Annotated in this window: 55 protein-coding genes, 1 tRNA gene and 1 pseudogene (2 of these 57 running past the window's edge); 24 read left to right on the forward strand and 33 right to left on the reverse strand. The window is 68.3% G+C overall.

Going from position 1 to position 54,275, the window contains the following annotated elements; all coding sequences use genetic code 11:
- The 3 genes in view from KUG43_RS10625 to KUG43_RS10635 are tightly spaced (at most 1 nt apart) and all read right to left on the reverse strand, a layout consistent with a single transcriptional unit that may run on beyond the window.
- A protein-coding gene (locus KUG43_RS10625) for a polyamine aminopropyltransferase (protein ID WP_216908805.1) crosses the window boundary here: on the reverse strand, positions 1–887 show its 5' portion. It extends 661 nt beyond the left edge of the window; 887 of the gene's 1,548 nt are visible here — the first part of the coding sequence; the start codon lies at positions 885–887; its stop codon lies off the left edge, out of view.
- Positions 884–1,117 (reverse strand): hypothetical protein, encoded by a 234-nt coding sequence (locus tag KUG43_RS10630; protein WP_216908806.1) that lies wholly within the window; start codon positions 1,115–1,117, stop codon positions 884–886. The genes KUG43_RS10625 and KUG43_RS10630 overlap by 4 nt, the downstream gene beginning before the upstream one ends.
- Position 1,118: 1 nt before the next feature.
- Complete coding sequence (locus KUG43_RS10635) at positions 1,119–2,153, reverse strand: hypothetical protein (protein ID WP_216908807.1); 1,035 nt, start codon at positions 2,151–2,153, stop codon at positions 1,119–1,121.
- Between the two features lie 54 nt (positions 2,154–2,207).
- On the opposite strand from KUG43_RS10635, the gene KUG43_RS10640 reads away from it, so the two are divergent.
- A complete protein-coding gene (locus KUG43_RS10640; protein ID WP_216908808.1) occupies positions 2,208–2,417 on the forward strand; it encodes a DUF350 domain-containing protein in 210 nt (69 codons plus the stop codon).
- Between the two features lie 13 nt (positions 2,418–2,430).
- Positions 2,431–4,941, forward strand: a complete 2,511-nt coding sequence (locus KUG43_RS10645; protein WP_216908810.1) for a ligase-associated DNA damage response DEXH box helicase — start codon at positions 2,431–2,433, stop codon at positions 4,939–4,941.
- A gap of 53 nt (positions 4,942–4,994) precedes the next feature.
- Here KUG43_RS10645 and KUG43_RS10650 read toward each other — a convergent pair.
- The 3 genes from KUG43_RS10650 to cax form a co-directional block, all read right to left on the reverse strand.
- Positions 4,995–5,079, reverse strand: a tRNA-Ser gene (locus KUG43_RS10650).
- Positions 5,080–5,097: 18 nt separating this feature from the next.
- Positions 5,098–6,279, reverse strand: coding sequence for a pentapeptide repeat-containing protein (locus KUG43_RS10655; protein ID WP_216908812.1), 1,182 nt, complete (start codon positions 6,277–6,279; stop codon positions 5,098–5,100).
- Entirely contained in the window at positions 6,276–7,391 is a 1,116-nt protein-coding gene (cax, locus tag KUG43_RS10660; protein ID WP_216908814.1) for a calcium/proton exchanger, read from the reverse strand. The genes KUG43_RS10655 and cax overlap by 4 nt, the downstream gene beginning before the upstream one ends.
- 201 nt (positions 7,392–7,592) lie before the next feature.
- Between cax and KUG43_RS10665 the strand changes: the two genes are divergently transcribed.
- The 4 genes from KUG43_RS10665 to siaD all read left to right on the forward strand — a co-directional run bounded on the left by KUG43_RS10665 (position 7,593) and on the right by siaD (position 10,736).
- Positions 7,593–8,852: a SpoIIE family protein phosphatase gene (locus tag KUG43_RS10665; RefSeq protein WP_286194626.1), complete on the forward strand. Its 1,260-nt coding sequence runs from the start codon at positions 7,593–7,595 to the stop codon at positions 8,850–8,852.
- 88 nt (positions 8,853–8,940) lie between these two features.
- On the forward strand, positions 8,941–9,489 hold the full coding sequence (gene siaB / locus KUG43_RS10670; protein WP_286194627.1) for a biofilm regulation protein kinase SiaB: 549 nt from the start codon (positions 8,941–8,943) through the stop codon (positions 9,487–9,489).
- 4 nt (positions 9,490–9,493) lie between these two features.
- Complete coding sequence (gene siaC / locus KUG43_RS10675; RefSeq protein WP_216908818.1) at positions 9,494–9,889, forward strand: biofilm regulation phosphoprotein SiaC; 396 nt, start codon at positions 9,494–9,496, stop codon at positions 9,887–9,889.
- Between the two features lies 1 nt (position 9,890).
- The gene (gene siaD, locus KUG43_RS10680) at positions 9,891–10,736 is read left to right on the forward strand and encodes a biofilm regulation diguanylate cyclase SiaD (protein ID WP_286194628.1); all 846 of its coding nucleotides are present in this window, start codon (positions 9,891–9,893) and stop codon (positions 10,734–10,736) included.
- Between the two features lie 123 nt (positions 10,737–10,859).
- On the opposite strand, the gene nrdJ is transcribed toward siaD, so the two are convergent.
- A complete protein-coding gene (gene nrdJ / locus KUG43_RS10685) occupies positions 10,860–13,217 on the reverse strand; it encodes a ribonucleoside-triphosphate reductase, adenosylcobalamin-dependent (RefSeq protein WP_216908820.1) in 2,358 nt (785 codons plus the stop codon).
- A 146-nt stretch (positions 13,218–13,363) separates the two neighbouring features.
- Between nrdJ and KUG43_RS10690 the strand changes: the two genes are divergently transcribed.
- The 4 genes from KUG43_RS10690 to KUG43_RS10705 all read left to right on the forward strand — a co-directional run bounded on the left by KUG43_RS10690 (position 13,364) and on the right by KUG43_RS10705 (position 16,768).
- Complete coding sequence (locus tag KUG43_RS10690; RefSeq protein ID WP_216908822.1) at positions 13,364–14,056, forward strand: class I SAM-dependent methyltransferase; 693 nt, start codon at positions 13,364–13,366, stop codon at positions 14,054–14,056.
- On the forward strand, positions 14,056–15,708 hold the full coding sequence (locus KUG43_RS10695) for a peptide chain release factor 3 (RefSeq protein ID WP_216908824.1): 1,653 nt from the start codon (positions 14,056–14,058) through the stop codon (positions 15,706–15,708). The genes KUG43_RS10690 and KUG43_RS10695 overlap by 1 nt, the downstream gene beginning before the upstream one ends.
- Positions 15,709–15,817: 109 nt before the next feature.
- The gene (locus KUG43_RS10700) at positions 15,818–16,057 is read left to right on the forward strand and encodes a DUF1651 domain-containing protein (protein WP_216908826.1); all 240 of its coding nucleotides are present in this window, start codon (positions 15,818–15,820) and stop codon (positions 16,055–16,057) included.
- 24 nt (positions 16,058–16,081) lie between these two features.
- Positions 16,082–16,768 (forward strand): CPP1-like family protein, encoded by a 687-nt coding sequence (locus KUG43_RS10705; protein WP_216908828.1) that lies wholly within the window; start codon positions 16,082–16,084, stop codon positions 16,766–16,768.
- A 33-nt stretch (positions 16,769–16,801) separates the two neighbouring features.
- Here the strand turns inward: KUG43_RS10705 and hslO are convergent, their stop codons facing one another.
- Both hslO and KUG43_RS10715 read right to left on the reverse strand, forming a co-directional pair.
- Entirely contained in the window at positions 16,802–17,719 is a 918-nt protein-coding gene (hslO, locus tag KUG43_RS10710; protein WP_216909079.1) for an Hsp33 family molecular chaperone HslO, read from the reverse strand.
- 26 nt (positions 17,720–17,745) lie between these two features.
- Positions 17,746–18,399 (reverse strand): ABC transporter ATP-binding protein, encoded by a 654-nt coding sequence (locus KUG43_RS10715; RefSeq protein WP_216908830.1) that lies wholly within the window; start codon positions 18,397–18,399, stop codon positions 17,746–17,748.
- 80 nt (positions 18,400–18,479) lie between these two features.
- On the opposite strand from KUG43_RS10715, the gene KUG43_RS10720 reads away from it, so the two are divergent.
- Both KUG43_RS10720 and KUG43_RS10725 read left to right on the forward strand, forming a co-directional pair.
- Positions 18,480–18,926: a DUF3531 family protein gene (locus KUG43_RS10720; protein WP_216908832.1), complete on the forward strand. Its 447-nt coding sequence runs from the start codon at positions 18,480–18,482 to the stop codon at positions 18,924–18,926.
- Positions 18,926–19,729, forward strand: coding sequence for a 16S rRNA (uracil(1498)-N(3))-methyltransferase (locus tag KUG43_RS10725; RefSeq protein ID WP_216908834.1), 804 nt, complete (start codon positions 18,926–18,928; stop codon positions 19,727–19,729). The genes KUG43_RS10720 and KUG43_RS10725 overlap by 1 nt, the downstream gene beginning before the upstream one ends.
- Here the strand turns inward: KUG43_RS10725 and KUG43_RS10730 are convergent.
- The gene (locus KUG43_RS10730) at positions 19,695–20,063 is read right to left on the reverse strand and encodes a hypothetical protein (RefSeq protein ID WP_216908836.1); all 369 of its coding nucleotides are present in this window, start codon (positions 20,061–20,063) and stop codon (positions 19,695–19,697) included. The two genes, KUG43_RS10725 and KUG43_RS10730, sit on opposite strands and share 35 nt — an antisense overlap.
- A 91-nt stretch (positions 20,064–20,154) precedes the next feature.
- Between KUG43_RS10730 and KUG43_RS10735 the strand changes: the two genes are divergently transcribed.
- Positions 20,155–20,919 (forward strand): TIGR00297 family protein, encoded by a 765-nt coding sequence (locus KUG43_RS10735; RefSeq protein WP_216908838.1) that lies wholly within the window; start codon positions 20,155–20,157, stop codon positions 20,917–20,919.
- Here the strand turns inward: KUG43_RS10735 and KUG43_RS10740 are convergent.
- From KUG43_RS10740 to KUG43_RS10750, 3 genes are all read right to left on the reverse strand, one after another.
- The gene (locus KUG43_RS10740; RefSeq protein WP_216908840.1) at positions 20,840–21,835 is read right to left on the reverse strand and encodes a sigma-70 family RNA polymerase sigma factor; all 996 of its coding nucleotides are present in this window, start codon (positions 21,833–21,835) and stop codon (positions 20,840–20,842) included. The genes KUG43_RS10735 and KUG43_RS10740 overlap by 80 nt on opposite strands.
- A 168-nt stretch (positions 21,836–22,003) precedes the next feature.
- Entirely contained in the window at positions 22,004–22,675 is a 672-nt protein-coding gene (locus KUG43_RS10745; RefSeq protein ID WP_216909081.1) for a GDSL-type esterase/lipase family protein, read from the reverse strand.
- Positions 22,676–22,719: 44 nt separating this feature from the next.
- Positions 22,720–23,898 (reverse strand): pyridoxal phosphate-dependent aminotransferase, encoded by a 1,179-nt coding sequence (locus KUG43_RS10750; protein ID WP_216908842.1) that lies wholly within the window; start codon positions 23,896–23,898, stop codon positions 22,720–22,722.
- Positions 23,899–23,964: 66 nt separating this feature from the next.
- Here KUG43_RS10750 and KUG43_RS10755 point away from each other — a divergent pair, with 66 nt between their 5' ends.
- The 4 genes from KUG43_RS10755 to KUG43_RS10770 all read left to right on the forward strand — a co-directional run bounded on the left by KUG43_RS10755 (position 23,965) and on the right by KUG43_RS10770 (position 27,565).
- Positions 23,965–24,645 carry a uracil-DNA glycosylase gene (locus KUG43_RS10755; RefSeq protein ID WP_216908844.1) on the forward strand — a complete coding sequence of 227 codons (681 nt, stop codon included), beginning with the start codon at positions 23,965–23,967 and terminating at the stop codon, positions 24,643–24,645.
- 30 nt (positions 24,646–24,675) lie between these two features.
- A complete protein-coding gene (ispG, locus tag KUG43_RS10760) occupies positions 24,676–25,929 on the forward strand; it encodes a (E)-4-hydroxy-3-methylbut-2-enyl-diphosphate synthase (RefSeq protein ID WP_286194629.1) in 1,254 nt (417 codons plus the stop codon).
- 69 nt (positions 25,930–25,998) lie between these two features.
- Positions 25,999–27,330, forward strand: coding sequence for a S41 family peptidase (locus KUG43_RS10765; protein ID WP_216908846.1), 1,332 nt, complete (start codon positions 25,999–26,001; stop codon positions 27,328–27,330).
- A complete protein-coding gene (locus KUG43_RS10770; RefSeq protein WP_216908848.1) occupies positions 27,317–27,565 on the forward strand; it encodes a DUF6737 family protein in 249 nt (82 codons plus the stop codon). Before KUG43_RS10765 ends, KUG43_RS10770 begins: the two co-directional genes overlap by 14 nt.
- Positions 27,566–27,575: 10 nt before the next feature.
- Here KUG43_RS10770 and KUG43_RS10775 read toward each other — a convergent pair whose 3' ends face one another.
- From KUG43_RS10775 to mfd, 3 genes are all read right to left on the reverse strand, one after another.
- Entirely contained in the window at positions 27,576–27,743 is a 168-nt protein-coding gene (locus KUG43_RS10775) for a hypothetical protein (protein ID WP_216908850.1), read from the reverse strand.
- A gap of 59 nt (positions 27,744–27,802) precedes the next feature.
- The gene (locus KUG43_RS10780) at positions 27,803–29,044 is read right to left on the reverse strand and encodes a hypothetical protein (protein ID WP_216908852.1); all 1,242 of its coding nucleotides are present in this window, start codon (positions 29,042–29,044) and stop codon (positions 27,803–27,805) included.
- A gap of 66 nt (positions 29,045–29,110) precedes the next feature.
- Positions 29,111–32,716 (reverse strand): transcription-repair coupling factor, encoded by a 3,606-nt coding sequence (gene mfd / locus KUG43_RS10785; RefSeq protein WP_216908854.1) that lies wholly within the window; start codon positions 32,714–32,716, stop codon positions 29,111–29,113.
- A 57-nt stretch (positions 32,717–32,773) separates the two neighbouring features.
- Here mfd and KUG43_RS10790 point away from each other — a divergent pair, with 57 nt between their 5' ends.
- The gene (locus tag KUG43_RS10790; protein ID WP_216908856.1) at positions 32,774–33,673 is read left to right on the forward strand and encodes a hypothetical protein; all 900 of its coding nucleotides are present in this window, start codon (positions 32,774–32,776) and stop codon (positions 33,671–33,673) included.
- Positions 33,674–33,695: 22 nt separating this feature from the next.
- Here the strand turns inward: KUG43_RS10790 and gap are convergent, their stop codons facing one another.
- Together gap and KUG43_RS10800 are read right to left on the reverse strand one after the other, a co-directional pair.
- Positions 33,696–34,691, reverse strand: a complete 996-nt coding sequence (gap, locus tag KUG43_RS10795) for a type I glyceraldehyde-3-phosphate dehydrogenase (RefSeq protein ID WP_216908858.1) — start codon at positions 34,689–34,691, stop codon at positions 33,696–33,698.
- Positions 34,692–34,789: 98 nt separating this feature from the next.
- Entirely contained in the window at positions 34,790–35,425 is a 636-nt protein-coding gene (locus tag KUG43_RS10800) for a hypothetical protein (RefSeq protein ID WP_216908859.1), read from the reverse strand.
- An 803-nt stretch (positions 35,426–36,228) separates the two neighbouring features.
- Here KUG43_RS10800 and KUG43_RS10805 point away from each other — a divergent pair.
- Positions 36,229–37,203 carry a hypothetical protein gene (locus KUG43_RS10805; RefSeq protein WP_216908861.1) on the forward strand — a complete coding sequence of 325 codons (975 nt, stop codon included), beginning with the start codon at positions 36,229–36,231 and terminating at the stop codon, positions 37,201–37,203.
- 16 nt (positions 37,204–37,219) lie between these two features.
- On the opposite strand, the gene KUG43_RS10810 is transcribed toward KUG43_RS10805, so the two are convergent.
- Positions 37,220–37,981 (reverse strand): hypothetical protein, encoded by a 762-nt coding sequence (locus KUG43_RS10810; RefSeq protein WP_216908863.1) that lies wholly within the window; start codon positions 37,979–37,981, stop codon positions 37,220–37,222.
- A 75-nt stretch (positions 37,982–38,056) separates the two neighbouring features.
- Here KUG43_RS10810 and KUG43_RS10815 point away from each other — a divergent pair, with 75 nt between their 5' ends.
- From KUG43_RS10815 to KUG43_RS10830, 4 genes are all read left to right on the forward strand, one after another.
- Positions 38,057–38,842 (forward strand): TerC family protein, encoded by a 786-nt coding sequence (locus KUG43_RS10815; RefSeq protein WP_216908865.1) that lies wholly within the window; start codon positions 38,057–38,059, stop codon positions 38,840–38,842.
- A 14-nt stretch (positions 38,843–38,856) separates the two neighbouring features.
- Entirely contained in the window at positions 38,857–39,204 is a 348-nt protein-coding gene (locus KUG43_RS10820; RefSeq protein WP_216908867.1) for a DUF6464 family protein, read from the forward strand.
- A gap of 180 nt (positions 39,205–39,384) precedes the next feature.
- Entirely contained in the window at positions 39,385–40,641 is a 1,257-nt protein-coding gene (locus tag KUG43_RS10825; protein ID WP_216908868.1) for a DEAD/DEAH box helicase, read from the forward strand.
- 78 nt (positions 40,642–40,719) lie between these two features.
- Complete coding sequence (locus KUG43_RS10830; protein WP_216908869.1) at positions 40,720–40,929, forward strand: hypothetical protein; 210 nt, start codon at positions 40,720–40,722, stop codon at positions 40,927–40,929.
- Positions 40,930–40,966: 37 nt separating this feature from the next.
- Here the strand turns inward: KUG43_RS10830 and KUG43_RS10835 are convergent, their stop codons facing one another.
- The 12 genes from KUG43_RS10835 to KUG43_RS10890 all read right to left on the reverse strand — a co-directional run bounded on the left by KUG43_RS10835 (position 40,967) and on the right by KUG43_RS10890 (position 51,607).
- Positions 40,967–41,164 carry a hypothetical protein gene (locus KUG43_RS10835; RefSeq protein WP_216908870.1) on the reverse strand — a complete coding sequence of 66 codons (198 nt, stop codon included), beginning with the start codon at positions 41,162–41,164 and terminating at the stop codon, positions 40,967–40,969.
- Positions 41,165–41,272: 108 nt separating this feature from the next.
- Complete coding sequence (gene fmt / locus KUG43_RS10840) at positions 41,273–42,304, reverse strand: methionyl-tRNA formyltransferase (protein ID WP_216908871.1); 1,032 nt, start codon at positions 42,302–42,304, stop codon at positions 41,273–41,275.
- On the reverse strand, positions 42,301–43,698 hold the full coding sequence (locus KUG43_RS10845; RefSeq protein WP_216908872.1) for a TldD/PmbA family protein: 1,398 nt from the start codon (positions 43,696–43,698) through the stop codon (positions 42,301–42,303). Before KUG43_RS10845 ends, fmt begins: the two co-directional genes overlap by 4 nt.
- 2 nt (positions 43,699–43,700) lie before the next feature.
- Positions 43,701–45,161: a TldD/PmbA family protein gene (locus KUG43_RS10850; RefSeq protein WP_502988602.1), complete on the reverse strand. Its 1,461-nt coding sequence runs from the start codon at positions 45,159–45,161 to the stop codon at positions 43,701–43,703.
- 39 nt (positions 45,162–45,200) lie between these two features.
- The gene (gene acsF / locus KUG43_RS10855) at positions 45,201–46,292 is read right to left on the reverse strand and encodes a magnesium-protoporphyrin IX monomethyl ester (oxidative) cyclase (RefSeq protein WP_216908873.1); all 1,092 of its coding nucleotides are present in this window, start codon (positions 46,290–46,292) and stop codon (positions 45,201–45,203) included.
- 118 nt (positions 46,293–46,410) lie between these two features.
- On the reverse strand, positions 46,411–46,854 hold the full coding sequence (locus tag KUG43_RS10860; RefSeq protein WP_216908874.1) for a DUF2996 domain-containing protein: 444 nt from the start codon (positions 46,852–46,854) through the stop codon (positions 46,411–46,413).
- Between the two features lie 77 nt (positions 46,855–46,931).
- Entirely contained in the window at positions 46,932–47,459 is a 528-nt protein-coding gene (locus KUG43_RS10865; RefSeq protein WP_216908875.1) for a hypothetical protein, read from the reverse strand.
- Between the two features lie 11 nt (positions 47,460–47,470).
- Complete coding sequence (locus KUG43_RS10870) at positions 47,471–48,121, reverse strand: flavin prenyltransferase UbiX (protein WP_216908877.1); 651 nt, start codon at positions 48,119–48,121, stop codon at positions 47,471–47,473.
- Between the two features lie 7 nt (positions 48,122–48,128).
- Positions 48,129–50,417, reverse strand: a complete 2,289-nt coding sequence (locus KUG43_RS10875; RefSeq protein ID WP_216908879.1) for an RNB domain-containing ribonuclease — start codon at positions 50,415–50,417, stop codon at positions 48,129–48,131.
- Between the two features lie 140 nt (positions 50,418–50,557).
- On the reverse strand, positions 50,558–50,866 hold the full coding sequence (locus tag KUG43_RS10880) for a TMEM165/GDT1 family protein (RefSeq protein WP_216908881.1): 309 nt from the start codon (positions 50,864–50,866) through the stop codon (positions 50,558–50,560).
- Between the two features lie 7 nt (positions 50,867–50,873).
- Entirely contained in the window at positions 50,874–51,251 is a 378-nt protein-coding gene (locus KUG43_RS10885) for a TMEM165/GDT1 family protein (protein WP_286194630.1), read from the reverse strand.
- A complete protein-coding gene (locus KUG43_RS10890) occupies positions 51,248–51,607 on the reverse strand; it encodes a YkgJ family cysteine cluster protein (protein ID WP_216908883.1) in 360 nt (119 codons plus the stop codon). The genes KUG43_RS10885 and KUG43_RS10890 overlap by 4 nt, the downstream gene beginning before the upstream one ends.
- On the opposite strand from KUG43_RS10890, the pseudogene KUG43_RS17340 reads away from it, so the two are divergent.
- Positions 51,579–51,815: pseudogene (locus tag KUG43_RS17340) on the forward strand (hypothetical protein); the annotation flags it as partial. The gene KUG43_RS10890 and the pseudogene KUG43_RS17340 sit on opposite strands and share 29 nt — an antisense overlap.
- Here KUG43_RS17340 and KUG43_RS10900 read toward each other — a convergent pair.
- Both KUG43_RS10900 and recJ read right to left on the reverse strand, forming a co-directional pair.
- On the reverse strand, positions 51,714–53,147 hold the full coding sequence (locus KUG43_RS10900) for a chloride channel protein (protein WP_353618004.1): 1,434 nt from the start codon (positions 53,145–53,147) through the stop codon (positions 51,714–51,716). The pseudogene KUG43_RS17340 and the gene KUG43_RS10900 overlap by 102 nt on opposite strands.
- Positions 53,144–54,275: the 3' portion of a single-stranded-DNA-specific exonuclease RecJ gene (recJ, locus tag KUG43_RS10905; RefSeq protein WP_216908885.1), read on the reverse strand. 785 nt of this gene lie beyond the right edge of the window; only the last 1,132 of its 1,917 coding nucleotides appear in the window; its start codon lies beyond the right edge, outside the window — the gene reads right to left on this strand; it ends in the stop codon at positions 53,144–53,146. Before recJ ends, KUG43_RS10900 begins: the two co-directional genes overlap by 4 nt.

Consider the following 54,275-nt stretch of genomic DNA (forward strand, 5'->3'; position numbering starts at 1 on the left):
AGCACCCGCTGCGGCCGGCCCTGCAACGCCATCGCCGGATGCACCAGGGCCTCGTGGTAGCGGTACTCATCAAGGCTCGAGAACTGCAGCTGGCCATCGAGGAACAGGCGCAGGTCGTCGCGGCGGCGGGTCAGCACGATGCGCTGGTGGCGGCTCTGCAGACGGCTCACCACCGGATCGTCGTAGAGGCCATCCTCGATCCGATCCCCAAGCGGAACCAACCCCCAGCCGGCCAGGGCGATCACGGGGAAAGCCACGGCGATCGAGCGGCGCCAGCGGCGCCCCACCGGGAACACGACAGCGATGGCCACGCAACTGGCCAGGGGAACCAGGGCCAGCAAGCCGGCGGTGGGCAGCAGGCCCAGCCAGGGGAGCAGCACCAGGGGGAACAGCAGGGCCCCCACCAGAGCCCCCAGGTAATCGAGGGCCAGCACCCGGGCCAGGGCCACCCGCAGCTGCTGGCCGCACTCCAACAGCCGGGTCAGCAGCGGCACCTCCATGCCACCGAGCACCCCCACCAGCACGGTGCAGACCACCAGGCCCAGCCACACCGGCCCGCCGACCCGGAAGAGGGCGAACAGGGCCAGGGGCGCCAGCAGGCACAGGGGAGCCAGGGCCAGTTCCACGGCCAGAAACCACTGCAGCAGGGCGAAGCCGGGCTCGGGGCCAACGGCCAGGAACTGGCTCAGCCAGGCGCCCAGCCCCATGGCGGCCAGGAACGTGCCGATCACCACGCCGGTGGCCAGGGCGTGGTCGCCCAGCAGGTAGCTGGCCTGGGTGGCCAGCATCAGTTCCAGCACCAGGCTGACAGTGGAGGAGATGGCCGCCGCCGCCAGCAGCACCCGCACCTGCAGGGATGTGAGGGCCGCAAGGCGACGCGGTGTCACTTGGCCGCGCCTGGTCCGCGCCCCTGGAAGCCGGACCAGTCCTGGCGGCGGGTCGGGGCGGCCACCCAGCGTCCGGCCCGGTAGCTGCCGCCATAGCGCACACCGCTGCCGGCGGCGGGGGTGCCGTCCTGGCCGAGGCGCCAGAGGCCGGGGCGGGTCACGGCCGTGACGGTGCCGACGGCGACCACCGCCACGGCCAGCAACAGAATCAGCCCGCGTTCATCGGCCATCTCAGCGGCCCTCCACCGCCCCAGCCAGGGGCAGAACGGGCACCGGCCAGGCGGTCATCCGACCATCCTCGACGCTGAGCTGCAGCCATTCGATCTCCCAGCTGTCGCCATCCGCCAGGAATTTCTCTGGCAATTTCACCCGAAAGCGGTAGCTGCCGCGCTCCGGAAGCCGCAGGTGCAGGGTGTGGCGGACGGACAACCAGTGGTCGCCATCGTCGGAACGGTGGGCCACCGCCACCATCTCGCGATGCTGCAGGGTGGGGCGCCCTTGGGCGTCGCTCACCCGCAGCTCCAGGGCCGCCGGGCCAGGGGGCTGCCCCAGCGGTGGATTGTCGTGGGGCAGCTCCCAGCGCGCCACCACGCCCAGCCGCAGCAACCCCGGGCCACCTGCCCCACAGCGGATCGCGGCACTGGCGTCCTGGCTGCGCTGGACCCAGCGGCCCCGGCTGACGCCGTAACAGGCCAGCTGCAGCACCTGAACCACCGCCAGCGCCAGCACGGCGGTGAACAACAGCAGCGGGGCCTCAACACTGTGGTTGCGGACGCTGCCGCGCACGACAACCGGATTGGGCAGCGGACGGCCCGCTTCATCAAGCAGATCCTGAACCTGCACGGCCAGCTGGAAGCGGCCGCTCTGCCCTGGCCGCATCGCCAGAGCCAGGCCCGCATCGTCTTCCTGCCAGGTGCCGCTCTCCCCACCCTCCGCCCAGGTGCCACTGGCACGCCAGCCGTCCTTGGTGAGGTCCAGCACGGTGCGTCCGGTTGCATCGAGGAGGGCCACGTCCAGCTCGATCGAGCTGTTGGGGGGAATCTCGGCCGTCAGCGCCAGACGGGGGCTGCCCAGCCAGCCGTCCTGCAGCTCAAAAGGGGCGCTCAGCACCCGCTGACCCTCCGGCACCACCATCACCAGCCTCCGAGGCCCCTCCAGGGCCGACAGCAGCAGCACCAGCAGGGGCAGCAGCGGCAGCACCAGGCTGGCCATGGGCCAGAGCAGCAGGGCCGGATCGCGCCGCCCGCCCAGGGACACTGGCGCCATCAGGAGCTCGCCTCCTGTGCATCCCTACGGTGGTGGCGGCGTTGCAACGAGGGGATGGTCAAACCACTACTCCAGATGCTGCTGATGGTCGGCTGGACCTTTCTGGGCATCATCCTCATCTACCTCGGGCTGCTGCTCTTCGATCGCCTCTCCCCGATCGATTACCGGGCCGAGATCCGCCGCGGCAACATTGCCGCTGGGGTGGTGCTGGGGGCGGTGATCCTGGCCATTGCCGCCGTGGTGGTGGCCGTGCTCTCCACCTGATCCGCCGCCCCCCTTGACCCGTTCCTTCGCGGCAGCGCTGCGGCCCATCGAGGACTGGTTTTCTCGCCGCGGCTGGCGGCCGATGCCGTTCCAGCGCCAGTGCTGGCGGGCCTACCTGGAGGGGGACAGCGGCCTGATCCAGGTGCCCACCGGCTCCGGCAAGACCTACGCCGCCGTCATGGGGCCGATCGCGGCGATGCTGACCGAGAGGGGGGGCGCCGAACCGGATGGCGGGCTGCGTCTGGTGGTGCTGACGCCCCTGCGGGCCCTGAGCCGCGACCTGCTGCTGGCGATCCGGGAACCGATCGAGACCATGGGCTGGCCGTTGCGGGTGGGACTGCGCAACGGGGACACCAGCAGCCACGAACGCGGCAAGCAGCTGAAGGCGCCGCCGCAGATCCTGATCACCACCCCCGAGTCTCTCTCGCTGCTGCTGGCCGGCCCCCGGGCCGAGGCGCTGTTCGCCGACCTCGAGGCAGTGGTGATCGACGAATGGCACGAGCTGATGGGCAGCAAGCGGGGCTCCCAGAGCGAGCTGTGCCTGAGCTGGCTGCGGAGTCGGCGACCGGCCCTGCGCACCTGGGCGATCAGCGCCACCATCGGCAACCTGGAGGAGGCGGCCCGCGCCGCGGTGGGTGTCGGCGTCGAGCCCCGGATCATCACGGCACGGATACGGCGGGATACCCAGATCCGCAGCCTGCTGCCCGACACGATCGACGGCTTCCCCTGGGCGGGTCACCTGGGCCTGCGCATGTACGAGGAGCTGGTGGCGGCCATGGAGCCGGATGTCTCCACCCTGCTGTTCACCAACACCCGCAACCAGGCCGAGCGCTGGCACCAGTGCCTGCGCTTCGCCTGCCCGGAGATGGAAGGGTCCCTGGCCCTGCACCACAGCGCCATCGACCGGGCCGCCCGTGAAGCCATCGAGGCGGGGGTGAAGGCCGCCGCGATCCGCTGGGTGGTCTGCACCAGCTCCCTCGATCTGGGGGTCGACTTCCAGCCGGTGGAGCGGGTGGTGCAGATCGGCAGTGCCAAGAACCTGGCCCGGCTGCTGCAGCGGGCGGGCCGTTCGGCCCATGCCCCCGGCGGCACGGCCCAGGTGCTGTTCATGCCCACCAACGCCCTGGAACTGCTGGAGGTCTCCGCGATGCGCCGCGGGCTGGGGGAGGGGCTGGTGGAACACCGCCGCCCGCCGCAGGAGCCGCTCGATGTGCTGCTGCAGCACCTGGTGACCCTGGCCTGCGGCCCGGGCTTCGAGCCCGAAGCCACCTTTGAGGCCGTGCGCCGCAGCTGGAGCTATCGCCAGCTGGAGCGCAGCCGCTGGGAGTGGTGCCTGCGCTTTCTCGAGGACGGGGGCGATTGCCTCGGGGCCTATCCGCGCTACCGCAAGCTGGAGCGGGAGCCGGCCGAGCCCGCAGGAAACGGCGAGCAGAGCTTCGTGGTGCGGGAGACGGCGGTGGCCCGCCTGCACCGGCTCAACATCGGCACGATCAGCGCCGATCGGGCCGTGACCGTGCGCTTCGTGCGTGGGGCCGTGCTGGGGCATGTGGAGGAAGTGTTCATCGGCCGGCTCAAACCCGGGGATGTCTTCTTCTTCGCCGGCCGCCAGCTGGAGTTCGTGCGGCTGCGGGAGATGACCGCGATGGTCAAGGCCACGACGCGCCGCAGCGCCATGGTGCCGGCCTGGGGCGGCGGCCAGATGGCCCTCTCCGACCTGCTCAGCGCCCATCTGCGCCAGGAGGTGGATCGCTGCGCCCGCGCCCTCGACGGGGAGAAGGGATTCACCCTGGACACAGGCGAGCTGCGGGCCCTGCGGCCGCTGCTGGAGCGGCAGGTGCTGCTCTCCGCCCTGCCCCGCAGCCAGCAGTTTCTGGTGGAGGTGTGCCACACCCGGGAGGGCAGCCATCTCTACGCCTACCCCTTCGAAGGACGCTTCGTGCATGAGGGCCTGGGCTTCCTCTGGTCGTGGCGGCTGGCCCGCCACCATCCCGGCACCTTCACGGTGTCGGTGAACGACTACGGCTTCGAACTGCTGGCGGCCCGGGACTACCCCTTCGAGGTGCTGCTGGAGCTGCACGGGGACACCCTGCTGGATCCTGAAGGGCTGCTGGAGGATCTGGAGCGGGCGATCAACCTGTCAGAGCTCTGCCGCCGCCGCTTCCGCTCCATCGCCCAGGTGAGCGGGCTGGTGGTGAACGGCTATCCCGGCCAGGCCCGCTCCGGCGGCCAGCTGCAGATCAGTGCCGCTTTGCTCTTCGATGTGTTCGAGCGCCATGAGCCGGGCAACCTGCTGCTGGCCCAGGCCCGCAGCGAAGTGCTGCAGGAGCAGCTCGACCTCGGACGCCTGCTCAGCACCCTGCAGCGGTTGCGGGCAAGTGAATGGCTGCAGCGGCGCCTGCCGAGGCCGGGCCCGATGGCCTTCCCGCTGCTGGCGGAGCGTCTCAACAACCGGATGAGCAACGAATCGCTGCTGGAGCGGCTCCAGAAGCTGCGGCAACAGGCGGAACGGGCCGAGGGGCCGTGAGCCAAGGGACCAAGCGCCGGGGCTGGGAAGAAAGACGGGGCTCGTGATAAAGACGGAGGGGGTGGGATTCGAACCCACGGAATCTTGCGATTCGCCGGTTTTCAAGACCGGAGCCATCAACCACTCGACCACCCCTCCAGGATGGACGGCCCGACCCTACAGCCGGTTGGGCAGCCCCTTGCAGCCCCCAGGCAGGGTGAGACGGGAACGGGCCCCGGACCAGGCCGCCAGGTAGGCGCGGTTGTCCGGATCCAGCTGCCGAACACCGCTGAGATTGATATTCTCCACCTGGGCTCCGGTGCCGATGCCGGCGGTGTGATCGGTCTCCATGTGGGCCTGATGCGGGGTGGCTAACAGAGCATCCCCGTAGAAGAACCTTGTGGCCTGAAGACAGGCCCCCTGGAGATTGGCGCCACCCAGGTTCACCGCGGCCAGGTTGGCTTCGGCCAGGTCGGCGCCGGAGAGATCGGCGCCGGAAAGATCGGCACCGTTGAAGTCGATGGCACGCAGGTCGGTGCCGGCAAGATCGGCTCCCCGCAGCATGCTCTGCAGGCGGATCACGGGAACCCCCTTCGGCCGGTCTTCCTCATAGCTGCCCTCGCCATCGAGGATGGCGCGCCCCAGCCGCTGGTCGCGGCGCAGGGGGGTGAGCAACCTGGCGTGGGAGAGGAAGCGCAGGATCCTGGCCTTGCCATCGCCATCGATGCTGCTCAGCACGGCGGCCAGGCGCCCCTCCGCCAGCATTCGCTCCAGGGGCCAGTCCTCCAGCAGGCCCTCCTCGTCGCTGATCAGCTCCGAGATGCCGTGGATGAAGCTGTCGATCGTCTGGGCCTGGGTGATGCGGTTCTGCTGGGTGGTGAGCCGCTGATCCACCATCACCTGACGCCAGGCGATCATCAGGGCCACCAGAGCCACCAGGATCGAGCCGACGGCCCCGATCACCCCCTCGCCGAAGGCCCCGATCGCTTCCCAGTCGCCGTTGCGGTAGATCGCCAGCAGCGAGTCGAACCAGCCGAGGGCCAGGGGAATCGACAGCAGGGCCAGCACCAGGGCCACGGTGGCCACCAGCCGAACGGTGGGGGGGTCTTCGAGGTGGCGGGCCAGGAGCTGCCAGAGCGGAGGCAGCAGTTGGCGCAGGGCCAGCACCACCGTCAGCAGGGACGCCGGCACGGCCAGCCAGGCCAGCCCCAGCAGCAGGGCCGCCAGCAGAACCAGAAGGGTGAGCAGCAACTGCAGGCCGGCCCCATGGCGCAGGCGCGTCCAGGGGCCACCCGCCCGCAGGGCCAGGGGCGGAGCAGCGGCGGCGGCCAGGGAGCGATCGTCCGGTTTGGTGCTCATGGCAGGGGGCTGCTCTGGAAGAAGAAACCAGCCGCGAGGATGGCGTAGGCCGCCAGCAGCAGCACCCCCTCAAGCCAGTCGGAACGTCCGTCGAGGCTGACCAGATTGCTCACCAGAACGGCGGTGGCCACCGCCACCACCTCATAGACGTTGAAGCTGAGGTCGAGGGGATGGCCGAGCAGGGGGGCCACCAGCAGCAGCACCGGCACCACCAGCAGCCCCACCAGGAGGGTGGAGCCCAGGGCCACCGACACCGCCAGGTCCATCTTGTCCTTGCGGGCCATGCTCACGGCGGTGAGGTACTCGGCGGCACCGCCCAGCAGGGGCAGCAGCACCACACCGGTGAACAGGGCCGAGAGTCCGAGGGATTCGGTGACGGTCTCGACGACGCCCACGAACAGTTCGGAGGCATAGGCCAGGCCCACGGTGGCCGCCAGCAGCACGGCGACCCAGGGGAGCAGGGGCGGCCGATGAGCAGCCTCGCCGCCATCGCCGGGGTCCTCTCCAGCCACGACCAGGTCAGCCTCGGCCACGGCGTAGAGGGTGCGATGGGTTTTCAGGGAAAACAGCAGCGTGAGGGCGTAGACGGCCAGCAGCACCCAGGCCACGAAGAGGGAAAAGGACTCGGCGGCACCCGCATCCAGCCCCCCGGCCTCGCCGCCCACCATCCCCCGCAGGCTCGGGATCAGAATCGCCAGGACCGCCAGGGTCATGGCCGAGCCATTGACCCGGGCCACCACCGGCTGGAAACGCTGCTCGCTGCGCCCAATGCCCCCGACCAGCATGGACAGACCCAGGGCCAGCAGCAGATTGGCCATGACCGTGCCGGTGATGCTGGCCTTGACGATGTCGACCAGGCCGGCCCGCAGGGCCGCCAGAGCAATGATCAGCTCGGTGGCGTTGCCGAACAGGGCATTGAGCAGGGCCCCGATCGAAGGTCCAAGGGTGAGGGACAACTCCTCGGTGGCGGTGCTCAGCAGGATCGCCAGGGGGATGATCGACAGGATCGAGGTGACGAAGACGACCCCGTCCCCCCAATGGAACCGGTCGGCGGCCGCTGCGACTGGCAGCATCGCCAGCAGGCCGATGGCGATGCGCAGACGGGCAGGCATGAAGCGGTGCAATACGGTGACTCATTGTGACCGACTGTTGACCAGTTGGGCCATGGCCTTGCCCAGCATCAGCATGAGCTCGGCAGCAATCAGGGGTTCCGACTGCCTGCACCGTCGTGTTGTTGACCGCGCAACAGGACCTTTCGGCCCAGAATGTCCGCAGCAGCATTCTCCTGTTTGCCCGACTCCCTGCAAGCCTCCATGGCCCCAAAGAACCCACAGGCGATGAACACTCCTGTCATGGGTCCTGATGCCGGGGATTTCGAACCCACCGGCAACACCAAAATCAAGCGGCGCAGACAGCGTTTGCCATCCATAAAAACGGTCGCGTCCATTCAGCAGGTTTTCACTCTCATTGCAATTGTCAATGGGCTCGTGCTGCTGTACCTGGTCATCGCGGCCATCCAGCTGCTGTTGGTGCCTGGCGCGCAATCGGCGGAGATTTATGTCTCGCTGATTCTGACGCTGTTGCTGGTCATTCTGGCGATCATTTCCTACCAGATCATCGCCAGACGGATTATTCTTCCGATCGCTCGGCTTGTCCGCGAAGCCAGTGAGATTGAGAGCGGTGACAGGACAAGTCTGCTCACGATCCGGAGCAACGATGAGATATCAAAGTTGGCTCAGACCTTCAACATGGTCCTGATCAAGATGCGGCAGGCACTGATCGCTGGAGAAGCCAGCAATCAGCAATTGCTGGAAGCTAATCGCCAGATTGAGGCCTCAATCAACTATGCGGGACTACTGCAACGTTCGATCCTTCCGGATCGGCAGCTTCAGGAAACCTTTGGCGACGATTACTTCATTCTCTGGCTGCCTCGGGACACCGTTGGTGGCGATTACTACATCTTCCACTCGGAAGGTGGCCACTGTCTCGCAGGCGTGGCCGACTGCGCCGGGCACGGGGTCTCAGGAGCCATGATGACGATGCTGGCCAGGGCGGGGATTGATCGCTCCATCATGGAAGTGGGCATCTCGTCCCCAGCCGCGATTTTGGGTTGTACGGACGGCGCCATGCGCAACCTGTTGCATGGCGCCAGAATGAGCAAGTCGATCGCGACCAGCATGGACATTGGACTGGTACGCCTTGACTTTGAAGCCAGGACACTTAGATTTTCAGGTGCCAAGATCAGTCTCTACTGGAGCGATGGGCAAACCATGCACATGCTTAGGGGAGACCATCGGGCTATCTGCGATCAGCGTGTCGGGTCCTACACGGATCACGATATCCCGTTACTGCCGGACTGCACCTACTACTTGACCACCGACGGCCTGCTCGACCAATCTGGAGGTGACAATGGCTTTTCCCTCGGTACACACCAGTTCAAGGAATGGCTGATCCAGTTGGCCCGCCAGCCGCTCGAGTTGCAGCGTCAAGCTCTCGCCGATTCCCTTGAAAAGTTCCGAGGCCGTCACCCCCAGAGGGATGACATCACGATCCTTTCCTTCCGTTTCGCTTAGGGAGCCGCCTGATGTTCCAGCCAAGCAAAAGCATGTCCTTGTCAGCACCGGTCACGACCAATCCAGTGTTTGCAATGGAGCTGCAGCGATGACCATCAGCACCACCAGCCTGATGTCGCTGAGGGAGTACTTCAGCAACCAGCAAATTCTCATCTGTTTCAATGGACCGATCTCCACGAACCTGATCGGCGAGATCGGATCAGCCCTCAAGGAACATATTGAATCCAACCATGCTCCCGAACTGGAGGTGATGGATGTCTTCAGTGTCTACATCGAGATGAGTCAGAATATCAGGAACTATGCAACCAGCCACGGCTTCAGCGACTCCGACTCCTCAGCCACGGTCGTCATTGCGGCCGCCGAGGCTGGCCATTACGCCGTGTGTGCAGGTAACCTCGTGGAGATGGGGGATGGTCAGGCTCTACTGGAACGGATCCACGAACTCGCGGCCTGCGACAAGGCCCAGCTGAAGCTGCTTTACAAACAGCAGTTGCGTCAGCCCCACACCCAGACTCCCGGACAGGGCGCCGGCCTTGGACTCATTGAAATCGCCAGGCGCTCGAGCCAACCCATGGAGGCCTCCCTTGATCCCTTGGAGCCCGGTCGAGCCTTCTTCAGCCTTCGGGCCATCATCTGATCCCATGAGCAGCAGCGAAGAACTCAATCTCTCTGTGCCAGGCTCCCAATCAAGCCCGTCGATCAGGGCCGATTGGAAAGCGGGCGTCGTGGTCATGAGCGGCGAGTCCTACCCAGAGAATTCGTTTGAGCTGTACGACCAGTTGATTCAGTGGATTGACTCCTATCTGTCCAGCGCCGAGCACGCCCTGACGCTTGAGTTGCACCTCAATTATCTCAATACCAGCAGTATTAGGTTCATGATCGATATCTTTGATTCACTCCAGACAGCCTTTGAGAATGGCAAGGAAGTTTTGGTGCAATGGATGTTTGATGATAGAAACCCTCGTTCAGCCGAACTGGGTTCCGAATTCAAGGAAGACTATACTTTTCCTTTCTTGATTCTCTCTATCAACGCCTGACATGCTGGAACCCTCCTATCCAAAATCCGATGATCAATTGGAGAAGGAGGTCATGGCAATTCTTGCTGATGATCGCTATGAGGACGATCCTGTACGTCATCTGTTAGCTCGCCTATGGAACCGGATTGAAGAGCAAGTGGATCGCCTCGAAAGGGTAGCTGATATTTCCGATCTTTACCAGTCGCATGTACTGGAAAGCAACCGTAGTCTGACAAATCGGTACGAGAAGCAGCTACGGCAGATCAAGCGGGTTGTTCGTATTTCCGATCTTTATCAAGCCTCCTTGAAAGAATTGAACCTCTCGCTTTTTGAGGCCTCCACCCATGATGCACTGACGGGGATTTCCAACCGACGCTTCATGGCAGAGCGCTGTCTTGAGGAAGATCAGCGGGCCGCCAGGCATGGCTCCACCTATTCGATGATCATTCTGGATGTGGATCACTTTAAGCTGGTCAATGACGAGTATGGCCATGCCACTGGGGATCTGATGTTGGTTGATTTCGTCAAAGCCCTCTCCAACAGCCTTCGTCACTATGACATCATCGCTCGATGGGGAGGAGAAGAATTCATGGCTCTTCTGATTGATGCCGATCTTTCAACAGCAGAACTCGTCGCTAAACGGATGTTGGCCAACATTCGCGAGATGCGAGTGTCCATCGATGACATGGAACTGAACATCACGGCAAGTTTGGGTCTGACAGAACACAAGCCCGATGAGAACTATGACGCCACTTTTCGTCGTGCTGACAAGGCCCTGCTCATGGCAAAGAACTCAGGACGTGACCGCTTGGTGGTGATTGATCCGAACTATCCTCTCAGCCATCGTGAAATCAGCACACTGGTTTGAACGGCTACGTCAACCACCAATTCGCTAAAAACCCCTAAGCAGTCAAGTGCCAATTCTGCTCTCGAGCGTGCTTTAGGATTGTTTTCATTGCGGCCGGTTGCATTCAACCCCTTGGTCTGACGCTCAGCTGTCGGGTTTGGCCAGCGGCAGCAGGCACTTGTCGGAATCGCAGCCAGCGGGGCCGGCCTCAATCAGCTCACCCCCGTCATACTTCTGGAGGGCCAGGAAGAAATCCCCACACTGGCGGCGCTGCTCCACCTCAAGGACCATGCGGTGATAGGTGGCTTGGTCGATCGGCTCGAACGGCAATCTGGGGAAGGTGGCATTGGCATCGAAGCGGGCCAGCAGGGCGGCGGAAATGTATCCCTCACCCTGCTCAATGGCCTGGTGAATCGCGGCGGCCAAAGCCTCGATTTCATGCTCGCGGAACTCCACCGTGGCCGAGGTGTTGTGGGTGGTGAAATGACGTTGCACCTGCATGTAGAAATCGAACTGGGCCAGGGCCGAGAAGTTGTTGATCTCCACCTGATCAGCGCCAGGCAGGTTGGCCCAGCTCACCTCGGTGGGGATCTCCACCAACCACTCGGTGCAGCGCGGGTCGAAGGGGTCATTCAGCAGGCGGCCCTGCTCGTCCTTGTCCGACTGGGAGGGAACGATCGCGTAGCCATAGTCCATGCAGGCCAGGGCCACCGGATCGTTCTTGCGGAAGGTGATGCGGCGGATGAAGCGCTGGGCCTTGGGGGGATGCCAGCCGGGGCTGGCGCCGGTGAGCAGGCTCTTGGTGCCCGCCGGTTGGACGGTGGTGCAGCGGTTGGGACGGCGCATGCCGTGCCGATCGCAGTAGTCCCAAACCGCGTCATGGACACACTGCTTCCAGCGCGACAGGTAGGCCGCTTCCTCGGCCCGGAAGGCACGACCCTCCTCGGAGTCGGGCCGGCCGGCTTCCCACCACTGCAACCAGGGGGTGCCGAAGGCATGGACGAAGAAATCGAACAGGCCGGTGAAGCTGACACCCACGATCGGATCCCAGGCCCGGCTCTGGCGGTAGCGCTCAACCTCGAAGCGGTGGTTCAGCAGGCAGGCCACCGCCAGACCACCGGCCTTGAAGGCGTCGGCCTGGGCCTGGTGGTCGGCCGGGTCGATCCGGTTGAGGTGGATCTCGGCCAGGTTGCAGTGGAAATCGGCGCCGAGGATCTCACCGCAGGGGTTGAGTCCGTAGCGGCTGAGCCGGTGCTCGAGCTCTGCGTCGCTGATCTGCGGATGATGCAGCTGCAGCCAGCGGCCGGCCTCCTCCTTGCCCTGGTCGCAGTAGATGCCGATGAACTCGGTGCGCAGCTGGGGGGTGGTGAGCAGGTCGGCATTGGAGCGGGCGATCGCCTCGGGGGCGAACTGGATGGCGCCCTCCCCCGACTGGAACTGCTTGTTGACCGCTTCCAGCACCACCTCGCGGCTGGGGCGAACGTGAAACACCCGGGTGTGGTTGGCCATGCGCAGGGCATCGCGCTCGGGATCAATGCGCCAGTTGCCCTGGTCGTCCTGCTGCCAAAGGTTCTCCTTGGCACCGAGAGCGGAATCGTCATCGGCGCAGAACTGGCGCATGCCGGCGCTGCGGCGGATGTTGCCGGCCACGATCGTCACCGCCGCCTCATCGATCAGCAGGCAGCACTCCACCGAGGTGAGCTGGCGGCCCCGGGCCTTGTTGAGGATCTGGGCGACGCGGCCATAGAGGTCCCTCAACTTGACGGGATTGGCCATGCCGCCGAAGCCCTTGAGGGTTTCGCCCACGGGCCGCACATCGGAGAGATCCACCGTCACGTGGACGGGGCCGTCGAAACGCTCATCGCTGCAGAGGTTGAGCAGCAGCCGGTAGCTCTCCACCCAGCCGGCACGGGTGTCACCCACTCGGACGCTGACCTGCTGACCTTCGATCGTGTGGGTGGTCTGCTGCTGGCGGGAGCCGATCGGCGTCACGCCGATGTCGGAGACCCCATCGATGACGAGGGTGTTGCGGACCTTCGGCAGTCGGCTGATCAGATGGGGCTCGATGATGGCGCCGGTGCCACAGCCCATCATCGCCAGGTCCATCATCAGGGCGAAGGCTTCCCAGTCCACCAGGTTGGTGGAGGTGCAGTTGTAGGCACCGGAAAAGTTCTCGGCTTGCTCGATCCACTCGGTGCCGCCGATCCAGAGCCAGCGTCCGGAGGGGAGCGCCATCTGGTGGCGCTGCATGCGCCGGATCAGCTCCACCTCCTCGGGAGCCAGGGAACCCAGCACCCGCAGGCCCTCGAGGTTGCGCTCAGCCACCTCATGCCAGCTCTCCCTGCCGCCGCTTGGGGTCTTGCGGCTGTAGGTGCGATAGAAGACCGGATAGGCCGCCGGGGCGGTGAGCGGGAAATCGACCACCGGCGTGAGGGTGTCGTCGCTTGCCGATGACGTCGCCGCCGTGGCGGGGGTGGCTGGACGGGCGGCGGACAGGGTCACGGTGGGTATGGCCAGTGCGTGCTGGAAACCATAACGCCACCCGTGGGGTCTGCAACGGCACCATGGCACCAGCCACGGTGCCTCTGACCGCTGGTGGGGCCGCAGCTGGGTAGAACAGCGATCAGGCGGATAGGGAGGTTGGCGCCATGGAGCGGATCTGCGAGCCGGAGCTGATGGAGGACGTCCAGCAGGCGGAGGCCTACGCCGCGGCTGACTTCTCCAGCGGCGACCGGGCGGTGCTGGGCCGGATCGACGACCTTCTCGGCTCCCTGGGGACGGGGGACGGGGAGAGGCTCAGCTTCGTGGATCTGGGCTGCGGGCCCGGCAACATCACGTTCCTGCTGGCCGAGCGCTGGCCCAAGGCCAGCGTGCTGGGCCTCGATGGCTCCGCTGCGATGCTGGCCATCGCCGAGCGGCGGCGGCGCGCCGATCCCACCGCCTGGCGACACCTGCGCTTCCGCCAGCAGCGCCTGCCAGGCCGGCAGCTGGCGGGACCCTTCAGTGCTGTGGTCAGCAACAGCCTGCTGCACCATCTGCATGACCCGGGCGTGTTCTGGCGGAGCGTGCGGCAGCTCTCAGGACCGAGCACCCACCTGTATGTGAGGGATCTGCGGCGGCCCGCCAGCGATCGCGAGCTGGAGGACCTGGTGCACCGCCATGCCGGCTCGGCGCCGGAAGTGCTGCGGCGGGACTACGGCCATTCGCTGCGGGCGGCGTTCACCCGCGCCGAGGTGCTGGCCCAACTTGAGAACGTCGGACTCGAAGGGCTGCAGGTCCGGGAGCTGGACGACCGCTATCTGGAGATCCAGGGACCCAGCCTGCCTGGCAGGCTGGCCTGATGGTCACCAGCTCCTCCCCTGCCCCAGCTCCTGATTACGACGCCGCGGCACTGGCGGCAGCGGTGAGCCGGCGACGCAATTTCGCCATCATTTCCCACCCCGATGCGGGCAAGACCACCCTCACCGAGAAGCTGCTGCTCTACGGGGGGGCCATCCAGCAGGCCGGGGCGGTGAAGGCCAAGGGAGAGCAGCGCAAGGTGACCTCCGACTGGATGGAGCTGGAGAAGCAGCGGGGCATCTCGATCACCTCCACCGTGCTCCAGTTCGACTACGCCGGCAGCACGATCAACCTGCTCGACACCCCCGGCCACCAGGACTTCTCCGAAGACACCTACCGGACCCTGGCTGCCGCCGACAACGCCGTGATGCTGGTGGACGCGGCCAAGGGCCTCGAACCGCAGACCCGCAAGCTGTTCGAAGTCTGCCGGATGCGGCGGATCCCGATCTTCACCTTCATCAACAAGATGGACCGGCCGGGCCGGGACCCGCTGGAGCTGGTCGATGAAATCGAGCAGGAGCTCGGGCTGGCCTGCTGGCCGGTGAACTGGCCGATCGGCAGCGGCGACCGCTTCCGCGGCGTGATCGACCGGCGCTCCCAGGATCTGCTGCTGTTCGAGCGGGCCGAACGGGGGCGGCAGAGCCTGGAGCGGCGCCTGGTCCCTGGCGATCCAGGCCGCAGCGAGCGGGTGGAGGCGGAGCTGCTGGATCTGGCCGTGGAAGAACTGGAGCTGGTGGAGGGCGCCGGGGCGGAACTGGATCTGGCGCGGGTGCACGCCGGCGAACTGAGCCCGGTGTTCTTCGGCTCGGCCATGACCAATTTCGGTGTCCGGCCCTTCCTCGATGCCTTCCTGGAGCTGGCCCAGCCCCCAGTGGCCCGGGAGAGCGACCAGGGACCGGTGGATCCGCTGCGGCCGGAGTTCAGCGGCTTCGTGTTCAAGCTGCAGGCCAACATGGACCCCCGCCACCGGGACCGGGTGGCCTTCGTGAGGGTCTGCAGCGGCCGCTTCGAGAAGGACATGAACGTTCGCCACGCCCGCAGCGGGCGCACCATCCGCCTGTCACGCCCCCAGAAGCTGTTCGGCCAGGACCGGGAGGTGGTGGAAGACGCCTACCCCGGCGATGTGATCGGCCTCAACAACCCCGGCATGTTCGCCATCGGCGACACCCTCTACACCGGCCCCCGGGTGGAGTACGAGGGCATTCCCTGCTTCAGCCCGGAGATCTTCGCCTGGCTGCGCAATCCCAATCCCTCGGCGTTCAAGAGTTTTCGCAAGGGGGTGAATGAGCTGCGCGAGGAGGGCGCCGTCCAGGTGCTCTATGACACCGACCCCAGCAAGCGGGATCCGATCCTGGCGGCGGTGGGCCAGTTGCAGCTCGAGGTGGTGCAGTACCGGCTGGAGAACGAGTACGGCGTCACCAGCCGACTGGAACCTCTGGAGTTCAATGTCGCCCGCTGGGTGAGCGGCGGCTGGCCGGCCCTGGAGAGCGTCGGCCGCCTGTTCAACTGCAAGACGGTCCGGGACGCCTGGGACCGACCCGTGCTGCTGTTCCGCAACGACTGGAACCTGCACCAGCTGCAGGAGGACCATCCCGCCCTGGAGCTGCATGGGGTGGCACCGGTGGTGAGTGGCGTGGAGCCGATCGCCCTCTGACCCGGGGCCGCCGCCGGCCGCCACGGGAGGAAACCCTCCCTCGCGCCAGACGATCGGAGGGGGCAGAATGAAGCAACAATTCGTCACGCCGCCACGCACGGTCACAGCGATGCCTCGATCCGTGACGCCACCCCCGCTCTGGCTGGTGCGTCCCCGCAGCGACGGGGGCAGCGATTACGTCAGTTTCCAGCCCTCCCAAGGGGCCGTGGAGATGCGGGAAGGCAGCCACCTGCCGCCCCAGATGCCCTTGCTGAAGCGGCGCCGTTCCCTGGCGATCGAAGAGGCTGAAGCCTGCACGCGCCGACTGCAACAGGAAGCGGGATATCACCGCAGTGAACCGCTTTTCTAGCCTCGGCTCGATACGCTCGGTGGTATGAACCAAGGATCCGACCAGGCCAAGCCGGCCCCTGACGCTTCCGATCCGTACGAGCGGCTCGGCGTCGCTCCCGATGCCTCCTTCGACACCGTCCAGGAGGCCAAGCTGGCACGGCTCGACGAGGCCGGCGACGATCCCCTGGTCCGCTCCCGCATCGAAGCCGCCTACGACGCGGTGCTGATGGACCGGTTGAAGGAACGCCAGCAGGGCCGGGTCAGCAGCGCCGCCCGTTCCGCCTCCCAGCGGGAGCAGGCCTCACCGCCCCCGAGCCGGCCGGCCCTCTCCGCCCTGCCCAGCCTGCCCCAGCTGCCCCCCTCCCGGATCCCCCGACCGAGTTTCTCCCTGCCCCAGCTGCAACTGGCCACGGGCCGGGAACTGTGGTTCCCCTTGGCAGCCGATGGCGTGCTGCTGCTGCTGCTCGTGCTGATGCCCGGAGCCGCCCCCGAACTGTTGACGGCCCTGGCCACAGGGGTCACCCTGCTCAACCTGCAGCGACGCAACGGGCGGTTCCTGGCTGCGGTGGGCTGGTCCTTTGCCCTGCTCTGCCTGGGTCTGGTGCTGGGCGGCCTGCTGGCGGGCGGTCTCGGAGCCGCCATCAGCCAGTCCCTACCGGCGACCACCCTGCAACTGCAGAGCATCCCTGCCATCCTGCTGCTGCTGCTCGGTGCCCTGCTGATCGCCTGAATCCGCCCTGAGCGGCTCAGTCCGCAGCAGTGCTCAGACCAAAGGGGCCAGCTCGTTGATCAGCTCCTGCAACTCAGGGGCCTCCACCCGATACACCGCATTGCAGAAGTGGCAGGTCAGCTCCGCCTGGCCATCCTCATGGAGCATGTCGGTGAGTTCGTCGCGCCCCAGGAGCTTGAGAGCGCTGACGCTGCGGTGGCGGCTGCAGGGGCAGTGGAACTGGACGGACTGCTCGATCGAGTCCGCCCCGAGGGGCTGGGGATCGAGGTCCGGGAAGATGTCCTCGAACAGGGCATGGAGCTGGTGGGCATTGTCGGCAAGCCGCTCGCTGAAGCCGGTGATCTCGCGGCAGCGCTCCTCCAGCAGGGCCACCAGGGCCGGTTCCCGCGCCGCCTTCGGCAGCACCTGCACCAGCACACCCCCGGCACAGCGCACGCCGCTGCTGTCGATCGTCTCGCCCACGAACAGGGCCGAGGGGGTCTGCTCGGAGTGGAGCAGGTAGGAGGCCACGTCCTCACCGATGCCGCCGCTCACCAGCTCGACGGTGCTGCTGAAGGGTTCCCCCTGGCCCCGGTCCCGCACCACGTGCAGGTAACCGGTGCCGGTGGCCCGGCGGAAGTCGAACTGGTGGCCGCCGGCCGCATCCGTCAGCAGGTCCAGCTCCAGCTCAGGCCGGCCCACGTAGCCGCGCACGGTGCCATCCCGCCCTGCATCCACCATCAGGCCCCGCAGGGGGCCATCGGACTGAATGCGCAGGTTGACCCGGCCATGGGCCACCTTCATCGAGCTGGCCAGCAGCAGGCCCGCGGTCATCGCCCGCCCCAGCAGGGCTGTGGTGAGGAAGGAGAGGCCATGGCGGTGGCTGGCCTGGCGGATGGCCGAGGTGGTGGTGACCGCCACCATCCGGATACCGCCGCCGGCACCGGTGGCCCTCAGCATGCGATCCCCCATCAAGCCTTTCCCCTGCAATCCGGTGGTCATCGTAAGGAGCCGGAATGGAGCGCCTCCAGGGGCCTGAGGCTTCCCTGCTCCAGACGCCAACCCCGCTCGACCACCCCCCGGAACAGTTCCGGTTCGTGGGTGACCACGAGCAGGGCCCGTTCCTTGGCGAGGTCGGCGATCAGCTGCAGCACCTCCTCCCGCACCGTCCAGTCCAGGCCGGCGGTGGGCTCATCCAGCAGCAGCACCCGGGCATCGCGCACCAACTGAACCGCCAGGGCCAGGCGGCGCTGCTGGCCACCGCTGAGGCGCTCCGGCGCCTGCTGCAGGGAAAGGCTGCCGAGCCCCACCTGCTCCAGGACGGCCTCGGCCTTCTCGGCGGTGAGACGGCGCTGGCCAAGCTTCAGTTCCTGACCCACCGTCAGGCCGAGGAAATGGCGTTCCGGGAACTGGAACACCAGGCCGCACAGCCAGCGACGCTGACGACTGCTGAGTTCTTCGCCCTGCCAGAGGAAGCGACCGGCATCGGCTTCGGCCAGACCGCAGATCACCTCCAGCAGGGTGGTCTTGCCACTGCCGCTGCGGCCGGCCACCAGGGCCGGAGTTCCCACCGTCAACTGCAGGGAGACGTCGGCCAGCACCGGCGACGGCGCCGTGGCGGGGTGGTACCGCAGACCGAGGACATCGAGCATGGCACCAGCATGCCGTCCGGCGCTGCGGCGGTGGAGCGTGTTGGATGGGGGGACATGCGCGCCGTTCGCCCCTTTTCCCCATGGATGTCCGATTTCGCGAAGTGGATCCGTTCAACTGCTGGATCTGGCTGCACTTCGCGGACCAGCCGGGTGGCGCCGAGCGCGGCTACGTGGAAACGGCCCTCGACAGCTGGTTCTTTCTGGGCAAGCTGGGCGCCTTCAACGCCGAAAACCTGCAGACCCATGAAGGGGGCGTGGATCTCGGCTGGCTCGCCTATGACACCGAGGCGGCGGAGCGCTGCCTGCCGGCCCTGATGCACAACATGGGGCCGATGGAATACCAGGACGACTGGGCGCGCTGCTGGGTCGACCTGGGCACCAGCGATGCCCTGGCCCTTGATGTGCTCATCAACGCCCTGCGCCAGCTCGACAATGACGTGCTGGAAATCACCGAGCTGGTGATCGGCGGCCTGAACGAGGACTGGCCGATCGAGGAGGAGCCCGAGAGCCCGTTCTTCGGGGACTGATGGGACGGGAGTTGCGCCGACTGCTGATCGCTCCGGAGCGGATCGCCGCCCTGACGGCCGGGGGCCAGGAGCCGGCCTGGCTGGCTCTGGAGCCCCAGGAAGGCCACTACCTGGAGCGGGTGCTGCGCTTTCGGCCCGGCGACCGGCTGGCGCTGGTGGATGGTGTCGGCCAGCTGTGGACGGCGGTGCTCGAACCGGAACGGCGGCTGCGGCTGGAGCAGCCGCCGGAGGCGCCCCTGCATCGGCAGGCGCCGATCATGCCGCTGCTGGAGCTGGCCATGGCCATCCCCAGACGGGAGGCGGATCTGGTCTGGCGCATGGCCACGGAACTGGGCGCCGACCGGCTCCAGCCCCTGCTGGCCGAACGAGGCGCCCCCGGTGAGCGCTGTCCGCTGGAGCGCTGGCGGGGGATCGTGCGGGAGGCCACGGAGCAGTGCGAACGCCTGTGGCATCCCCAGCTGAACTCCCCCTGCGAGGCCGGGGCCTGGCTGGCGCGGCCGGCCTCCGGCATCGCCCTGCTGGCCACCACCCGCCGGGACGCTCTGCCGCTGTGCAGCCAGAGGTTGCGGCACCTGGCCGAGGGGGCCAGCGACAGCGCCCTCCCCGCCGGGATCCGGCTGGCGATCGGGCCTGAGGGGGGGTGGAGCCCGGAAGAAGAGGAGCAGGCCGAAGCGGCCGGCTGGCACCCCGTCAGCCTGGGGAGATCGATCCTGCGCACGGCCACGGCTGCGGTGGCTGGCCTGGCCCTGCTGGCCGACTGGCGGGCGCTCAGGAGCGCATCATGCCGGCCGCCATCTCCTTGAAGACGCCCAGATTGGCCCCGGGCGTGCGGCGCTTCATCGGGGTGGCCCCCCCCGCGGTGACGCAGTCGGGGGCGAAGGTGGCCAGCGACGGGGCGGGGCGGAGCGCCTCGGCGGCGGCCAGTTCGGCGGCGATCGCCTCGGCGGTGGTGAGGCCGGAGACGGGGGGAAGGGAGGCTTCTGCCTCAGCTGGCGCGGTGGGCTGGGCCTCAGCCGCCTGGGGGGCCAGCTTCGCTTCGGGCTTGGGCGCCGCCTTGGGAGGGGCCACCAGCGCCGGGGGGTCGTTGCCTTCGCCGCCACCCAGATCAAGGAAGAACTTGGGTCGTTTGAAGACCATTCGGAGCACCACTGGATGCAGCGATTATCCGCCGAAGCCGGCATCAGCGAGCGGCTCGCTTAGATCTGTGCAACACAGTCGGGCCGTTGTCATGGAGTTGCTACCGCCCCAGGACCCCTCGCACTGGCTGGCGGCCCTGGCGATCAATGGCCTGTTGATCGCGCTCGCCCAGCGGCTGCCCCTGCTGACGCGGGCCGGCTGGGTCCATGCCGGGGTGCTCGGCACCCTGCTGTTGGGAAGCCTGGGCTGGCGCGGTTGGCTGGCGGTGGTGGCCTACCTGGCCCTGGGCAGCCTGGTGACCAAGCTGGGCTTCCGCCGTAAGCGGGAGCTGGGGCTGGCGGAGGCCCGCGATGGCCGGCGAGGGCCGGAGAACGTCTGGGGCTCAGCCCTGGTGGGAACTGTGCTGGCCCTGCTGGCCTGCCGGGCGCCGGCGGCCGCGGTACCCCTGCTGCTGGCTGGTTTTGCCGCCAGCTTCTCCGCCAAGCTCGCTGACACCTTCGGCAGCGAGATCGGTAAACGCTGGGGCCGCCACACGGTACTGATCACCAGCCTGCGTCCGGTGCCGCCCGGCACCGAGGGGGCCATCAGCCTCGAGGGCACCGCCGCCAGCCTGGTGGGCAGCGGCCTGATGACCGTGGGGATGCTGGCGTTGGGGCTGATCGGGGGCTGGCCCACGGCGCTGCTGGTGAGCGGCGTGGGGCTGGTGGCCACCCTGGCCGAAAGCGTCGTCGGTGCCAGCCTTCAGCAGCGCTGGGACTGGCTCAGCAACGAGGTGGTCAACGGGCTGCAGACGCTGCTGGCGGCCCTGCTGGCCATGGGCCTGGTGCAGTGGCTTCCGGCCCCTGGGTCGGGCTGAGGGCCTGCTGGCGCCAGGCGAGGGCGGCGCGCCGCAGGCGATCGAGAACAGCATCGCAGCGGCGCTGGGCCTGGCGGGCGGGCATGCCGAGCTGCCGGCCCAGCTCCACCCAGGTGCAGCCCACATCGATCCGGCCCACGAGCAGCTGCCGCTCCCGGGGATCGAGATCCGCCAGCTGCTGGCGCAACCACTGGCGCTCGGCGCGTTGGGCCTCGTTCGCGATCGCCAGCTCCTCGTCCCCGCCGATGGCGGCGGGGGACGCCAGCAGATCCAGCAGGCAGCCGGCCGCGTCGCTGTCGCCGCCGTCCTGGCGGAAAGGGGCATCCAGGCTGCGGACCCTGCCGGCGCTGCGCACCTGCAGGGCCTCCTCGAGCCGGGCCGGATCACACGCCAGCCGATCAGCAAGGGCGGCGGTGGGCAAGGGCTCCAGCCCCTTGCGACGGCGGGTTTCCTGAAGGCTGAGCACCTGCTGGTGCAGATCCCACAGGGGGCGGGGCGGGCGCACCATGGGCTGGCGATCCCGCCGCTCCCTCCGGATCGCCCCCTGGATGTATGGGACGGCGAAGCTGCTGAGGCTGACGTTGCGATCGGGATCGAAGGCCTCGACCGCCCGGATCAGGCCGAGGCTGCCCACCTGGGCCAGATCCTCGAAGGCCAGGCCGGTGTCGACGCCCTGGCGTCCGGCAATGCTGAACACCAGCGGCAGGTTGTCTTCCACCACCAAGTTGCGCCAGCGCAGCCGGCTGAGCGGATCGGTGGCCTCCGCGAAGGCCTTGAGCCGGCGGCGGTTGCGGCTGCGGCGATCCACGATCGCCTCGGGGATGTCGCGGCAGCCCGCGCAGAGGTCCGGCTGCGGCGCCCGGCGGCTCGCCAGCAGCACAGGGGCCGGAGGAGGGGGTGGCGGAGGGCGATCCATGGTGATGCATCCAGCAGGGTCCGTTTCTTCAGAGTCGCGGCCATCCGCCTGCGGAGGTTCACCGGAGGGGGGGAGTTCGCTTCCTCCGATCGGGTGATGCCGTCGGGGCCGACTGGGTGCAGCGCCGTGGGGTGCAGCGTGCCGGTCGCAGCGAGCCTGAAGCAGGGGTCAGTGCGCCGCCGTCACGCTGCTGTGGGGGGCCAGCTCGGCCCATTGCAACAGGGCGCCCCAGGCGCGCAGGCGCCGGTAAAGCTGGCCGTGGCCGTCGCTATTGAGGTGCAGGCCATCGCTGCACAACCCATGCAGCCAGAGAGGGTCGGCCAGCAGGCCATCAAGCAGGGGCAGGAACGGCACATCCGCCTCCATGCAGGCTTCCTCCAGCAGGCCCTCGTAGAGCCGCACGCTGGCCAGGTCGTACCAGAGCATCCCGGCGAAGGGCATCACGGCTTCGTCCACCGGCGTGAGGCCGAGCACGAACACCGGAGCGATGGCCTGCAGCCTGGGCAGCAACTGCTGCAGGCCGAACAGGAAGGCCTCCGGCGCCAGCTGGAAACGGCCGTCGGGCCGTCCCACCCGGGCGGTGTCGTTGAGGCCGATCGACAGCAGGATCCCCTGGGGGCGCTGGCGGCGCAGCTCGCCCCGGTGGCCCACCTCCGCCTCGGCGCGGGCGGCCAGCCGCTCCAGGCCATCGCCACGCACCCCGAGGCCGTAGAGCACGGGCCCCTGGGGCAGATCCATCCAATGGCGGCGCAGGCGCTCGCACCAGCCACCCTGCTCCGGATCGCCCCAGCCGTAGACCCCGCTGTCGCCGAGCACCACCAGCTTCTTCGGCACCGGCATCGGGGCGGCCGTCCGTGGGAGAGGGTCCAGCACCGGCGGGGGGCTCAGAGGCTCGCGCCGAAGCGCCGCAGCCGCTCCAGACCATCATCGATCGTGGCAGGGGAGGCGGCACAGGACAGGCGGATGCAGCGGTCGTCGCCAAAGGCGGCACCGGGCACCACCGCCAGGCCCACCTCCTCCAGCAACCGGCCGCAGAGGGTCATCGAGTCGAGGCCCCAGGCGCTCACGTCCGGGAAGGCATAGAAGGCCCCCTCAGGGGGCAGCAGCTTCAGACCCTGGATCGCCATCAGGCCATCACTGAGCCGGGCACGCCGTCGGCTGAACTCGGCCGCCATCTCCCGGACGCAATCCCGCGAGCCGCTGATCGCCGCCAGGGCGCCGTACTGGGCAAAGGTGCAGACGTTGCTGGTGCTCTGGCTCTGCAGGGCGCTGGCGGCGGCCACCACGTGGCGGGCCCCCGCCAGCCAGCCGATCCGCCAGCCGGTCATGGCCCAGCCCTTGGCGAAGCCGTTGACGATGAAGATCCGCTCGGCCAGATCGGGGGCCACTGCCGCCAGGCTGTGGTGCCTATGGCCCGGCGAGAGCAGCATCTCGTAGATCTCGTCACACACCACCGCCAGGCCGGGATGGCGGCGCAGCACGGCGGCGATCGCCTCCAGTTCGGCGCGGCTGAGCACCATGCCGGTGGGATTGGAGGGGCTGTTGAGCACCAGCAGCCGGCTGAAGGGTGTGATCGCCGCCTCCAGTTGCTCGGGGCTGAAGCGGAAGCCGCCGCTGGCGTCAGTGATGAGGCAGCGGACGCTGGCGCCGGCCAGCTGGGCCATTTCCGGGTAGCTCAGCCAGTAAGGCGCTGGCAGCAGCACCTCGTCGCCGGGATTGAGCAGAACCTGGAACAGGTTGTAGAGGGCCTGCTTGCCGCCGTTGGTCACCAGCACCTGATCGGCCTGGGTGGGAACAGCGTTCTCCTGGCTCAGTTTGGCGGCGATGGCCTGGCGCAGCTGGGGTTCGCCGGCCACCGGTCCATAGCGCGTGTGGCCGGTCTCGAGCGCCTCGGCCGCCGCCTGGCGGATGAAGGCGGGGGTGTCGAAATCGGGCTCACCGGCGCTGAGGCTGCAGATGTCCTTGCCGCCTGTGCGCAACTCACGGGCCTTGGCGGTGATGGCGAGGGTGAGCGATGGCTGCAACGCCTGCGCCCGGGCGGAGAGCGACAACGGGGCCGGCATGGCAGTGTGCGGCGTCTGGAGGGCGCGATTCGGCAATCCGGCCATCTTGCCCTACGCCCCGCGGCCATGGCCAAGAATGGCGCGATGGCCCCCGCTCCCCTGCAACCGTCTCCCCTGCAACCGTCCCTCCTGGGTGACACCCTCGCGGCAGGGGCGACGCCCAGCCTCGAAGGGCTGCAGCGGAGCTGCCAGGACTGCAGCCGCTGCGGGCTGGCCGCGGGCCGCCAGCAGGTGGTGATCAGCCGGGGCGATCCGGCGGCACGGCTGATGGTGATCGGCGAAGGGCCCGGTGCCCAGGAGGACGCCAGCGGCCGACCGTTCGTGGGGCGGGCCGGCCAGTTGCTCGACCAGATGCTGGCCAGTGTGGGACTGGACAGCGAGCGGGACGCCTACGTCTGCAACGTGGTGAAGTGCCGCCCCCCCGACAACCGCAAACCGACGGCCCAGGAGATGGCAGCCTGCGCCCCCTGGCTGGCCGTTCAGATCGCCGCTGTGGATCCCGCCGTGGTGTTGCTCACCGGTGCCACGGCCCTGGAAGGGGTGCTCGGCATCAAGGGAGGCATCTCCCGCCTCCGCGGCCAGTGGCACCCCTGGCAGGGCCGCTGGGTGATGCCGGTGTTCCACCCCTCCTATCTGTTGCGCAATCCCTCGCGGGAGCAGGGCTCTCCCAAATGGCTCACCTGGCAGGACCTCAAGGAGGTGCAGCGGCGGCTGGAGCAGGACCAGCCGCCGCCACCCACTTTGTGACAGGCTTTGGCCATCACCGGCCCACGCGAGATGACCGGCAGCCTGGCCACACTGACCACCACCGCTCCGGGGACTTCCCCCCTTCCGGCCGACTGGGCCAGTGATCCCCGCTTCGAGACGGTGATCCGCCGCCGCCGCACCCGCAGCGTCCGGGTCGGCGCGATCTGGGTGGGCAGCGAGCACCCCGTGGTGGTGCAGTCGATGATCAATGAGGACACCCTGGATGTGGAGGGGGCCACCGCCGGCATCCGCCGCTTGCACGAGGCGGGCTGCGAGATCGTGCGCCTCACCGTGCCGAGCCTGGCCCACGCCAAGGCGGTGAAGGAGATCCGCCAGCGGCTGGAGGACAGCTACCAGCCCGTGCCCCTGGTAGCGGACGTGCACCACAACGGCATGAAGATTGCCCTGGAGGTGGCCCAGCACGTCGACAAGGTGAGGATCAACCCCGGCCTGTACGTGTTCGACAAGCCCGATCCCAACCGCACGGAGTTCACGGCCGAAGAGGTGGCGGCCATCGGCGAGCGCATCCAGACCACCCTCGAACCGCTGGTGAGCCTGCTCAAGGAGCAGGACAAGGCCCTGCGCATCGGCGTCAACCACGGCTCCCTGGCTGAGCGGATGCTGTTCACCTATGGCGACACACCCCTGGGGATGGTGGAGAGCGCCATGGAATTCATCCGCATCTGCGACCGGCTCGACTTCCACAACATCGTCGTGTCGATGAAGGCTTCCCGGGCCCCGGTGATGCTGGCGGCCTACCGGATGATGGCGTTCCGCATGGACGCCGAGGGCTTCCACTACCCCCTGCATCTGGGGGTCACCGAGGCGGGCGACGGCGACTACGGCCGCATCAAGAGCACCGCGGGCATCGCCACCCTGCTGGCCGAGGGCCTCGGGGACACGATCCGGGTGTCGCTCACCGAGGCACCGGAGAAGGAGATCCCTGTCTGCTATTCGATCCTGCAGGCCATGGGTCTGCGCAAGACGATGGTGGAGTACGTGGCCTGCCCCAGCTGCGGCCGCACCCTGTTCAACCTGGAGGACGTGCTGCACACCGTGCGCAACGCCACCGCCCACCTGACAGGGCTCGACATCGCCGTGATGGGCTGCATCGTCAATGGGCCCGGCGAGATGGCCGATGCCGACTATGGCTACGTGGGCAAAACACCCGGCACCATCTCCCTTTACCGCGGGCGGGAGGAAATCCGCCGGGTGCCGGAAGCCGAAGGGGTGGAGGCGCTGATCGCCCTGATCAAGGAGGACGGTCGCTGGGTCGACCCCTGAACAGGGGGCCCATCCCCGGCAGCGGCGCTACGTTGGAAAGACCTTTCAGCCTCCTTGAGGATCCCCAGCATGGGAAGAGCTCGCGCCACCGTCGTGGTGCTGGTTGGTCTCGGTGCCTGCGCCGCCACCGCGGTGATGGCCCGGGAAATGGTGCTGGCCCCCACGGGAACCGTGTCGATCAGCGACAGCCCCAAGGAGGTGATGGACCAGGCCTGGCAGATCGTGTTCCGCGACTACCTGGACACCACAGGCAAGTACACACCTGAACAGTGGCGCAAGCTGCGCCGCAGCGTCCTGTCCAAGAGCTACAGCACACCCAAGGATGCCTACGAGGGCATCCGCGGCATGCTCGGCACCCTCGACGATCCCTACACCCGCTTCCTGGATCCGCGGGAATTCAAGGAGATGCAGATCGACACCTCCGGCGAGCTCTCCGGGGTGGGCATCCAGTTGAGCGTCGATAAGGAAACCAAGGAACTGGTGGTGATCTCGCCGATCGAGGGCTCACCGGCCTCGCGGGCCGGTGTGCAGCCCAAGGACGTGATCGTCTCGATCGACGGCAAGAGCACCAAGGGGATGAGCACCGAGGACGCGGTGAAGCTGATCCGCGGCAAGGCCGGCACCACCGTGAATCTGGTGCTGCGCCGCAAGGGCCAGAACCTCGACACCCCCCTCACCCGGGAGCTGATCGAGATCCACGCCGTCAACCACCAGGTCAACACCGCCCCCGACGGCACCAAGATCGGCTACATCCGCCTGAAGCAGTTCAGCGCCACCGCCACCAAGGACATGCGGGCGGCCGTGCGGGACCTGGAGGCCCAGGGGGTGCAGGGCTACGTGCTCGACCTGCGCAGCAACCCCGGCGGGCTGCTGGTGGCGAGCGTCGAGATCGCCCGCCAGTGGATCAACGAAGGCATCATCGTTTCCACCAAGACCCGCGACGGCATCCAGGACGTCAAACGGGCCACTGGCCAGGCCCTGACCACCAAGCCGATGGTGGTACTCGTCAACGAGGGTTCGGCGAGCGCCAGCGAGATCCTCTCCGGCGCCCTGCAGGACAACAACCGCGCCGTGCTGGTTGGTCAGAAGACCTTCGGCAAGGGGCTGGTGCAGTCGGTGCGCGGCCTCTCCGATGGATCCGGCATGACGGTGACCATCGCCAAATACCTCACACCCCGCAACCGGGACATCCACAAGCACGGCATCAATCCGGACGTGCCGGTGAAAATGACCGAGCTGGAGGTGCAGCGCCTCAAACTGGAAGACATCGGCACCAACCGCGACAGCCAGTACCGGGCGGCCGAATCCACCCTGCGCAAGCAGCTGCAGGCCAGCGCCGTGCTGCAGAAGGCTTTCCAGCCCGGCAGTGCCAACCTGCCGGCGGCCCTTGCCAAACCCTGATCCACACGGGCCGGGCACCACGCCCGGCTCGGTCTGGGACCTCAAGCCTTGGTGGTGTCAGCCCTGGAGCATCCTGCTCACGGGGCTGATCATGATCGGGGTGAGCTGGATGGTGCTGCACCTCTGGTGGATCACCACCGGGGTCGCCGTGGTGATCGGCGCCTGGTGGTTGCTGTTTCTGGTGCTGATGCCGGCGGCCTGGAAACGGTCGCAGGCCAGCGGCGGCGGGGCCTGAACTCCAGCTTTCAGGCGACGGGCTGCATCAGCCCGCCGCCGGGGGAAGAGTCGTCGTCGTCGTTGTTGCCGGCATCGGACTGGAACAGGGCGAAGAAACCGAGGCCGAGGACCCCCAGGAAGGCCGGCAGCAGCAGGGGGTTCTGGGTGGGACCCACGACCTCGATCAGCTCACCCATGGGGCCACGTAACGAAAGATGTCGCCATCTTAACGTTCCTTCTCATTCCCGTGGGCGGTTCAGTCGAAGACGTGGCCGTGCTCGTAGCGCTCCGCATGGCCCGCGGCCTCGGTGAGCGCAGCCACGTTCTCGCGGGTGAAGAAACCGTCGTAGCCCAGGCAACGCTCCACGTACTCGGTGATCAGTAGGGAGTAGGGGGAGCTGCGCGAGAAAATCTGACGCAGGTTGGGCTGGTCGCCGCATTCCCCCACCATGTCGGCGAGGAAGGGGATGCCCAGCTCACGCAGGGTGCGCACCACCACGTCAACGTTCTTTTCCCCGTTGCTCTCGCCATCGACCACCTCGTAGGCGATGTGATGCATGCGCCGCCCGAAATTGCGAACGTAATCCTCGGTGGGCATGGGCAGGTTGGACAGGGAATTGAGATAGGAGGGGGTGTTGTTGGCGGTGAAGACCCGGGCGGGGGAGAGCTTGTCATCGCCCACCGAGGGGTGGCGGGTGACGTTGGTGGAGGAGTTCATCTCGGCGATGTCATAGGAGCCCCAGTAGTAGTAGGGCACCATCGTCAGGTACTCGAGGATGGCATCCTCCCGCTCACCGGCCAGCACCCTGGTGGCCAGGTGATCGATGCCCAGGATCTTGCCCTCCAGACCGTGCTCCCGGTGGCGGCGGGCGGCGTCTGTCAGGGGCGCCAGAGCGTCGTCATCGAGCAGCACCTGATCGCCCAGATCCAGGGCTGCCAGGCCATCGAGGGGCCGGTCCACATACCCAACCCGGTTGTAGGTGTAGTCAGAAAGAAACGTGAAGCAGAGATGCTTGGAGGCGTAGAAGGGATTGACTGTCTCGCCCGGATAGGCGAAGCGGATGTTCTGGGGTTCGAGGATGGCGCGCAGGTCGTGGCAGCAGGACACCTGGAAGATCTCGCCGATGTAGCGGGCGTTGGGCTTGTCGATCGAGAGGGGATACATCGCGTTCCAGCGCGTCACCTCATCCTCGAAATCGTCAAACAGCGGCTCCAGCACGATCAGGCGCGGGAAGGCCTCGCCCCCCTTGAGCAGATAAATGCGGTGGGTGGCGTTGATCCAGCACTCCTGGTAGCGGTAGGGGCCGGTGAGCGCCAGCTCCGCCAGGTAGGGCAGGCCGTTGCCGTGGTCCACCTGGATCACCAGGGCCGCCATCGGCCCCACCACCTGCTCCAGCCCCGAGCTGGCCCGGCGGGCATAGACGCGGGGCAGGAACTCCTCGAAGAAGGTGGTGTTCCGCTTATCGCCCTTGGGCCGGTAGCTGGCGAGATCGATCATCGGTGGAGCGGAGCAGCCCCTCTGCTAGCAAGAAGCGGGCTAGGTCCCAAGCCTCAGCGTTGCCCCTCACACCACCAGCACCGCAGCGTTCTTCGCGCTCTGCTCCTCGGCCCGCTGCTCCGGGGTGAGCCCGTCGGCCTCGGGGATCTGGCCGGCCATGGCGGCGAGCCATTCCATCAGCTGCTCCAGCTGCTGGGCGGGGGCGAGGGCCCCCAGGCCCCGGGCGAGCACTTTGGCGGTGCTGCCGGCGCCGCCCTGATACACCAGCCGGCCGTGCAGGTGCTGGGGCAGGGCCTGGCGCAGGCGGCGGAAGGCGGGTTCCTCCATCGGCGTTTCCAGGGCGATGTTGGGCTTCTCCGGCTTGATGCGCGAGAAGCCGCAGCGGCGCGCCAGCAGCTTCAGTTCCATCAGCTGCAGCAGGCTCTGCACCGGGGCCGGAATCGGGCCATATCGATCGGTCCAGCCAGCGGCCAGCTCCACCAGGGCCGCCTTGCCGCCACATTCCGCGGCGGCCCGGTAGGCGGCCATCTTCTCATCGGCCTCGGTGATCCAATCGGCCGGGATGAAGGCCGTCACCGGCAGGTCGATCTGGGTCTCGTCCACCGCCGGGATGTCCTGGCCCTGGATCTCGGCCAGGCAGTCCTGCAGCATCTCCATGTAGAGGTCGAAGCCGATCGCCTCCATCTGGCCGCTCTGCTCCACGCCCAGCAGGTTGCCCACGCCGCGGATCTCCATGTCGCGCATGGCCAGCTGGTAGCCGGAACCCAGCTGGGCGAATTCCTGGATCGCCCGCAGCCGCTGGCGGGCGGCATCACTGAGTGAGGCATCGCCCGGATAGAACAACCAGGCGTGGGCCTGGATGCCGCTGCGGCCCACCCGGCCCCGCAGCTGGTACAGCTGGGCCAGGCCGAACTTGTGGGCGTCCTCCACCAGGATCGTGTTCACCCGGGGGATATCCAGGCCGCTCTCGATGATCGTGGTGCAGAGCATCACGTCGGCCTCGCCGGCGTTGAAGGCCACCATGGCACTCTCCAGCTCCCCCTCCGGCATCTGGCCGTGGGCCACCTGCAGCCGCAGCCCCGGCAGCATCGCCCGCAGCTGACCCGCCACCTCCTCGATGCCCTCCACCCGCGGCACCACGTAGAACACCTGGCCGCCGCGGTCGAGCTCCTGGCGGATGGCGCTGCGCACCGCCTCCTCATCGAGGCTGGCCAGGTGGGTCTTGATCGGGCGTCGCAGCGGTGGCGGCGTGGTGATCAGGCTCATCTCCCGCACCCCCGACAGGCTCATGTACAGCGTGCGCGGGATCGGGGTAGCGGAAAGCGTCAGCACGTCCACGTCCTTTCGCAGCGCCTTGATCTTCTCCTTCTGGTTCACACCGAAGCGCTGCTCCTCGTCCACCACCAGCAGACCGAGCTGGCGGAAGCCCGTGCCCTTGCCCAGCAGCTGGTGGGTGCCCACCACCACGTCGGTGGCGCCGCTGGCCAGGCTCTCGAGGATCGTCTTGCGCTCTCCAGCGGTGCGGAAACGGTTGAGCAGGGCCACCTTGAGCGGGTAGGGGGCAAAGCGCTCGCTGAGGGTGCGCCAGTGCTGCTGGGCCAGCACGGTGGTGGGGGCCAGCAGGGCGCACTGCTTGCCTGCGGTGACCGCCTTGAAGATGGCCCGGATCGCCACCTCCGTCTTGCCGAAGCCCACATCGCCGCACACCAGCCGGTCCATCGGCTGGTCCCGCTCCATGTCGCGCTTGACGTCCACGATTGCCTTGAGCTGGTCGGGGGTGGGGTCGTAGGGGAAGGAATCCTCCAGTTCGCTCTGCCAGGGACCATCGGGGGGGAAGGCGAAGCCCGGTGCCTGGTGGCGCTCGGCATAGAGCTTGACCAGGTCCATCGCCACCTTGGCCACCGCCTTGCGGGCCCGCTCCTTGGCCTTGGTCCAGGCCGTGCCGCCCATGCGGTTGAGTTCCGGCGGGCTGTCGCTGCTGGCCCGGTAGCGGCCGAGACTGCCCAGCTGGTCGGCGGCCACCCGCAGCAGCCCGTCGGCGTACTGCACCACCAGGTAGTCGCGGGCCTCGCCGCCGATGGCCAGCTTCTCCAGTTTCAGGAACCGGCCGATGCCGTGGTTGCGGTGCACCACGAAATCGCCGGGCAGCATCTTGTTGGGATCCACCGTGCGGCTGGCGGCCTTGCGGCGCCGGCGCACGTAGCCCCCGGCCGCCAGGCTGTGCTGGCCGAAGATCTCCCGGTCGGTGTACAGCACCAGCTTCCAGGCCGGCAGCTGGAACCCCTCCAGTTCGGCGGTGCCGCGCAGCTTGAGGGCCACCGGGGTGGCCTGCTCCACCAGCCGCTCGATGGCCGGGAAGTCACGGGCGTTGGGCACGAAGCGGGTGACGCAGTCGTGCTCCTCCAGCAGGGCCACGGCCCGTGACGGCTGGGCCGAAACGATCCAGAGCCGGGCCTTGTCGCGCAGGTGCCCCTTGATCTGCTCCGCCAGGCGGCCGAACTGGTTGGGATGGGCCGGCAGCGGCCGGCTGGAAAGGTCGAGGTCGTTCGGGTGGCGGTCGCTCTCGTGCAGCTCCGCCAGATCGAAGCCCGGGAAGGCTTCCACCGCCGCCAGGGCCGCCGCAATCGGCCGGTGCAGGCGGGCGGGCAGGGGCAGGGGGGTGCCGTCGCCACCGCCGTCGCCGCTGACTGTGGCTTTCACCACCTCGCCGTGGTGCTCGGCGGCATGGTCGTACCACTGCTGGCCGTGGGCCAGGCACTGGCGCCGCTCATCGATCGCCACCAACGTGCCGGCGGGCAGGTAGTCGAGCAGGGTCGCCGGCCTGTCCCAGGCCAGGCCCATCAGCCGCCGCATCCCCTCCGGCGTGCCGCCCTCCAGCAACTGGTCGAGGGCAGCGGGCTCCAGCAGCCGCTCCAGGCCCTCGGGCATCTGCTCCCGCAGGGCCTCGGCGATCAGGGGGGCGTAGCTGGTGGGGGTGAGGCGCACCCGCTCGATCACATCGAGGGAGCGCTGGGTGGCGGGGTCGAACTCCCGCAGCTTCTCGAGGTCTTCACCGAAGAGCTCCAGCCGCACCGGCAGCTCGGCGCTGACCGGGAAGACATCGACGATGTCGCCGCGGCGGCTCCAGGTGCCCTCCTGCTCGATCGTCGGCACCTTCTCGTAGCCGAGGCCCGCCAGGGTGTGGGCCAGCTGCTCCAGATCCAGCCGGTCGCCGCGGCGCAGGGTGAGGCAACGGGCCGCCAGCAAAGGCGGCGGCGGCAGGTGGGGCTGGAGGGCGCGCTCGGTGGCCACCACGGCGAAGCGGCCGCCGCTGGCGGTTGGGGCGCCATCCCCGTCGCCCACCAGTTCGGCGAGCACCTGCAGCTGGCCCCAGGTGATCTCGCTGGTGGGATCGAAGGGCTCATAGGGGGAACCCTCGCTGGTGGGATAGAGCTGGCACAGCGGCCAGCCCATCAGCTCCAGCAGGGAGGCCCAGCGTCCCGCCTCCTCCAGGGTGGGCACGATCACCAGGAGGGGGGCCTCGCTGCTGCCCGCCAGAGCGCTGGCCACCAGGGCCCTGGCCGCCCGCCCCGCCCCACTCAGCCGCAGCCGCTCGGGCCGCTCGCAGCGCGCCCTCACCTCAGCGGTGAGGGTGGCGGCCTGCAGCTGGCGCACGAGGGCGTGGAGGGGCATCGAAAGGCGGGATCAAACCGATGCTGATCTTGGCAACCCGTTTGCGTTCATGCTGGGGTGACGGTTCGCCCCGCGATGGCCCGCTTCCGCTGTCCCACCTGCCGCAGTCGACCCCTGAGGCTGGAGTATCCCTTCACGGGGATCCCCCGCTGCGGACGCTGCGGCGACCTGCTGGAGCCGAAGCCCCGCCACGGCCGCGCCTGGACCCTGGCCCTCGGGGTGGCGGCGCTGGTGCTGGGGGGGGCCGCCTTCCCCGGCTTGCTGGAGCAGGCGGGGAGCCTGCCCGAGCAGGCCCCGGATGTCACCACCCGCCTGTTGGAGCGTTTCGAGCCGGCCCCCGATCCACGCCTGCGGCCGATGGCCCTGCTGGAGGGCGGGCTGCTGGCGAACCTTCAGGAGGCCGACCGGCAGTGGATTCCCACCGCCGAGCCCCTGGCAGGGGGCGGCACTCGCTTTCTCTACCGCCGGCGGGCCGGTGAACCTGAACTCTCGGTACCTGAACTGGAGGCCCTGATCGACTCCCCACCGGACCACGGCGAGAAACACCGGGCCATCGCCGAACTGCTCAACGTTCTGGACCAGGTGGGGGTGCAGGTGGAACTGGTGGAGCCAAGGAAGACGGGGGCCGCAGGGGAATGGGATCACGCCGCCCGTACCCTGCGGATCAAGCCCGCGGTGGTGGCCAAGGGAACGGTGGACTTCGCCCAGGTGCTCAACCACGAGGCGATCCACGTGGCCCAGAGCTGCGCGGCCGGCGGCCTGCGCGCTGTCCCCAGAACCCTTGGCCTGGGTCAGGAGGTCCCGCCGGAGCTGCGGCTGCATCTCGACGATCCCCTCTACTCCGGGGCCTCCGACTGGGAAAAGGCCCTGGAGCGGGAGGCCTACGCCAACCAGCGGCAACTGGAGATCGGCACCACCTTGATCCGCACCCATTGCCGGACCCGATCGGCGGGTTGAAGGCCAGGCCCGGCCCGGGGCCTCAGGCGGAGATGTGGGCGATGAGGTCGAGGCACTTACTGGAGTAACCCCACTCGTTGTCGTACCAGGAGACCACCTTCACGAACGTGTCGGTGAGGGCGATGCCGGCGGAGGCATCGAAGATGGAGGTGCAGGTTTCGCCGAGGAAATCGGTGGAGACCACCGCGTCTTCCGTGTAGCCGAGGATGCCGGCCATCGGCCCTTCCGAGGCGGCCCGCATGGCGGCCTTGATGGTTTCGTAACTGGCGCCCCGCTCCAGGTTCACCGTCAGATCCACCACCGACACATTGGGGGTTGGGACCCGGAAGGCCATGCCGGTGAGCTTGCCGCTGAGGGCGGGGATCACCTTGCCCACGGCTTTGGCGGCCCCGGTGGAGGAAGGAATGATGTTCTGGCCGGCACCGCGGCCGCCGCGCCAGTCCTTGACCGACGGGCCATCCACCGTCTTCTGGGTGGCGGTGGTGGCGTGCACGGTGGTCATCAGGCCATCGCGGATGCCGAAGTTGTCGTTGAGCACCTTGGCCATCGGCGCCAGGCAGTTGGTGGTGCAGGAGGCATTGGAAACGATGTCCTGGCCTGCATAGGCGGTGTGGTTCACCCCCATCACGAACATCGGTGTGTCGTCCTTGGACGGGGCCGACAGCACCACCTTGCCGGCGCCGGCGCTGATGTGGGCCCGGGCGCGCTCGTCGGTGAGGAACAGACCGGTGGATTCGAGCACCACGTCGGCCCCCACATCGCCCCAGCGCAGGGCGGCGGGGTCGCGCTCGGCGGTGATGCGGATGCGTCGGCCGTCGACCAAGAGGGCGCCGTCATCAACGGCCACCTCGCCGGCAAAGCGGCCGTGGGTGGAGTCGTAGCGAAGCATGTAGGCGATGTAGTCGACATCGATCAGGTCGTTGATGCCCACCACTTCAATGTCTTCGCGCCCACAGGCGATGCGGAAAACCAGGCGTCCGATGCGTCCGAACCCATTGATGCCGATCCTGATGGTCACCTGAGCGTCTCCCGAGTCAGACCAAGGACTTGAGCGTCGCACGGGGCCAGTGGCCGAGAGCGGAGCTCTTCAGGCCATTGTCGCCAGTTGAAATGGGCTCAGTGACCAGGAGCCTTCTGGGCCTGATTGAGGCGTTGCCGCAGCCTGCGGCTCCAGCCGAACGCGATGGCACCACCCAGCAAGGGCAGGGGCCCCGGCACGGGAACGTTGCGCAGGGCGGTGGGGTTGAAGGGCCTGCCGTTGATGACGGCATTGACGCGATTATTGCCGTTGTCCGAACCAAAGCTCAGGGCAGATCCGTTGTTGATGACGATCAGGGACCCCGTGATGCTGGAAGGATTGCGATTGCCAGAGCGATTCAGCGTGGCCGTCCCGCCGCCCGTTAACAGGAAAGTGCCGAAGACATCCGAGCCACTCAGACTCAGATTGGAGCCAGGGCGAGCAAAGTTGAAGATGATCTTGGCCGGATCCACATCCCCCTGCAGCGTCCAGTCTTGGTTGGTGCTCAGACTGGTGGGCATGTTGAAAACAAAGTAGTCGCGCCCGGATCCCACAAAGTTCAGATCAACATTATTGCCAACGGTCTGGACGTTGTAGTAGTTGATACCTCCGGTGCCGGACAGCGCACCGGTGAGCGTCAAGCTGCCTGAGAGGTTGACGGCATCGTTGAACTGGCAGGAGCTGAGCGCCACGGTGCAATTGGACGCGTTGATGCCGTCGATGTAGGTGGCCACGGCTAGGGCATCCGCTTCAGCCTGAACGGTCCAGGCATTGCTGATCACCGTGGTGCCGGGGCCGTTGGTGACGGTGGCAGACTGGGATCGGAAGATCTGATTGGCCTGGATTGATCCCGCATTGAGCCGGGCATTGCCGCCCACCAGCGCTGAGCCGTTGGATGGCTGGGCAGGCGCCGCTGGGGCGACGCTGCAGCTCGCCGGCACCGATACCGTGCTTCCCCCATTGAGTTGGTTCGGCGAATTATTGCTGGTGCCCAGGGTGGACTGCACGGTGCTTGATGTGATGTTCACCAGGCCGAAGCCAGCGGCGCAGCCAAGGTTGAGACCATTGGCCTGGGCAACGTTGGCCCGGGCCGGCAGGAATGGCTCCAGCACCAGGACGGTGCAGATTCCCAGACCGCTGGCCAGGCCGGACAGGGCAGCCCTGCCAGGGTGACGAGAGTGGCCAAACCACACGTGGCTATCGGCACCAACAAAGGGACTGCCTACGGCCTCAATGTCGATGGGGCGTGATCGTGCGCTCACTGAAAACGTTCACTTGGTTCAGAGGATTTGACCTGAAGAGGAATGAAAACTTCCTCTTTTTTCAGGCAGCGCTCTGCATTCTTAAAGAATGGATTGCTCACTCACAATCTAACACTTCCTGCCATGTTGTCAGGGACACCTGCGCCAGTGACTGATGGACCGCAGAGGCCAAAGGTCAGAGAAGTTGCAGCCGCAGGCCAACGAGTTTCTGCAGACATGCCCTCAGCATGGGCACAATGTTGGCGATTGGATCCCGCTGGGTCTGGCACCCTCTGATGAACCTGCATGACCCGGGACACGGCCTGCGCCGCGTCAACACCACCGATTTTCTGTCCCTGATCGCCCTGGCCCTTTTCGTCACCTACGGGGTGACGCTGCTGAACACGATTCTGCCGCCGGCGATCCTGCAACCGGCCTGGCTTGTCACCCTGATCAGCGCCCTGCTCGACAGTGCCCCCCTCGCGCTGTTGGGCCTGGGTCTGGTGCATCTGGTGGCCTATCTGGCGCCTGACGACATCCAGATCCAGGCCCGCCGCGATGCCATTGCCCGGTGGGCGGTCGGGGCCGTCATCGGCTTCCTGCTGCTGTTCCCCCTGCAAATCGCTTCCGCCGTTCAGGGCCATGGGCTGGTGGCCCGCAGCCAGAACAGCGCCATGCAGGTGGCGGCCGAACGCGCCCAGGAGTTCCAGCGCGCCATTGATGGCGCCACCTCGATTGAAGACCTGCAGCAGAGACTTGCGACCCTGCAGGGACCCGGGCTCCAGTTGACCGAGCAGCGCCAATCCCTGACAGCGCTCAAATCAATGCTCTCCAAGCGACTGGAAGAGTCCATCAGGAGCTCATCGGATGTCATTCGCTCGCCCTGGAATCCCAGTGTCTGGGCGATCATTCAGCGCACGCTGCGGGTGTGCCTTCTCGCCGCGGTCTACGCCCTGGCCTTCGCGGCTGGTAGCCAGCGTCGGGCCTGCGATCTCTCGCTGCTACGGGAGGCCCAGATGCACTGGGATCTCACCAGAGTCAGGATGGTTCGGCGGCGTCAACAGCGCCTCGAGGTCAGGCAGAGGCAGCAGCAGTTACAGAAGGAGGAAGCACTGGAAGCCCGGGCGCTGAGGAGGCGGCAAGCCGACGCCCCGGTCCCCTCACCACCGACGGTCACGGTGACGGCCTTACGGGCTCTCCCTGCCGACATGGCGTATTTCCACCAGCTCAGCGTGGACGGGGAGCAAAAGCAGGTCGGGGAACTCACCTGAAGCCTGCGGCTGGTTGTCAGTCGGCAGGGCCAGAGTCCGCTGGCCCATCGGCATTGCCCAGCAGGGTTTCCTCCTCCAGAAGCATGTTGAAACGCAGCAGGTCGGTGTCCTTGAGCTGCTGCCGGCTGCTCACACCCAGATGCTTCTCGAGAAAACGGCGACCCATGGCGCCGTCCCAGCCCAGCTGCTGCAGCAAGAGGTTGCACTGATCGAGCAGGTCGGCCCGGCGCAAAGGTACGGCCACCGTGGCGGGATCGCAGCCGGGCTCAAGGGCCTCGATCGCCTGCAGGTAGGCGATCAGGTCGGCATAGACGGTGATGCGGTCGCGGCTGGGGTGGCCAAAGGAACGCTGCAGATAAATGGCTTCCCGATCCCTGTCCCATCCCAGCCTCCGCATCTGCAGATCCAGGTGGGTCAGTTCGGCGCTCCAATCCTGGGGGTCCTCCTCCTGGCTCACCGGCGTGGGCGGCGATTCAGGCGATGGCGGCGGCTCCGGAGTGGGCGTCGGGGCTGGTGTTGGCTTCGGGGCTTCAGCTGCAGGCGGTGACAGCGGCTTTGGGGCTGAAGCCGTGGCCGGGGCCACAGCCTGCCGCGGCGGGTGCGGGGTGCCCGTGCTCTGGAGGCTGGCCAGCAGGCGCGTCCTGGCCCGGTCCTCCGCTTCCTCAGCATCGCCCGCCTCCCCCAGGGCACTGCCCAGGAAGCGCTCCCCTTCGCGGGCCGAGACCAGCACAACGCGGCGCCCGCCGTCGCAGTGCAGCAGTCGGACCTGAAGTTGCATGGGAGGGGTCAGGCGGGGCCGGCAGTCTTTCTAGAGTGTCCCTTTGCAGGCGCCAGGGCCGAGCGAACGCCAGGAATGGAAGTGGAATCGGTGGAGAGCCTCACACCCCTGCTGCAGCAGGCGGACCAGTGGGGCGAGGTGCTGCTGCTGCTGCCGCTGCTGGTGGGGCTTGAGGCGGTGCTCTCCGCCGACAACGCCATCGCCCTGGCCGCCATCTCCCGGCGGCTGCATGACCCGGCGCGGCAACGCCAGGCCCTGAACCTTGGCCTGGTGCTGGCCCTGGTCTTCCGACTGGGCCTGATCGCCCTGGCCAGCTTCGTGCTCAATTTCTGGCCGCTGCAACTGCTGGCCTCTGCCTATCTGCTCTGGCTCTGCGGGCGCCACTTGCTCGGCCAGGACGAGGACAAGGACGACGTTGCCGAAGGTGTGAAGACAAGCCTTTCCGCCCAGGTCCCGAGCTCCCACGAGTCCGGCCATCCCCATCACGGCGCCTCCCTGGCGTCGATCGTGGCGACCCTGGCCCTCACCGATCTGGCCTTCTCACTCGACAGTGTCTCTGCGGCGGTGGCGGTCACCGACCGGCTTCCCCTGGTGATGGCCGGCGGGGTGATCGGCATCATTGCCCTGCGGCTGACGGCCGAACTGTTCCTGCGCTGGCTGGAGATCTACCCCCATCTGGAAACCGCCGGCTATCTGGCGGTGGGTCTGGTGGGCCTGCGGCTGCTGCTGCGCCTGCTGCTGCCGGCGGTGGAGGTGCCGGAATGGGCCCTGCTGCTGGTGGTGGGCGCCTTGTTCGCCTGGGGCTTTTCCCTGCGCACGCCCCCCTCCCCCCTGCCCGGGCAGGGCAGCGGCGACGCCTGAGGGCGGCCGGAACGATGCGGATCGAACTGCGCCAGATCGACTCGGACCAGCTGATCACCTGCATCGAGATCGAGAACCTCAGCGATGTCCCCCATCCCGGCCGCTGGCTGACCACTGGCGATCGCAGCTTTCTGGTGCTGCAGCGACGGCACCGTTACCGGCTGCGGCAGGGCCGCTACGAACTGACGGCCGTGGCGCTGCAGGTGAAGTCCCAGCAGCAACCGGCCGATGCGCTCTGGTGGGACGGGCGCTGGGTGATCGGCGACCCCCACTGCCGCTTCAACGCCCGCAGCCCCCTGCTGCGCTGCGCCGTGCTGCCCGAAGGCCCCTGCGAGCGCTGCAGCCACCGCAGCCCCCGCTGAAGCGATCCACCCCACCAGCCGGTCCTAGGCTGGGGCCCAACTCTGTCTTCGCGCCCGATCACCGCCCCTTCCTCCAGGCCCCAGGCCAAGGTCATCCGCAGCCGACCCAGCGGCAACGGTTCCGCCCCCGCCCCTGAACCGCTCACACCGAGCCACACCGCCACCGGCCTGAATCCGCCAGTGGCTGGCCTGGCAACGGATTTTGCCGTCCTGGGGTTATCCGAGCCGATCCTCAAGGCCGTGGCCGCCAAGGGCTACAGCAGCCCATCCCCGATCCAGCTGCAGTGCATCCCGGCGGTGCTGGCCGGCCACGACGTGATGGCCGCCGCCCAGACGGGCACCGGCAAGACGGCCGGTTTCACCCTGCCGATGCTGGAGCGGCTGCGCCACGGCCCCCACGCCCGTGCCGGTGTGGTGCGCGCCCTGGTGCTGACTCCCACCCGGGAGCTGGCGGCCCAGGTGGCCGAAAGCGTCACCGCCTACGGCCGCTACCTGGATCTGCGCTCCGATGTCGTTTTCGGCGGGGTGAGTGCCAACCCCCAGATGCAGCGGCTGCGCAAGGGCGCCGACGTGCTGGTGGCCACCCCCGGCCGCCTCATGGACCTGCACCAGCAGAACGCCCTGCGGCTCGACCGCGTGGAGATCCTGGTGCTGGACGAGGCCGACCGCATGCTCGACATGGGCTTCATCCGCGACATCCGCCGGATCCTGTCCCTGATGCCGGCGAAGCGCCAGAACCTGCTGTTCTCCGCCACCTTCTCCAGCGAGATCCGCCGCCTGGCGACCGGCCTGCTGCACCAACCGGTGCAGTTGCAGGCCAGCCCGGAGAACCAGGCCACCCCCCTGGTCGACCAGGTGATCCATCCCTGCGACATGGACCGCAAGGGGGATCTGCTCAGCCATCTGATCCGCACCAACGACTGGCGCCAGGTGCTGGTCTTCTCCCGTACGAAGCACGGCGCCAACCGGCTGGCGGAGCGGCTTGAGAAGGAGGGACTGGGGGCGGCGGCGATCCACGGCAACAAGAGCCAGGGGGCCCGCACCCGGGCGCTGGCGGAGTTCAAGAGCGGCGAGGTGCGGGTGCTGGTGGCCACCGACATCGCCGCCCGCGGCATCGACATCCACCAGCTGCCCCACGTGGTCAACCTCGACCTGCCCAACGTGGCTGAGGACTATGTGCACCGCATCGGCCGCACCGGCCGGGCAGGTCAGAACGGCCATGCGATCTCCCTGGTGGCGGCCGAAGAGCATGAGCTGCTGCGGGCGATCGAGCGCCTGGTCGGCTCCCCCCTGCCCCGCCAGGAGGTGTCGGGCTTCGAACCCACCGTGCTGTCCGCCCCGCCGCTGGATCTCAGCGGCGGCCGGGGCCGCCGGAGCCCGGGGCCCCGCCAGGGCCAGGGCCACGAGCGGGGTCGGCGCCGCACTGGCTCCCGCTGAGCGGCCCGGGGAATGGCAATGGTTGTGACAACCCTCGCGGCCGCCCTACGTTGAACTGAGGATCAGTCTCTTTCCGACATGCCCTACGAACCCGGATCCACCCAGTGCCGCGTGCTGATCGACTGCAAGGCCCAGATTGAAGGCATGCTCCTCGCCCTGGAACGCATCGACAACAGCCGCCACATCCGTGACCAGTTGGTGGCCGTCCACAACCAGCTGGAAGGGCTGCACGAACTGCACCGTCGCCAGCCCGAAGAGCTCGCCTCCAGCAGCGGCACCGCAGGCTGAAGCTGCCCTACGGGCCGCTGGGACTACCACAGCCGTCTCATCCACCCCCACCGTCCGTTTCCGCCTGGAAGCGGGGCTCCCATCCCTGGCAGGCCGCGTAGGCGCCGGCCAGGGTCGGGCGGACAGCGTGCTGGCCAGGCCTGAGCGCGTGGCTCACCACGTAGCACCCCAGCCGGTCCCGGAAGATCTGGCACCCCGAGCCGGTGCTGTTGACGAAGGAAAGGTCGCTGGCCATGGCATCCGCATCCGATCACTGGATTTGGTCTAACGCCTCCAGTCTCTGTCCAACACTGAGACGCACTGAAGGGAACAAAACGTCAACAGTTGTTGCCGAAACGGGGCTTCAGGGAGTATTTGCACCGATGCCCTGACCCGGAACCAGCCCCAGTTGCTGGATCAGGGCCTGACCCTCACTGGCCCGGCGTCCCGGCAACTGGGCCTGGCGCAGCAGCACCGGGCAGCCGCCGCTGGCCAGCACCAGCCCCTCCCCCTCCACCAGCTCGAGCACGGTGCCTGGGGCCGCCGCTGGCGTGGCCTCCCCACCCCAGCGGGCCGCCAGGGACGCGCCCACTGGCGTGAGCTGGTCGGCGAGGCGGCTGACCAGGGGTTCGGTGGCGAGCAACTTCAGCCGTTCGCCCCCCCAGGGGCAGGACGCCTGGGGATGGAGCCCCATCACCCGGCGGTGAATGGCCAGGGCGGAGGCGTCCCAGTCCACCAGGGTGTCCTCCTTGGTGAGCTGGCGGGCATGGCTGGTGTCGCCAGCCTGGGGCCGCACCCCGAGACGGGCCAGGCGTTCCGCCTCCGCTCCGGGGCCCGCCGCCTCGATGCGCGGCAGGGCCTCAAGGAGCAGCTCGGCGGTGAGCTGGGCCAGCCGCTCCCCCAGCTGGCCGGCGTTCTGCAGCAGGGGGATGGGCAGACGCCGCTCCAGCAGCACCGGGCCGGTGTCGAGGCCCTCTTCCATCGCCATGATGCCGACGCCCGTTTCGGCGTCCCCCTCCAGCAGGGCCCACTGGATCGGCGCGGCGCCCCGCCAGCGGGGCAGCAGGGAGCCATGGCCGTTCCAGCAGCCCAAGGGGGGCTGGGCCAGCACGGACGGCGGCAGGATCTGGCCGAAGGCCACCACCACCGAGACGTCGGCCCCCAGGGCCGCCAGCTCCTGCTGGCAGGCCAGATCGCGGCGGATGCGCTCGGGAGTGAACACCGGCAGACCCAGCTCCAGGGCCCGCTGCTTGACGGCCGAGGCCATCAGGGACTTGCCCCGCCCGCGGCGGCGGTCGGGCTGGCTGACCACGCCCACCAGCTCATGGCCGGCCTGCTGAAGCGCATCGAGGCTGGCCACGGCGTAGGCCGGGGTGCCCCAGAACAGGATCCTCAAGCGTCGCCGGTGATCGAGAGACCCTCCACCCAGACGTGGGGGCAAAGGCCATCGGGTGTCACCTTGGCGGGACCCTCGAAGCCGAGGATGGCCTTGAGCAGGGTGCGGATGTCACCGGCCACGGTGGCCGCCTCGATGGAGCGCGGGACGCCGTCCTGCACCAGCCAGCCGTCGAAGGGGAGGGAGAAGGAGCCCTGGCTGGCCTTGACGCCGGCATGGAGGGCCGAGAGGGAATCGATCACCACCAGGCCGCGCTGATCGCCACTGGCACCGGCCGCGAAGCGATCCAGGCCGGGGGCGCCGCCACTGCTGCCGGGGGTGGGGCCGATCTCGAACCAGTCCGGGCCCACCGAGACCTTGGCCCCCAGGCCCGCATGGCCGGTGGGGGACACCCCGAAGGCCCGCGCCGTGGCCTCCGAGTGGAGGAAATGGCGCAGCACACCCCCCTCCAGCAGTGACAGGCGACGGGTGGGGGTGCCTTCCCCGTCGAAGGCGGCCGCACCCACGTTGGCCGGGTGCAGGCCGTTGTCGTGCAGGGACAGGAAAGGGACGGCCAGCTGCTCGCCGAGGGACTCGCGCCGGCTGAGGCTGACACCATCAAGCACCGCACGGGCATTGAACAGGCTGCTGAAGGCGCCGATCAGATCGAGAAACGCCTCTGGACTGAACACGCAGGTGTAGCGACCGGTGGTGATCGGGGCGTAATCAAGGTGGGCGATGGTGCGCTCCGCTGCCTCCTGCACGCAGCCGGCCACGTCAAGGTCGGCGGCGCCGTAGGCCAACCGCACCGCACCGCTGCTGCGGGGCTTGCGGCCCGCCTCTTCGGCCCGGGCGTAGAGGTAGAGGGAAGCGGTGCTGAGCCGCTGCTGGCGGCAGGCACCGTCGCTGTTGATGTAGAGCCGGTCGCTGCTGCGCTGGGCCAGGCCGTTGTAAGGGACCGTGCCGATGGCCGGATGGCGGCCGAGCAGGTCGCGCTCTGCGTCCCGCAGGGTGTCGAGCAGGGTGAGGATGCTCAGTGGGGTGCTGAGGGGCTGCTCCAGCTCCGGCAACGGGGCCGTGGCCAGGGGGGAGAAATCAGGGATCTCATCGACGTTGCCGTAGGCACTGGCGTCGCGGGCGCCGGCCAAGGCCCTGGCCAGGCCGGCATCGGAGAGGTCGGAGGTGCTGGTGATGCCCACCAGCCCGTCGTCGTTCCAGACCCGCAGGGTGATGGCACTGCGCTGGGCGCCCTTCATCTGTTTGGCCTCGCCCCGGTCGACCTGCACGGAGGTGTCGGTGCTGCAGGAGGCGCCCAGGTCCCAGCGCCTGACGCCCTCGGCGTGGGCCAGGCTGGCGAGCCGTTGGCGCAGCACCTCGGCGTCGAGGCTGGCGGTGAGCGATTCGGTGTTCGCCATGCTCAGCGTCCTCCCACGGTGATGGTGTCGACCTTGATGTGGGGCTGGCCCACCGTGACAAAGATGCTGCCGCTGACCGAGCCGCAGAAGCCGGCAGCCAGTTCCAGATCGTTGGCACACATCGAAATTCTGGGCATCACCTCCTTGGCATCACCGATCAGGGTGGCCCCCTTCACCGGCCGGGTGAGAGATCCGTTCTCAATCAGGTAGCCCTCCTCGACGGCGAAGTTGAACTGGCCCGTGGGGCCGACACTGCCGCCCCCCATCGACTTGCAGTACAGCCCCTTGTCGACGGAGGCGATCAACTCCTCAGGCGTGTGGGGGCCAGCGGCGATGAAGGTGTTGCGCATGCGGCTGGCGGCGGCGAAGGCGTGGCTCTGGCGCCGACCGCTGCCGGTGCGGGGATGGCCGGTGCGGCGCTCCCCTGCCCGGTCGCTGAGGAAGCGCTGCAGGATGCCGTTCTCGATCAGCACCGTGCGCTGGGGCTCCATGCCCTCGTCGTCCATGGACAGGGAGCCAAAGGCACCGGCGGTGAGGCCCTCGTCGATCGCGGTGAGGGAGGGGTGGGCAATGGGCTGGCCGACCATCTCGGCGAAGGGGGTGGTGGCCCGCTCCACCTGGGTGGTCTCCAGCAGGTGGCCGCAGGCCTCGTGGAAGATCACACCACCGAAGCGGTTGGCCAGCACAACGGGGAACTGGCCGGCCTCGACGTAATCGGCGTACAGCATGGTGCCGGCACTGCTGCAGACATCGACGGCGGCGGCTTCCGCATCCCAGTGGCGCAGGTCGTCAGGGCTGTCGGACGTTCCATAGCGCCTCCCCAGGCTGGCCCGGTGGTCGCCGTCGGCCGCCAGCACATTGAGACCCACCGACTGGTGCAGGCGCACATCGCGGGCGTAGGTGCCGTCACTGGCGGCCACGAGGACCTCCTGCCAGTCGCGGGCGTAGCTGCCGCGGCGCACCTGCAGGTGCTGGCCATGGGCCTGCAACCGGTCGGTGCCCTCCAGCAGCCGGCCCGTGGCTTCGGCCAGGGACGGGCAGGCGTGCAGCCAACCCTCTTTGGCGGCGGCGAAATCCCGCAGCTCAGGCAGGCCATCGAAACGGCCACCGGCCTGCACTGGCAGCACCAGGCCCAGCATGCCGAGGGCCTGCTCCAGGGCGGCCCGCAGGCCGGCGGGGCTCAAGTCGTTGGTGGACACGAACCCGTCGCGATCCCCCAGGAACACCCGCAGGCCCGCGCCGGCACCGAAGGCAGGACTGACGCTGGTGATGCTGTCCTGCTCGGCGAGCAGGCCGAGGTGGTCGGAACGCTCCAGGAACACCTCGACAAGGTCGGCACCCGCCGAGCGGCCACCGGCCAGGAGAGGTTCCAGAACGGACCTCCAGGTCGGATCACCGAGGGCCGCCGGAGAGGCAGAGCGCTCGGTGGCGGCAAGGGCGCCGGTGGGAGGGGAGACGACCAAGCGGCGAAAGAAGAACTGGACCGATTCTGGCGGGTCGCCTCAGCGCACGGCGGGCTGGAAGCGCTCGCTGCGAATCGGTGCCATCAGGAACAGGCGTGCCATCTGGACACCGTTGCCGACCCAGTGGGGCAGCTTGCGCAGGGCACGCACCGGCGCCGGACCGCCGGAACGCTCTGCCCGATCAAGGGCCGCGTTGTTCTGCACCAGCTTCTCCAGCCGCTCGTAGAACTCAGGGTGCTCGACGTTGAGCACCACGGGGAACACCCGGGCGGAGGTTTCGTTGGTCTTGGCGATCACGTACTTGTCGTAGGTGCGGGCATCGAGCCCGAGGGCCTCGTAGAACTCTTTACGGGCCACGTCACGCACATACATGGTGGCAAAGACGGCCAGCAGGAAGAAGCGGCACCACAGGCGGGCCGTGAAGCCACGCACCGTATCCGGTTGGGCCTTCATCAGGGCATCGAAGAAATCGCCGTGACGGTTCTCGTCCTGGCACCAGTTCTCGAAAAAGTTGAAGATCGGGAAGATCTTGCTTTCGGGATGCTGCTCGAGATGGCGGTAGATGGCGATGTAGCGCCAGTAGCCGATCTTCTCGGAGAGATAGGTGGCGTAGAAGATGAACTTGGGCTGGAAGTGGGTGTAGGCCTTGCTGGCCGTCAGGAAGCCCAGGTCGAGCTGCAGGCCGAAATCGGCCATGGCCTTGTTGAGGAAGCCGGCGTGGCGGGCCTCATCGCGGGCCATGTGGGCGAAGCATTCGGCCAGCAGGGGGTTGCGCTCCTTGATGCGGCGGCTGAGTTCCTTGTAGAGCAGGAAACCGGAGAACTCAGAGGTGCAGCTCTGCTCAAGGAACTCGACGAACACCCGGCGGGTTTCTGGATCGAGTTTGTCGGCGGCGCCATCGAACTGGCCGTCGCGGACGAAGTGGTGGCGGTTGTAGTCCTTGCGGAACTCCTCGCAGATGGCCTCCAGCTCCACTTCGTTGGGCCGCAGATCCATCGCCGCCATGGCGTCGAAATCCGTTGTGTAGAAGCGCGGGGTGAGGATCGTGTCCTTCACCGGGTCCTTGATGGCCGGGGCATCCGGGGTGCCCACCCGGGGGGCGGTGGGGGCTTGGGTGGCGGGAGGCACCATCGCGCTGGACGTTCAGAGAGCTCGGCCGCCATCGTAGGCATCGATCCCCGCGATCGGTCCGGATGTGAAGCCGTGCATGCGAAGCCGTGGATGTGAAGCCAGAGAAGGGTTCGGTCGCTCAGTTGGGGCCGAGCCACTTCTGGCCGTTGAGGCGCTGCACAACCCGTGACACCAGCAGCTGGAGCGTCATCTTCTTCTCATCGATCAGGAACGACTCCAGCAGGCTGGGGCTGCCCCCCCCTTCCGTCAGGGCGATGGTCTTGGCAGAGCTGATGTCCGGCTGGGTGAAGCAGAGCCAGAAACGTCGCTCGCCTGGAAGCTTGCCGCGGACCATCCAGCAGTCCGCCCCCACCACGGGCATGGCGCCCTGCTCAAACTCCAGTTCGGGGGACGGCCCTCCGTAGGCCTCGATCTCCTTGATCAGGGCCGGCAGCAGCAGCTCCGGCACGAACGCCTCGAAGGGCTTGTCCTCAGGGGCGGGGGGCTTCGCCTTCGGGGCAGCTGTCTTCGCCTCCGGCGTGGTGGCGACAGGGGCTGGCGTGTTGCTGGGGGTCTCGGTCACCGGAGCGATCCCTGGGCGCGTTGGTGTGGGGACTTTAGGCAGCGTGCTCCAGCCTCAGGTGTGCGCGGAGACGGGACTCACCACTCCTCGCCATCGCCATCGCCCCAGCCGTCATCAACGGTGGCCACGGCAGCAGGGCGCGACACCGCGGCCGGCTCGGGACGAAAGGGCCTGGGGGCGCCGCCCTCGGGGCGGTGCAGCACGCGGTAGGGCACCGAAACCGTGGGTGCAGGTTCGCCGGGTGCACGGCTGGGGCCGGCGGGTGCTGCGGCGGCCGGGAAGTCGCTGGTGCTGGGGGGTCTGGGCGTGGATCGCGCTTCGCTGCTGCCACCCCAGGGCGCGCTCCAGGGCTCACGCTCCTGACGGCGGTGCACGGTGCGGCGCAGGGACGGCCGCTCCCCCTGGCGCAGGGCCAGGGCCGTGGCGCTGGCGCTCAGGGCCGCACCACCCCCGGCGGCGATGGCCATCCACAGGCCGATCGGCAACGCGGGGGTCTGCCAGATGAGCAACCGCAGGGGCAGGGTGGGCCTGGGGTTGAGGGCCGCCACCAGCAGGGTCGCCAGCAACGGCGACAGCAGGGGCAACAGCAACAGGCGGTGCAACACGGTCCGGAGCGTCAGGGGATGGAGGCTTCGTCCGCAGCAGAGCGGGCCACGGGCCCCTGCCAGCGCTGCAGGGAGCCCAGTTGGAGGCCGAGGGTGTCGAAGACGCGGATCACCAGGAAATCCACCATCTCACTGATCGTGGTGGGTTGGTGATACCAGGCGGGCACCGGCGGGGCAATGCGGGCACCGGCCTCGGCCAGACGGGTGAGGTTGCGCAGGTGCACCAGGTTCCATGGCAGTTCCCGCGGCGCAATCACCAGGGGCCGGGCCTCCTTGAGGTGGACATCGGCCGCCCGTTCGATCAGATCCAGGGCCACCCCGGAGGCGATCCGCCCCACCGTTCCCATGCTGGCCGGCAGGATGACCATGCCACGGGTGAGGTAGCTGCCGCTGGCGATGGCGGCGGCCTGGTCGTTCCAGCGATGGCAGTGGAGCCGGCCGGTCGTGCAGCCGGTGCGCTCACGCCAGAACCGCTCCTGGGCGTCGGGCTCCGACGGCACCCGCAGGCCCATCTCCGCCTGCCAGACACCGATCGCGCCGCGGCTGGTCACCATTTCGACCGACTGGCCGTCCTCAAGCAGCAGCTGCAGGGCCCGTTCGGCCAGGGGCTGGGCGGAGGCGCCGGACACCGCCAGCACCACGGGGAGCGAGGCAGGCGCCATGGGCGGCTCAGGCCTCGCTCTCGGGCAGGACCTGCTCGCTGTCCGTGGGGCCGTTGTCACCGTCCTGCTCGAAGGTCTCGGGCTGGAGCACGGCCAGGTCGATCTGATGGCGCAGGGCGTCGACCTTCTGGATCTCCACGTCCACCCCGTCCCCCACCATGTAGGTGCGACGGAACTTACGGCCCACCAGGCGGTTCTGGCGGGAGCGGTATTCGTACCAGTCGTCCTTGAGGGAGCTGACGTGCACCAGACCCTCGACCTGGGACGGGGGAACCTCGACGAAGAAGCCGTAGCTCTGCACGCCGCTGATCACCCCAGGCAGGGTCTGGCCCACCAGGGGCTCGGTGTGGCGGGCCTGGGCCAGGGCCAGGGCATCGGACTGCAGTTCCTGCAGGAAGCGGCTGCGACCGTTGAGGCGCTGGGCCAGGCCATGCTCCAGGCCCTGCTGGTAGGGGGCCAGCTGGCCAGGGGTGAGCAGGGGCCAGTCGGTGCTGCCATGGCAGGTGTCACTGGCCAGGTCGGTGCTGATCTTGTGGCGCACGCTGGGCCGGTCCTTGCCATCCACCAGCAGGGTCACGAGCAGCTGCTGGTTCCAGAGGTCGGCGTAGTGCAGGCCAGGGCAGCACCAGGGCGCCAGGGCGATCGCCTCGCCGGCCACGGCGTGGGGGCCGGCTTCGGGCGCCAGCTGCACCGGCCTCAGGGCATCACGCAGCTGCTGCTGCAACGGACGGCCCCGGTCGGTGGCGGCGAAGACGGCGGCCAGTTCGGCGGCGCTGGCATTGCCATCGGCGCTGAGCTCCATGGGGATGTCCAGGGCCAGGGCCGCCTTGGCGACGTCGTTGATCTCGGTGGCTTCCGCGGCCGGGTTGAGGGCAAAAAGGGCGGGCAGTTCCAGGGCCAGCAGGTGGCGACCCAGGGCCCGGTGGGCGACCAGGACGGCTTCCCTCAGGATCGCCACAGGATCCTCGGCGGGCAGTTCCACCAGCCAGCCCTGCTGGGCCGCATCCGGCGCGGGCACCTGCAGGTCGCCCAGGCTGTCGATTGCGGGCATCGGCAGATCGAGATCAATCGAACCCGCCGCCAGCCGCCGCTGGCGCAGCAGGCCACTCACCTGGACCAGTTGCTCCAGCAGGGGCAGGTGGTCCTTGAGGGCCTTGAGGGGCGCGGGGGTGGTGCGGGCCTTGGGCTTGCGCTCGGCCAGGGCGTGCATGGCGGCCCGGTCGACCCGGGCAGCGGGGCTGACCTGGCTCAGGCTGAAGCGGAAATGTTCCAGGTTCCCCTCCCCGTCCAGGTCCAGGGCCACCGAGACGGCCGCCTGGCTTTCACCGGGACGGAAACCGCTGGCCTTGGCCAGGGCCGGGGGCAGCAGGGGAAGCCAGCGGCGTCCCACACAGATCGCCTCACCCTGGTCCCGCAACCAGGTGTCGAGGCTGTTGCCCATGCCGATCCGCTCGGCGATGGCGGGGCTGTGCACCCAAAGCCGCCAGCCCCCTTCCCGCTCCTCCAGGGACACCGCCGGAAGACCGGGCGCCTCAGCACCCTCCCAGGCCTCCAGCAGCAGGGTCGGCAAGGCGGTCAGATCGGCACGCCCCTTGGCCACGGGCTGCTTCAGGGTCGTGCGGGGACAGGCCGGCCGTTCCTGCAGGCGGTGCTTGGCCAGCAGCAGTTCGGTGTCGGCGGCCTCACCGCCATGCACCGGCAGGCTGCGGGCGACATGGCCGGCCGGACCGAACTGGGCCACCGGGAAACGGTCGATCTTCACCTCCACCACCGCCTCCTCGGGCGGGTCGAGGTGGACCGCATCGTCCTCGGTCAGGGACACGGCCGTCAGCAGCCTGTCGTCGAGGGGAACGGCGACCAGCTGCCCGTCCTGGCGTTCCACCTGGGCCAGCAGGCTGGGGGTGTGGCGCTCAAGGATGCACTGGACCCCCCCTTCCGGAGAGCGGCGCCGGCCCCCCTCACGGGTGATCCTGACCAGCACCCGGTCACCGTTCCAGGCGTGATTGAGCTGGTGGTCACGGATGTAGATGTCTTCACCGCCGTCTTCCCGCAGGGCGAAACAGAATCCCTTGCTGGAGCAACGCAGGCGGGCCGGGATCAACTCGGGGGTCTCGCGTGAGCGCAGACCTTCGGCGTCCTCCTCCACCAGCCCCAGACGCTGCAGGGCCTCCAGGCCGATGCGCAGCTGCTGCTTGCAGGACTTGGTGGTGAGGCCCAGCGACTTCTCCAGCTTGGCGAGGGCCACCGCATCGGTCGTGGAGAGATGGTCGAGCAGGTCGGCGACCGTGAACTTCATCGGATGGGGGTACGCAGGGGAGGGCGTTGCCGGAGCAGCGCGATGGCCAGGGAGGTCCTGAGCGCGACGGGGGTTCGGCGGCCCCGCTGCTGGCTGGATGGCCCGAGGGGGCGCTCGCCATCACGGGTCATGTCGCGACTCTAAGGAGCAGGGGTGTCGGCGTCCTCGCTGCTCCCGGCGCCGGAGCGGAGGATCAGGCGGCTGCCGATGATCAGGAAGCCGGCGGCGGCGGCCAGCTGCAGGCCATCGGTGGGGATGACGCTGGAGAGGGAACCACCCGCCGCCGCCCCCACCAGACTGGCCAGCACCAAGGCCGTGGCACTGCCGGCGAAGACGGCACCGGGCCGGTTGGAGGTGCCGCTGATGCTGACGATGGCCAGTTGCGTCTTGTCGCCGAGCTCGGCCAGAAAGACGGTGGCGAAGGTGGAGGCCAGCAGGGCGAACGGCATGGGGATCTCAGGAGGTGAGCAGATGCAGGGGCGCCAGGTGCAGCACCGCCTGGCGCCCGAGCCACAGACCCAGGGCCACCATCAGCACCCCCGCCGCCCGCTCGAGCTGGTGGGCGGGCATGACGGTGGAAAGCCAACGGCCCAGCAGCACCCCCACCAGGCTGGAGCAGATCAGGGCCAGGGAAGCCCCCACGAACACCGTGAAGGGTCGGCCCGACTGGGCCGACAGCAGCAGGGCGGCCAACTGCGTCTTGTCGCCCAGTTCCGCCAGGAACACGGTGGTGGCGGTGCTCAGGAACACCGTGATCCAGCTGGAGGGAGCCGGGGTGTCGGTCGGCTCCGGCGCAGGCGTGGGCTGATCGGGGGCGTCGGGGGTGCTGCTCATGACGACTGACGGATCGTCCGCAGAAAACGGTGCATCACAGCGTGGCGGCCGCCCAGCTCGGCACGGATCTGCTCCTTGCAGGAGGCGATGGCCAGGGCCTCGGGATCGTCGCCGGGCTGGCCGAACAGGGCGACCAGCTGATCCACCCGGCAGAAGTCGGGTCGCTCCGCATAGATGCGGCAGCGACGGGAGCCGGTGTCGAAGTGGCGGCACCAACCGTCCTCTCCCACCATCGAGAGGTAGAGCTGTTGCTGCTCGGGGTCGAGGGCCTCAATCGCGTCGCCCCTGAGGGCCGGATCGAGACGGCAGCAGGAGCCGCAGCCGCTGATGCAGTGCCAGTGCTCGGATCGGGGCAACGGAGCGCCACAGGTTGTCCCATTCACTCACACCCCACGGCCGGCGCCAGCCATCACAACCGATCACGGCTGCGAGGTCAGAGTTTGGAAGCGGCGCGCAGGCGACCTACACTCCATGCCGATCGTCCCCTTCGCCAGCTGTCGCCCCATGGGTATCGACTTCCATCTCATCTCCAACTTCGGCGCCCTGGCCCTGATCACCCTGGCCGGTCCGGCCGTGATCTTCATCCTCTACTACCGCCGCGGCGCCCTCTGAGCCCACGGGCATCAGCAGGTCGGCCAAGGCGTGATACACCGGCCGGCCCTGAATCGCCTGGCCGGTGTAGGTGGCGATGGCGGCTGCGGCCACCAGGCCTGGAAGGAGCTGCTGATCGCCCGCCAGGCGAATGGCGAAGGCCACCGTCATCACCGGCAGCTGGGTGGCCCCCGCCAGTCCGCCCGCCATGCCCAGGGCCAGGCCCAGGTGTGGATCGCCGGCCAGGGCCCGCACCACCCCCGCTCCGAACACGCCCCCCAGGGCAAAGGCCGGGTCGATCAGGCCGCCGGGAATTCCCGCCGACAGGGCCAGCACCGGTCCGAGCAGCCGGGAGGCCAGCAGGGCCACCCAGGGCCAGTCGAGCGTCGTGTCAGCGTCCTGGTCGAGGACCAGGCGCATCAGGGCTTCGCCATCACCGCCGCTGGCGCCGCCGGTGAGCAGAGCCAGCAGGGCCAGCACCAGCCCTGCGGCCAGGCCGAGACGCAGGGGCCAGCGGCGGGCGATGGGGGTGATCAGGGCCGTGGCCCGCACCAGCAGCCAGGCGAAGCCACCACCGAGCAGGCCGCCGCCGAGGCCGATCGGAATCGCCCACAGCAACTGCTCGAGTTCCGTCACGGGGCTGGCGTTGATCCCCAGGGCGAACATCGGCTGACCGCCCAGGTTGCTCACCAGCGCCGCCGTGCTCGCCAACACCAGGGCCGGCCACACCAATCGCTGCTGGAAGCTGCCGGTGAGCTCCTCCACCACGAAGATCACCCCCATCAGGGGTGTGTTGAAACCGCCGGCCAGACCGGCACCGGCCGCACCGGCCAGCAGATGACCCCGGCTGGTCCGGTGCAGCAGGCCCGGCCAGCGTCGCAGCAGGGCCTGGCCCACCGAGGCTCCCACCTCCACCACCGGGCCCTCGCGGCCCAGGGGGAGCAGGGCCAGGCTGGCCACGGTCCAGAGCCCCAGCCGTTCCGCGGTGGGGGCGGCGCTGAGCAACTGGGCGCCGCGATGGGGATCCTCCAGGCAGAGCATCACCTGGGGGATGCCCGAGCCGGCGCCACGGCGCCAGGGGCCCCGCTGGAACCAGAGCAGCAGGGGCACCAGGGGGATCGGCGCCAGGGCCAGCAGCCAGCCCGGGCCGCTCCAGGGAACGCCGCTGAACGCCGGCAGGGCCGAGAGCAAACGGTCCTGGAGCAGGTCGATGCGGTTGAGGGGCCAGCAGGCCAGCCCCACCAAGGCCCCCAGCAGCGCCAGCTGGATGAGGGAACGCAGCAGACCGAAGCGATGGCGGCTCATCCTGCGGCCATCCCCAGGGCCATGGCCGCCTCCCGCAGCAGGGCCTGCACGTAGGGGTGGGGGGACTCCTCCGAGGCCACGAGTGTGCCGGAGTCGGGATGAATGGGCGAGCGCAGCTCTTCGCCGGCAGCGTTGCGAATCACCAGGCTGTCCCCCTGGCGCCGGCACCAGTAGGTGCGATCCCGCCGCTGCAGCACCACCCCGTCACCGCCACTGCAACGGATCGCCTCCAGTTCCAGCTGGAACCGTTCCACCCCCTGCCAGTCATCGCGGCGCAGCCGGAAGGCCACATCCACCGGGCCGGCCCACTGGCAGGCTCCCTGCCAGCGCCAGGCGATCGCCCGCAACCGCGCCTCCCCCTGGGCCAGCTGCAGCTGGAGGTGGCCACCACGCAACACCTTCTGCTCCACCACCTGGCAACGACTGGTCCAGAACAGGGGCGTGGGGTGGCCGATGCCGAAGGGGGCCAGCCGTTGCAGGTGGTGCCAGAACTCCCGATCGATGCGCTCCAGCCGCAGCAGGGCCTCGGGTTCGACGGCGCGCCCATCCCCCGCCGCCTCCAGCCAGATGGCGGCCAGGGCATCGAGGCGTTCCTGCAGGGCGGCGACGTTCTCGGCCCGCACGGTGAAGCCCCCGGCGGCCGGATGGCCGCCGTAGCGCTCCAGCAGCTCGGCGCAGGCCGTCAGGGCCGCATCCACAGCAAAGCCCTTGGGTGCCCGCACCGAAGCCCGCAGGCGACCGCCCCCCTCCCCCGCCAGCAGGGCCACCGGACGGCCGAAACGTTCCACCAGACGGGAGGCGACGATGCCGATGACGCCGTGGTGCCAGTGGCCCTGAGCCAGCAGCAGGAAGGCGGGCCGACGGGGACCATCGGCCTCCAGCAGGGCCAGGGCCTCCGCCTCGATCGCACCGCAGAGTTCCCGGCGCTGACGGTTGAGGGCTTCACAGGAGCGAGCCAGCTCCAGGGCCCGCTCCGGATCCTCCGTGGTCAGCAGGTCGACCACCAGCTGGGGATCGCCCAGCCGGCCCACGGCATTGATGCGGGGGGCCAGCTGGAAGCCCACCGCCTCCGCATCGACCCGGTGCTTCTCCAGGCCCGCCAGTTGGCGCAGGGCCTGCAGACCAGGC

It is taken from the genome of Synechococcus sp. CCY 0621 (assembly GCF_019038465.1).
Taxonomy (GTDB): domain Bacteria; phylum Cyanobacteriota; class Cyanobacteriia; order PCC-6307; family Cyanobiaceae; genus Cyanobium.

Excerpts from the sequence above, each read along its gene's own strand:
- KUG43_RS10700 (WP_216908826.1), top strand. The coding sequence starts at position 15,818 with ATGCCTCGATCCGTGACGCCACCCCCGCTCTGGCTGGTGCGTCCCCGC.
- KUG43_RS10885 (WP_286194630.1), bottom strand. The coding sequence starts at position 51,251 with ATGAGCAGCACCCCCGACGCCCCCGATCAGCCCACGCCTGCGCCGGAG.
- KUG43_RS10640 (WP_216908808.1), top strand. The coding sequence starts at position 2,208 with ATGGTCAAACCACTACTCCAGATGCTGCTGATGGTCGGCTGGACCTTT.
- KUG43_RS10715 (WP_216908830.1), bottom strand. The coding sequence starts at position 18,399 with ATGCTCGATGTCCTCGGTCTGCGGTACCACCCCGCCACGGCGCCGTCG.
- KUG43_RS10900 (WP_353618004.1), bottom strand. The coding sequence starts at position 53,147 with ATGAGCCGCCATCGCTTCGGTCTGCTGCGTTCCCTCATCCAGCTGGCG.
- mfd (WP_216908854.1), bottom strand. The coding sequence starts at position 32,716 with ATGCCCCTCCACGCCCTCGTGCGCCAGCTGCAGGCCGCCACCCTCACC.
- KUG43_RS10870 (WP_216908877.1), bottom strand. The coding sequence starts at position 48,121 with ATGGCGCCTGCCTCGCTCCCCGTGGTGCTGGCGGTGTCCGGCGCCTCC.
- KUG43_RS10740 (WP_216908840.1), bottom strand. The coding sequence starts at position 21,835 with ATGGATCGCCCTCCGCCACCCCCTCCTCCGGCCCCTGTGCTGCTGGCG.
- KUG43_RS10805 (WP_216908861.1), top strand. The coding sequence starts at position 36,229 with ATGAACCTGCATGACCCGGGACACGGCCTGCGCCGCGTCAACACCACC.
- KUG43_RS10690 (WP_216908822.1), top strand. The coding sequence starts at position 13,364 with ATGGAGCGGATCTGCGAGCCGGAGCTGATGGAGGACGTCCAGCAGGCG.
- KUG43_RS10830 (WP_216908869.1), top strand. The coding sequence starts at position 40,720 with ATGCCCTACGAACCCGGATCCACCCAGTGCCGCGTGCTGATCGACTGC.
- siaB (WP_286194627.1), top strand. The coding sequence starts at position 8,941 with ATGACCATCAGCACCACCAGCCTGATGTCGCTGAGGGAGTACTTCAGC.
- KUG43_RS10705 (WP_216908828.1), top strand. The coding sequence starts at position 16,082 with ATGAACCAAGGATCCGACCAGGCCAAGCCGGCCCCTGACGCTTCCGAT.
- KUG43_RS10630 (WP_216908806.1), bottom strand. The coding sequence starts at position 1,117 with ATGGCCGATGAACGCGGGCTGATTCTGTTGCTGGCCGTGGCGGTGGTC.
- KUG43_RS10820 (WP_216908867.1), top strand. The coding sequence starts at position 38,857 with ATGCGGATCGAACTGCGCCAGATCGACTCGGACCAGCTGATCACCTGC.
- KUG43_RS10725 (WP_216908834.1), top strand. The coding sequence starts at position 18,926 with ATGGGACGGGAGTTGCGCCGACTGCTGATCGCTCCGGAGCGGATCGCC.
- KUG43_RS10835 (WP_216908870.1), bottom strand. The coding sequence starts at position 41,164 with ATGGCCAGCGACCTTTCCTTCGTCAACAGCACCGGCTCGGGGTGCCAG.
- KUG43_RS10655 (WP_216908812.1), bottom strand. The coding sequence starts at position 6,279 with ATGAGCACCAAACCGGACGATCGCTCCCTGGCCGCCGCCGCTGCTCCG.
- KUG43_RS10845 (WP_216908872.1), bottom strand. The coding sequence starts at position 43,698 with ATGGCGAACACCGAATCGCTCACCGCCAGCCTCGACGCCGAGGTGCTG.
- KUG43_RS10755 (WP_216908844.1), top strand. The coding sequence starts at position 23,965 with ATGGCCAAGAATGGCGCGATGGCCCCCGCTCCCCTGCAACCGTCTCCC.
- siaC (WP_216908818.1), top strand. The coding sequence starts at position 9,494 with ATGAGCAGCAGCGAAGAACTCAATCTCTCTGTGCCAGGCTCCCAATCA.
- KUG43_RS10735 (WP_216908838.1), top strand. The coding sequence starts at position 20,155 with ATGGAGTTGCTACCGCCCCAGGACCCCTCGCACTGGCTGGCGGCCCTG.
- hslO (WP_216909079.1), bottom strand. The coding sequence starts at position 17,719 with ATGGGGGATCGCATGCTGAGGGCCACCGGTGCCGGCGGCGGTATCCGG.
- ispG (WP_286194629.1), top strand. The coding sequence starts at position 24,676 with ATGACCGGCAGCCTGGCCACACTGACCACCACCGCTCCGGGGACTTCC.
- KUG43_RS10745 (WP_216909081.1), bottom strand. The coding sequence starts at position 22,675 with ATGCCGGTGCCGAAGAAGCTGGTGGTGCTCGGCGACAGCGGGGTCTAC.
- KUG43_RS10730 (WP_216908836.1), bottom strand. The coding sequence starts at position 20,063 with ATGGTCTTCAAACGACCCAAGTTCTTCCTTGATCTGGGTGGCGGCGAA.
- KUG43_RS10810 (WP_216908863.1), bottom strand. The coding sequence starts at position 37,981 with ATGCAACTTCAGGTCCGACTGCTGCACTGCGACGGCGGGCGCCGCGTT.
- acsF (WP_216908873.1), bottom strand. The coding sequence starts at position 46,292 with ATGGTGCCTCCCGCCACCCAAGCCCCCACCGCCCCCCGGGTGGGCACC.
- siaD (WP_286194628.1), top strand. The coding sequence starts at position 9,891 with ATGCTGGAACCCTCCTATCCAAAATCCGATGATCAATTGGAGAAGGAG.
- KUG43_RS10695 (WP_216908824.1), top strand. The coding sequence starts at position 14,056 with ATGGTCACCAGCTCCTCCCCTGCCCCAGCTCCTGATTACGACGCCGCG.
- KUG43_RS10775 (WP_216908850.1), bottom strand. The coding sequence starts at position 27,743 with ATGGGTGAGCTGATCGAGGTCGTGGGTCCCACCCAGAACCCCCTGCTG.
- KUG43_RS10780 (WP_216908852.1), bottom strand. The coding sequence starts at position 29,044 with ATGATCGATCTCGCCAGCTACCGGCCCAAGGGCGATAAGCGGAACACC.
- KUG43_RS10635 (WP_216908807.1), bottom strand. The coding sequence starts at position 2,153 with ATGGCGCCAGTGTCCCTGGGCGGGCGGCGCGATCCGGCCCTGCTGCTC.
- cax (WP_216908814.1), bottom strand. The coding sequence starts at position 7,391 with ATGCCTGCCCGTCTGCGCATCGCCATCGGCCTGCTGGCGATGCTGCCA.
- KUG43_RS10875 (WP_216908879.1), bottom strand. The coding sequence starts at position 50,417 with ATGAAGTTCACGGTCGCCGACCTGCTCGACCATCTCTCCACGACCGAT.
- KUG43_RS10880 (WP_216908881.1), bottom strand. The coding sequence starts at position 50,866 with ATGCCGTTCGCCCTGCTGGCCTCCACCTTCGCCACCGTCTTTCTGGCC.
- KUG43_RS10720 (WP_216908832.1), top strand. The coding sequence starts at position 18,480 with ATGGATGTCCGATTTCGCGAAGTGGATCCGTTCAACTGCTGGATCTGG.
- KUG43_RS10815 (WP_216908865.1), top strand. The coding sequence starts at position 38,057 with ATGGAAGTGGAATCGGTGGAGAGCCTCACACCCCTGCTGCAGCAGGCG.
- KUG43_RS10665 (WP_286194626.1), top strand. The coding sequence starts at position 7,593 with ATGGCCCCAAAGAACCCACAGGCGATGAACACTCCTGTCATGGGTCCT.
- KUG43_RS10765 (WP_216908846.1), top strand. The coding sequence starts at position 25,999 with ATGGGAAGAGCTCGCGCCACCGTCGTGGTGCTGGTTGGTCTCGGTGCC.
- KUG43_RS10750 (WP_216908842.1), bottom strand. The coding sequence starts at position 23,898 with ATGCCGGCCCCGTTGTCGCTCTCCGCCCGGGCGCAGGCGTTGCAGCCA.